59 protein-coding genes, 2 tRNA genes and 2 pseudogenes (1 of these 63 cut by a window edge) are annotated in these 56,818 nt (G+C 45.0%); 23 read left to right on the top strand and 40 right to left on the bottom strand.

All coding sequences use genetic code 11. The annotated features are described in order from the left end of the window. Window positions 1-286, top strand: partial view of an L-threonylcarbamoyladenylate synthase gene (locus GW12_RS10890; protein WP_034587394.1) — the final stretch only. It extends 290 nt beyond the left edge of the window; the window shows 286 of its 576 coding nt (coding positions 291-576); the start codon falls outside the window, past its left edge; its stop codon occupies window positions 284-286. Window positions 287-725: 439 nt separating this feature from the next. Here GW12_RS10890 and GW12_RS10885 read toward each other — a convergent pair whose 3' ends face one another. Further along, complete coding sequence (locus GW12_RS10885) at window positions 726-1,625, bottom strand: DMT family transporter (protein ID WP_034587392.1); 900 nt, start codon at window positions 1,623-1,625, stop codon at window positions 726-728. A gap of 231 nt (window positions 1,626-1,856) precedes the next feature. Between GW12_RS10885 and GW12_RS10880 the strand changes: the two genes are divergently transcribed. The 4 genes and pseudogenes from GW12_RS10880 to GW12_RS10865 all read left to right on the top strand — a co-directional run bounded on the left by GW12_RS10880 (window position 1,857) and on the right by GW12_RS10865 (window position 4,493). After that, complete coding sequence (locus GW12_RS10880; protein WP_034587390.1) at window positions 1,857-2,402, top strand: glutathione peroxidase; 546 nt, start codon at window positions 1,857-1,859, stop codon at window positions 2,400-2,402. A 168-nt stretch (window positions 2,403-2,570) separates the two neighbouring features. Continuing rightward, entirely contained in the window at window positions 2,571-3,116 is a 546-nt protein-coding gene (locus GW12_RS10875; protein ID WP_034587388.1) for a glutathione peroxidase, read from the top strand. Window positions 3,117-3,328: 212 nt separating this feature from the next. Continuing rightward, window positions 3,329-3,730 (top strand): annotated as a pseudogene (locus GW12_RS10870) (RcnB family protein). A gap of 160 nt (window positions 3,731-3,890) precedes the next feature. Continuing rightward, window positions 3,891-4,493: a hypothetical protein gene (locus GW12_RS10865; protein ID WP_034587387.1), complete on the top strand. Its 603-nt coding sequence runs from the start codon at window positions 3,891-3,893 to the stop codon at window positions 4,491-4,493. 61 nt (window positions 4,494-4,554) lie between these two features. On the opposite strand, the gene adhP is transcribed toward GW12_RS10865, so the two are convergent. From adhP to GW12_RS10805, 12 genes are all read right to left on the bottom strand, one after another. Further along, window positions 4,555-5,586 (bottom strand): alcohol dehydrogenase AdhP, encoded by a 1,032-nt coding sequence (adhP, locus tag GW12_RS10860; protein WP_034587386.1) that lies wholly within the window; start codon window positions 5,584-5,586, stop codon window positions 4,555-4,557. Between the two features lie 168 nt (window positions 5,587-5,754). Further along, window positions 5,755-6,600: a D-hexose-6-phosphate mutarotase gene (locus tag GW12_RS10855; RefSeq protein ID WP_034587384.1), complete on the bottom strand. Its 846-nt coding sequence runs from the start codon at window positions 6,598-6,600 to the stop codon at window positions 5,755-5,757. A gap of 95 nt (window positions 6,601-6,695) precedes the next feature. Then, the gene (locus GW12_RS10850; RefSeq protein ID WP_034587382.1) at window positions 6,696-7,115 is read right to left on the bottom strand and encodes a F0F1 ATP synthase subunit epsilon; all 420 of its coding nucleotides are present in this window, start codon (window positions 7,113-7,115) and stop codon (window positions 6,696-6,698) included. Between the two features lie 26 nt (window positions 7,116-7,141). Continuing rightward, a complete protein-coding gene (gene atpD / locus GW12_RS10845; protein ID WP_034587380.1) occupies window positions 7,142-8,536 on the bottom strand; it encodes a F0F1 ATP synthase subunit beta in 1,395 nt (464 codons plus the stop codon). Window positions 8,537-8,565: 29 nt separating this feature from the next. Next, entirely contained in the window at window positions 8,566-9,435 is an 870-nt protein-coding gene (atpG, locus tag GW12_RS10840) for a F0F1 ATP synthase subunit gamma (RefSeq protein WP_034587378.1), read from the bottom strand. 86 nt (window positions 9,436-9,521) lie between these two features. Beyond that, window positions 9,522-11,066, bottom strand: a complete 1,545-nt coding sequence (atpA, locus tag GW12_RS10835) for a F0F1 ATP synthase subunit alpha (RefSeq protein ID WP_034587376.1) — start codon at window positions 11,064-11,066, stop codon at window positions 9,522-9,524. A 42-nt stretch (window positions 11,067-11,108) separates the two neighbouring features. After that, on the bottom strand, window positions 11,109-11,645 hold the full coding sequence (locus GW12_RS10830; RefSeq protein ID WP_034587374.1) for a F0F1 ATP synthase subunit delta: 537 nt from the start codon (window positions 11,643-11,645) through the stop codon (window positions 11,109-11,111). 12 nt (window positions 11,646-11,657) lie between these two features. Continuing rightward, window positions 11,658-12,128 carry a F0F1 ATP synthase subunit B gene (locus GW12_RS10825; RefSeq protein WP_034587372.1) on the bottom strand — a complete coding sequence of 157 codons (471 nt, stop codon included), beginning with the start codon at window positions 12,126-12,128 and terminating at the stop codon, window positions 11,658-11,660. A 39-nt stretch (window positions 12,129-12,167) separates the two neighbouring features. Then, window positions 12,168-12,413, bottom strand: coding sequence for a F0F1 ATP synthase subunit C (gene atpE / locus GW12_RS10820; protein ID WP_000424060.1), 246 nt, complete (start codon window positions 12,411-12,413; stop codon window positions 12,168-12,170). A gap of 82 nt (window positions 12,414-12,495) precedes the next feature. Beyond that, the gene (gene atpB, locus GW12_RS10815) at window positions 12,496-13,371 is read right to left on the bottom strand and encodes a F0F1 ATP synthase subunit A (protein ID WP_034587370.1); all 876 of its coding nucleotides are present in this window, start codon (window positions 13,369-13,371) and stop codon (window positions 12,496-12,498) included. Between the two features lie 103 nt (window positions 13,372-13,474). Then, window positions 13,475-13,873, bottom strand: coding sequence for an ATP synthase subunit I (locus GW12_RS10810; protein WP_034587368.1), 399 nt, complete (start codon window positions 13,871-13,873; stop codon window positions 13,475-13,477). A gap of 173 nt (window positions 13,874-14,046) precedes the next feature. Beyond that, on the bottom strand, window positions 14,047-14,883 hold the full coding sequence (locus tag GW12_RS10805) for a metal ABC transporter solute-binding protein, Zn/Mn family (RefSeq protein WP_034587366.1): 837 nt from the start codon (window positions 14,881-14,883) through the stop codon (window positions 14,047-14,049). A gap of 140 nt (window positions 14,884-15,023) precedes the next feature. Between GW12_RS10805 and GW12_RS10800 the strand changes: the two genes are divergently transcribed. From GW12_RS10800 to GW12_RS10785, 4 genes are read left to right on the top strand one after another with little or no spacing between them, the layout of a single operon-like run. Then, a complete protein-coding gene (locus GW12_RS10800; protein WP_034587365.1) occupies window positions 15,024-15,521 on the top strand; it encodes a transcriptional repressor in 498 nt (165 codons plus the stop codon). Then, complete coding sequence (gene znuC, locus GW12_RS10795; RefSeq protein WP_034587364.1) at window positions 15,503-16,285, top strand: zinc ABC transporter ATP-binding protein ZnuC; 783 nt, start codon at window positions 15,503-15,505, stop codon at window positions 16,283-16,285. Before GW12_RS10800 ends, znuC begins: the two co-directional genes overlap by 19 nt. 3 nt (window positions 16,286-16,288) lie before the next feature. Then, complete coding sequence (gene znuB, locus GW12_RS10790; RefSeq protein ID WP_034587363.1) at window positions 16,289-17,089, top strand: zinc ABC transporter permease subunit ZnuB; 801 nt, start codon at window positions 16,289-16,291, stop codon at window positions 17,087-17,089. 2 nt (window positions 17,090-17,091) lie between these two features. Then, window positions 17,092-17,574: a DUF523 domain-containing protein gene (locus GW12_RS10785; protein ID WP_034587362.1), complete on the top strand. Its 483-nt coding sequence runs from the start codon at window positions 17,092-17,094 to the stop codon at window positions 17,572-17,574. A gap of 10 nt (window positions 17,575-17,584) precedes the next feature. Here the strand turns inward: GW12_RS10785 and GW12_RS10780 are convergent, their stop codons facing one another. Continuing rightward, window positions 17,585-17,905, bottom strand: a complete 321-nt coding sequence (locus GW12_RS10780; protein ID WP_034587360.1) for a pyrimidine/purine nucleoside phosphorylase — start codon at window positions 17,903-17,905, stop codon at window positions 17,585-17,587. A 90-nt stretch (window positions 17,906-17,995) separates the two neighbouring features. Next, on the bottom strand, window positions 17,996-18,619 hold the full coding sequence (locus GW12_RS10775; protein ID WP_034587358.1) for a LysE family transporter: 624 nt from the start codon (window positions 18,617-18,619) through the stop codon (window positions 17,996-17,998). A gap of 159 nt (window positions 18,620-18,778) precedes the next feature. Here GW12_RS10775 and GW12_RS10770 point away from each other — a divergent pair, with 159 nt between their 5' ends. From GW12_RS10770 to GW12_RS10750, 5 genes and pseudogenes are all read left to right on the top strand, one after another. After that, window positions 18,779-19,699, top strand: a complete 921-nt coding sequence (locus GW12_RS10770; RefSeq protein ID WP_034587356.1) for a Dyp-type peroxidase — start codon at window positions 18,779-18,781, stop codon at window positions 19,697-19,699. A 220-nt stretch (window positions 19,700-19,919) separates the two neighbouring features. Next, window positions 19,920-21,074 (top strand): methionine aminotransferase, encoded by a 1,155-nt coding sequence (locus tag GW12_RS10765; RefSeq protein WP_034587354.1) that lies wholly within the window; start codon window positions 19,920-19,922, stop codon window positions 21,072-21,074. 124 nt (window positions 21,075-21,198) lie between these two features. After that, window positions 21,199-22,563, top strand: a complete 1,365-nt coding sequence (locus GW12_RS10760; protein WP_034587352.1) for an MATE family efflux transporter — start codon at window positions 21,199-21,201, stop codon at window positions 22,561-22,563. 164 nt (window positions 22,564-22,727) lie between these two features. Next, window positions 22,728-24,098 (top strand): annotated as a pseudogene (locus GW12_RS10755) (LLM class flavin-dependent oxidoreductase). Window positions 24,099-24,385: 287 nt separating this feature from the next. Then, on the top strand, window positions 24,386-25,750 hold the full coding sequence (locus GW12_RS10750; protein ID WP_034587350.1) for an LLM class flavin-dependent oxidoreductase: 1,365 nt from the start codon (window positions 24,386-24,388) through the stop codon (window positions 25,748-25,750). Between the two features lie 108 nt (window positions 25,751-25,858). On the opposite strand, the gene GW12_RS10745 is transcribed toward GW12_RS10750, so the two are convergent. Next, on the bottom strand, window positions 25,859-26,680 hold the full coding sequence (locus GW12_RS10745; RefSeq protein ID WP_034587349.1) for an ABC transporter ATP-binding protein: 822 nt from the start codon (window positions 26,678-26,680) through the stop codon (window positions 25,859-25,861). A 36-nt stretch (window positions 26,681-26,716) separates the two neighbouring features. Then, entirely contained in the window at window positions 26,717-26,932 is a 216-nt protein-coding gene (locus GW12_RS10740; RefSeq protein ID WP_034587347.1) for a molybdopterin-binding protein, read from the bottom strand. A gap of 228 nt (window positions 26,933-27,160) precedes the next feature. Here GW12_RS10740 and GW12_RS10735 point away from each other — a divergent pair, with 228 nt between their 5' ends. Beyond that, a complete protein-coding gene (locus GW12_RS10735; protein ID WP_034587345.1) occupies window positions 27,161-28,258 on the top strand; it encodes a sigma-54-dependent Fis family transcriptional regulator in 1,098 nt (365 codons plus the stop codon). 107 nt (window positions 28,259-28,365) lie between these two features. Here GW12_RS10735 and GW12_RS10730 read toward each other — a convergent pair whose 3' ends face one another. From GW12_RS10730 to GW12_RS10685, 10 genes are all read right to left on the bottom strand, one after another. Next, entirely contained in the window at window positions 28,366-29,202 is an 837-nt protein-coding gene (locus tag GW12_RS10730) for an ABC transporter permease (protein WP_034587343.1), read from the bottom strand. Between the two features lie 27 nt (window positions 29,203-29,229). Continuing rightward, entirely contained in the window at window positions 29,230-30,060 is an 831-nt protein-coding gene (locus tag GW12_RS10725) for an ABC transporter ATP-binding protein (protein ID WP_034587340.1), read from the bottom strand. 2 nt (window positions 30,061-30,062) lie between these two features. Next, a complete protein-coding gene (locus tag GW12_RS10720) occupies window positions 30,063-31,094 on the bottom strand; it encodes an ABC transporter substrate-binding protein (RefSeq protein ID WP_034587338.1) in 1,032 nt (343 codons plus the stop codon). Window positions 31,095-31,107: 13 nt separating this feature from the next. After that, a complete protein-coding gene (locus GW12_RS10715) occupies window positions 31,108-31,935 on the bottom strand; it encodes an ABC transporter permease (RefSeq protein WP_081403494.1) in 828 nt (275 codons plus the stop codon). Between the two features lie 3 nt (window positions 31,936-31,938). Continuing rightward, window positions 31,939-32,781, bottom strand: coding sequence for an ABC transporter permease (locus GW12_RS10710; RefSeq protein WP_034587337.1), 843 nt, complete (start codon window positions 32,779-32,781; stop codon window positions 31,939-31,941). Beyond that, window positions 32,778-34,037 carry an MFS transporter gene (locus GW12_RS10705; RefSeq protein ID WP_034587404.1) on the bottom strand — a complete coding sequence of 420 codons (1,260 nt, stop codon included), beginning with the start codon at window positions 34,035-34,037 and terminating at the stop codon, window positions 32,778-32,780. Before GW12_RS10705 ends, GW12_RS10710 begins: the two co-directional genes overlap by 4 nt. Before the next feature lie 10 nt (window positions 34,038-34,047). Then, window positions 34,048-35,103 carry an ABC transporter substrate-binding protein gene (locus GW12_RS10700; protein ID WP_034587336.1) on the bottom strand — a complete coding sequence of 352 codons (1,056 nt, stop codon included), beginning with the start codon at window positions 35,101-35,103 and terminating at the stop codon, window positions 34,048-34,050. Between the two features lie 24 nt (window positions 35,104-35,127). Then, a complete protein-coding gene (locus tag GW12_RS10695) occupies window positions 35,128-36,636 on the bottom strand; it encodes an OprO/OprP family phosphate-selective porin (RefSeq protein WP_227504165.1) in 1,509 nt (502 codons plus the stop codon). Window positions 36,637-36,705: 69 nt separating this feature from the next. Continuing rightward, complete coding sequence (locus tag GW12_RS10690) at window positions 36,706-38,214, bottom strand: amidohydrolase family protein (RefSeq protein ID WP_034587334.1); 1,509 nt, start codon at window positions 38,212-38,214, stop codon at window positions 36,706-36,708. A 292-nt stretch (window positions 38,215-38,506) separates the two neighbouring features. Further along, on the bottom strand, window positions 38,507-39,355 hold the full coding sequence (locus GW12_RS10685; protein ID WP_034587333.1) for an SDR family oxidoreductase: 849 nt from the start codon (window positions 39,353-39,355) through the stop codon (window positions 38,507-38,509). A gap of 220 nt (window positions 39,356-39,575) precedes the next feature. On the opposite strand from GW12_RS10685, the gene GW12_RS10680 reads away from it, so the two are divergent. The 3 genes from GW12_RS10680 (at window position 39,576) to phoR (ending at window position 42,549) form a co-directional block, all read left to right on the top strand. Next, window positions 39,576-40,253: a TetR/AcrR family transcriptional regulator gene (locus GW12_RS10680; RefSeq protein ID WP_034587332.1), complete on the top strand. Its 678-nt coding sequence runs from the start codon at window positions 39,576-39,578 to the stop codon at window positions 40,251-40,253. Window positions 40,254-40,455: 202 nt separating this feature from the next. After that, entirely contained in the window at window positions 40,456-41,166 is a 711-nt protein-coding gene (gene phoB, locus GW12_RS10675) for a phosphate regulon transcriptional regulator PhoB (RefSeq protein ID WP_034587331.1), read from the top strand. 24 nt (window positions 41,167-41,190) lie between these two features. Next, window positions 41,191-42,549: a phosphate regulon sensor histidine kinase PhoR gene (phoR, locus tag GW12_RS10670; RefSeq protein ID WP_034587330.1), complete on the top strand. Its 1,359-nt coding sequence runs from the start codon at window positions 41,191-41,193 to the stop codon at window positions 42,547-42,549. A 57-nt stretch (window positions 42,550-42,606) separates the two neighbouring features. Here the strand turns inward: phoR and GW12_RS10665 are convergent, their stop codons facing one another. From GW12_RS10665 to GW12_RS10655, 3 genes are all read right to left on the bottom strand, one after another. Further along, entirely contained in the window at window positions 42,607-43,254 is a 648-nt protein-coding gene (locus GW12_RS10665; protein WP_034587329.1) for a glutathione S-transferase, read from the bottom strand. 118 nt (window positions 43,255-43,372) lie between these two features. Continuing rightward, complete coding sequence (locus tag GW12_RS10660; RefSeq protein WP_034587328.1) at window positions 43,373-43,771, bottom strand: OsmC family protein; 399 nt, start codon at window positions 43,769-43,771, stop codon at window positions 43,373-43,375. Between the two features lie 18 nt (window positions 43,772-43,789). Then, window positions 43,790-44,737: a pirin family protein gene (locus GW12_RS10655; protein WP_034587327.1), complete on the bottom strand. Its 948-nt coding sequence runs from the start codon at window positions 44,735-44,737 to the stop codon at window positions 43,790-43,792. Window positions 44,738-45,229: 492 nt separating this feature from the next. Between GW12_RS10655 and GW12_RS10650 the strand changes: the two genes are divergently transcribed. Together GW12_RS10650 and GW12_RS10645 are read left to right on the top strand one after the other, a co-directional pair. Beyond that, entirely contained in the window at window positions 45,230-46,513 is a 1,284-nt protein-coding gene (locus tag GW12_RS10650) for a diguanylate cyclase (protein ID WP_052127915.1), read from the top strand. A gap of 200 nt (window positions 46,514-46,713) precedes the next feature. Continuing rightward, window positions 46,714-47,964, top strand: coding sequence for a GGDEF domain-containing protein (locus tag GW12_RS10645; RefSeq protein ID WP_034587325.1), 1,251 nt, complete (start codon window positions 46,714-46,716; stop codon window positions 47,962-47,964). Here the strand turns inward: GW12_RS10645 and GW12_RS10640 are convergent, their stop codons facing one another. From GW12_RS10640 to GW12_RS10620, 5 genes are all read right to left on the bottom strand, one after another. Continuing rightward, window positions 47,965-48,861 (bottom strand): restriction endonuclease, encoded by an 897-nt coding sequence (locus GW12_RS10640; protein ID WP_081403492.1) that lies wholly within the window; start codon window positions 48,859-48,861, stop codon window positions 47,965-47,967. 160 nt (window positions 48,862-49,021) lie between these two features. Continuing rightward, complete coding sequence (guaA, locus tag GW12_RS10635; RefSeq protein WP_034587321.1) at window positions 49,022-50,590, bottom strand: glutamine-hydrolyzing GMP synthase; 1,569 nt, start codon at window positions 50,588-50,590, stop codon at window positions 49,022-49,024. A gap of 333 nt (window positions 50,591-50,923) precedes the next feature. Further along, entirely contained in the window at window positions 50,924-51,322 is a 399-nt protein-coding gene (locus GW12_RS10630; protein WP_052127914.1) for a NirD/YgiW/YdeI family stress tolerance protein, read from the bottom strand. Between the two features lie 232 nt (window positions 51,323-51,554). Further along, the gene (locus GW12_RS10625; RefSeq protein ID WP_034587320.1) at window positions 51,555-51,917 is read right to left on the bottom strand and encodes a NirD/YgiW/YdeI family stress tolerance protein; all 363 of its coding nucleotides are present in this window, start codon (window positions 51,915-51,917) and stop codon (window positions 51,555-51,557) included. A 96-nt stretch (window positions 51,918-52,013) separates the two neighbouring features. Beyond that, complete coding sequence (locus tag GW12_RS10620; RefSeq protein WP_034587318.1) at window positions 52,014-52,460, bottom strand: DoxX family protein; 447 nt, start codon at window positions 52,458-52,460, stop codon at window positions 52,014-52,016. Between the two features lie 195 nt (window positions 52,461-52,655). Between GW12_RS10620 and GW12_RS10615 the strand changes: the two genes are divergently transcribed. After that, the gene (locus GW12_RS10615) at window positions 52,656-53,294 is read left to right on the top strand and encodes a DedA family protein (RefSeq protein ID WP_034587316.1); all 639 of its coding nucleotides are present in this window, start codon (window positions 52,656-52,658) and stop codon (window positions 53,292-53,294) included. A gap of 17 nt (window positions 53,295-53,311) precedes the next feature. Here GW12_RS10615 and GW12_RS10610 read toward each other — a convergent pair whose 3' ends face one another. The 5 genes from GW12_RS10610 to GW12_RS10590 form a co-directional block, all read right to left on the bottom strand. Continuing rightward, window positions 53,312-53,905, bottom strand: coding sequence for a LysE family transporter (locus GW12_RS10610; RefSeq protein ID WP_034587314.1), 594 nt, complete (start codon window positions 53,903-53,905; stop codon window positions 53,312-53,314). Window positions 53,906-54,092: 187 nt separating this feature from the next. Beyond that, the gene (locus tag GW12_RS10605) at window positions 54,093-54,488 is read right to left on the bottom strand and encodes a hypothetical protein (RefSeq protein ID WP_034587313.1); all 396 of its coding nucleotides are present in this window, start codon (window positions 54,486-54,488) and stop codon (window positions 54,093-54,095) included. Between the two features lie 15 nt (window positions 54,489-54,503). After that, window positions 54,504-55,340 (bottom strand): ParA family protein, encoded by an 837-nt coding sequence (locus GW12_RS10600; RefSeq protein WP_034587311.1) that lies wholly within the window; start codon window positions 55,338-55,340, stop codon window positions 54,504-54,506. Between the two features lie 55 nt (window positions 55,341-55,395). Beyond that, a complete protein-coding gene (locus GW12_RS10595) occupies window positions 55,396-55,788 on the bottom strand; it encodes a SirB2 family protein (protein ID WP_034587310.1) in 393 nt (130 codons plus the stop codon). Window positions 55,789-55,797: 9 nt separating this feature from the next. Then, the gene (locus tag GW12_RS10590) at window positions 55,798-56,106 is read right to left on the bottom strand and encodes a BolA family transcriptional regulator (protein WP_034587308.1); all 309 of its coding nucleotides are present in this window, start codon (window positions 56,104-56,106) and stop codon (window positions 55,798-55,800) included. A gap of 237 nt (window positions 56,107-56,343) precedes the next feature. On the opposite strand from GW12_RS10590, the gene GW12_RS10585 reads away from it, so the two are divergent. Continuing rightward, window positions 56,344-56,419, top strand: a tRNA-Gly gene (locus GW12_RS10585). Between the two features lie 46 nt (window positions 56,420-56,465). Next, a tRNA-Gly gene (locus tag GW12_RS10580) sits at window positions 56,466-56,541 on the top strand. The last annotated feature ends 277 nt before the right edge of the window (window positions 56,542-56,818 follow it).

Raw genomic sequence — 56,818 nt, 5'->3', positions numbered from 1 at the left:
GCCTGCCAGTGATGATATTCCGGCATGGATTAAAGGTAATCATCCCAAGGTTGCCGTTCGTGTCACCACGCATCCACTTTGCGTAGCGTTGTGTCAGGCCTTTGGCGGCTTTATTGTGTCGACCAGTGCCAATCCGGCCGGTCTGAACCCTGCCCGCTCGTTACAGGATGCCAGACAGTATTTCAAAAGCTCTGAAAGCCTGAATTATCTGAATGGGGATCTGGGATTAAGCCAGGAACCGAGCAAGATTATCGATGCCGTGACAGGTGAAGTGATCCGCGTCTAGAGACGGATCAAGCTGGTCGGGATTGGCAAGCCCGACCAAAGTTTTAAGACAAAAAAAACTCAGCCATATAGGGATGGCTGAGCATAAAAAAGGATGTGCAGAACACATCCAGAGGGTTCAAAAATCTCTGGGAGTTTGATAAATCAGGAAATTTTCTGAAGAATCATTCTCGATGGGCGTATTATGTGAGAAAGTAATGCAGATAACAAATACAATAAAAATCTTTAACTAATACTTTTTAAGTATTAAAAGCACTCATCATTTAATCAAAATTCAAATTATCTTGCTATTTTTGTTCCACTTTTAAGCAAAAGACAGGATTCAAGCATTTGTTTTTACATTCAAAAATTGAATATTTACCGCCTATTCCTATTAGAAATAAATAAATCATTTGATTATTTATTAATCAAATCATTACTTCAAAAATTTAATGCCCTGCTTAAGCTTTAAGTTTCGGGGTGTATTGCGCCAGGAAAATACCCGACAGAATCACCACGCCACCAATCATATGATAGACCGTCCATGACTCACCCAGCCAAAGGTAAGCAATCAGTGCGGTAAACACCGGCATCAGGTTCATAAAAATGCTGCTGCGATTAGGACCAAGCAATTGCACGGCCAGCATCCATAAAAACGGCGCAGCAATGGATGGGAATATCCCAGCATAGATAATACTGCTGGCATTGTTGCTATTGATCGGGTCCAGACCAGTCCAGAGAATCATCGGAATATGCAGCAGGATACTGAAGCAGACCTGAATATACAGGCTCTGGATCAGCGGCATCTGCAGCTGCCATTTTTTCAGGAAAATCCCATAGCAGGCATAGAAAAATACCGCGATCAGCATGAGCACATCACCAATATAAGTCTCACCAAAATTCAGTAAATGCCCCCACTGCCCTTGCGCCATCACATACATCAGGCCACAGATCGACAGGATACTGCCTATTATTGCGGTCATGGCTGGTCGAACATGCAGCACAAAGATACCGACAATAATCGTAAACACCGGGATAAAGGCATTGATCAGACCCATATTGGTCGCAGTGGTATAGTGCGCCGAGGTATAAGCCAGTCCCTGATACAGCACCATACCGAAGGCACTGAGCACAGCAAGTTTACCTAAATGTGGGCGGATATTAGACCAGCTACGGATCACTTGCGGTAACACAAACGGTGTCAGGATCAGCAGCGCCAGAATCCAGCGATAGAAACTGATGCTCACCGGTGAAATGTAGTCGGCCACATAGCGGTTCACGGTCATATTCAGCGACCAGATCAGTACCGCTGCCAGTGGCAGTAAAAATGCCCACCACACCACCTTGTGTTGCTGTGTCATATGCTTATCCATAACGTGTATCGGTTGATGATTCCGGCATGCCGGAAATCGGGTTTGACCGGCTGTCCAGTCAGGTAGGCAAGCATAATTGATTTTTCATGCAAAATTAATGTGCAGCACATAATTTAAATCACCCTATTACATACCCATCTACACGTTTTTTACTTGTACTGAAGCTGAATACCCACTACAACATCCAACAGGATGAACACCGATAACACAGGATTTTATATGAGCACTTCCATCTACGACATTCCGGTTAAAACCATTCAGGGCGAAGAAACGACGTTAAACCAGTATCAAGGCAAAGTATTGCTGATCGTTAATGTGGCTTCCAAATGTGGCCTGACCCCACAGTATGAAGGCCTACAAAAACTGTATAGCGAGAAAAAGGCAGAAGGCCTGGAAATTCTAGGATTCCCGTCCAATGATTTCCTGCAGCAGGAACCGGGCAGCGAAAAGGAAATCCAGGAATTCTGCTCCCTGAACTATCAGGTGGATTTCCCGCTGTTTACCAAAATCCCGGTGGTCGGTGAAGCCAAACATCCGCTATATGCAGCTTTAACCCAAGCCATTCCGGAACGTATCGGTGAAGGCCCTTGGTGGAAAGATCTGGTGGATTATGGCCTGACTCCAAACCAGCCACCAGAAGTGCTGTGGAACTTTGAGAAATTTCTGGTGAATAAAAATGGTGAAATCGTGGCCCGCTTTGCCCCAGACATTACTGCCGATGATCCGCGCATTGTCGATGCAATTAATACTGAACTCGCCAAATAACAGCCAGACATCAGAAAGTCCGCTGGCAAAAGTAAAATGTCAGCGGGCTTTATTTATGCAGAATTTATGCATCAACCCGCTTTTCATAACTTTATCTAAAAATGATGTTTGCCCAGAGTCTGGATAAACGCTAAAAACAAATCACAACTTTAAAATGATGAGAACCTCATGAGCCAATCTTTTTATGATATTCCAGTCAAAACCATTTCTGGACAGGACGGCACACTAGCGCCATATCAAGGCAAGGTGTTGTTAATCGTCAATGTCGCCTCCAAATGCGGCTTGACCCCGCAATATGAAGCGCTGGAAAAATGCTATCAGGCCCAGCGTGAACAGGGACTGGAAATTCTGGGCTTCCCTGCCAATAACTTTAAAGGTCAGGAACCGGGAACCGATGAGGAAATCCAGCAGTTCTGCAGCCTAAACTACAATGTCAGTTTCCCGCTGTTTTCCAAAATTTCGGTGGTAGGGGAAGATCAGCATCCACTCTATCATTACCTGACACAGACCCAGCCACAGCGTATTGGTGGTGAAGATTTTGCTGAACGTCTGAAAAGTTTTGGCAATACCCCGAATGAACTACCTGACGTACTGTGGAACTTTGAAAAATTCCTGGTGAATAGGAATGGCGAAGTGGTAGCTCGCTTTGCGCCGAATATTACTGCGGATGATCCACAACTTGTGGAAGCAATTAACGCGGAATTAGCCAAGTAATTTGTAACAGTAATGTAAGCATCTCGCATAGCTAGAGATGCTTACATTTTTAAATTAAAAACAATAACTTAAATCAATCAAATCATATTCTACAGCTCTACTGTTTTTCTTCATCATTTTAATATTTCAACTACAATCCCTTCAATTTCAAATACATCTGCCCACCTATGATGAACTCCTACACAAACAAACCGCCATAATAAAGGTGAAGTATGAATACTCTCGTAAAAGCACTTGTTTTATCGATCTCTACTGCTTTAGTTGCTGCACCTGCGATGGCTGCACCACAAGATCATGAGCCAAACAAGGCACATACTCAACAACAGCATAAGGCACCAGCGCCACAGCATGAGGCTCAACAGCATAAACAGGATAAGCACCCTGCACAGCCTCAACAGCATAAACAGGTGAATAAAAAAGTAGATCCTTCACGTGATTGGCGCGTAGGTCATAAAGTACCAAGCCAATACCAAAGCAAAGCTTACAAAGTTGACCACAGCTAATACAAAAAGCTGAGCAAACCGGGTAAAAACCAGCAATGGATCAAAGTCAATGGCGATTACATCTTGACCAACGTGATCAGTCATACCATTATTAAAATTATCGCAGGCTAAGCCTGTGCTCCTCGGTGAAAAGAGAGCGCTTTGGCGCTCTTTTTTACGCCCGTAAGCTTTTTGACCAGTTTTTTGTTATTCATTTGCAACTCTTCGTATTTTCTACAAATTGTATCCTTATAGTAGGCAATGTCCGCAGTAACCGATGATGAGCACCCCAATGAAATTCAAGCAGATTCTCCAAAACAGTGTTGTACCTTTTGCCCTTTTTGCAGGTGCAATGGCACTCTTGGGCTGTGATCAGGAATCCGCACCGGCATCTCACGTTGAAAAACCGGTACAGCAAGAAACCGCTGAACAGGTGGAACAATCAGACAGTGCAGAAGTACAAACTTCTTCGGCCAACCTGAAAAGCGGCAATATGTTCTATATCGTGCGTGATGTGGCGGATATGCAGCTGAAAGCGGGTGATTATGTGGAACAGCTCAAGCAAACCCAGACTGATCTGGAAACGGCGATTGACAGCAAAGACACGGCTCAATTGCAAACGGCTGCGACCCAGTTACAGCAACAGCTGACTGGCTTTAATCAGGCACTCAGCAGCCTGAACCTGAAGAGTCAGGAAGTGGATCAGGTGCGTAGCAATATCATGAATGCCAACCAGCAGGCACTGGCTTCTCCCTTCCTGAATGGTGATGTGGATCTGAGCAAGGTAGACTTTAAAAAGCTGGAACAGCAGATCGGCAATGTACAAATGGAAATGCTGAAACTGGCAGCGATGATGATTCCGGAAGGTTCGTCAGATGACAGCTCAGAAAGCTAATCATATTGAAATATCGATCAAGCCCATTCTATGAATGGGCTTTTTATTTTTGAATCATGTTCTAAAGTTTCATATCAATCACGATACGACCATCAATCTTACCCTGTTCCATACGGGCAAAAATGTCATTGATATTTTCCAGCGGTTCCACATGGATATGCGCTTTGACCTTACCGCGTGCGGCAATATCCAATGCTTCTTTCAGGTCCAGACGGGTACCGACAATTGAACCGCGCACGGTAATACCATCCAGGACCATATCAAAAATCGACAGATCAAATTTGCCTGGTGGCAAACCGTTCAGCACCATGGTGCCGCCACGACGGACAATAGAAACGGCCTGTTCAAAGGCTTTTGGTGATACCGCAGTCACCAGCACGCCATGACAGCCTTCACCAGTCGCTTTTAACACTTCCTCCTTCACATCGCTTTTTATTGCATTAATACCGACATCTGCACCGAGGTTTTTTGCCAGTTCAAGTTTGGAATCATCCACGTCAATGGCAACCACATTAAAGCCCATGGTTCGCGCATATTGAACCGCGACATGACCCAGTCCACCAATACCAGAAATAGCAACCCAATCACCGGTTTTAGCTTCGGTCATTTTCAAGCCTTTATACACGGTGACACCAGCACACAGGATCGGGGCTATTTCCAGTAAATCAACACCTTCAGGAATCACTCCGACATAATTCCCATCGGCCAGACAATATTCAGCAAAACTGCCATTTACCGAATAACCAGAGTTGTGTTGTTGCTTACACAGAGTTTCCCAGCCAGCATAGCAGTGGTCACAGTGACCACAGGCGGAATATAGCCAGGGCACACCGACAAGATCACCCACTTTCAGATGAGTAATGCCCTCACCCACCTCAATCACTTCACCAACGCCTTCATGACCGGGAATAAACGGTAAAGTCGGTTTCACCGGCCAGTCACCATGCATGGCATGCAGGTCGGTATGACAAACACCGGTAGCAATAATTTTGACTAATACTTTGCCAGGACTGATTTTAGGAATCTCGACTTGCTGGATTTGCAGCGGCTTGCCAAATTCGGTCACGACGGCTGCCTTCATTGTATCTGCCATATTTTTTCTCCATAACAAATACCGAGACAGCTCTGTTATAGAGCTGTGTTTATACGATATGCCTTTCTGGAAAAATGACCGTCGTGGATTTGTAGGGGATTTGCTGTTTTGTCTTGCGATTTAAGCAGTGATTATTCAGAGCTTAAAAGACTCTTTTTCACCTGAATTTCAGGCTGAAATCGTCAGTTCAAAATGCATGGTTTGTCCTGCCGGTACAATAATACCTTGATCGGCAATCTGGCCAGTTTCCACACAGACAAATTCCTGCCATGCATCATCCCGGACATCGCCGAGTCGTTTGGCTTTTTCAATCCATGGATTCCAGATCACTGCACTTTTTGCAGTACTTTGAATCTGAATCTGTTCCGCATCGTTTTGCAGAAGTGTAAATTCACCGAAAGTTTCAGGATAAATACGATCCAGTTCAGCCGTGAATTCAATTAGCTCATCCGTTTGTACTTTTTGCTGATTTTGATCCAGCTGATCGATATAGCTTAAGCCATGCAAACCTTTAACTTTGGCGACTCTAGTCTCTGCCGGGAAATAACTGTGCCATGCAAAGGTAAATACAAAAGCCTGTTCATCCCGATTGTGTAATTTGAATTCCAGTTTCAGGGTTTCACCACAATGAATCTGCATTTCCAGTCGGAAGGCATGGTTCCAGTACTGGCGTGTTGCCGCTGAATCTTTCAGTTCAAACTGGAGATGATGCCCTGCTTCATCTTCTGTTATCTCGAACAAAGTCCACAGGCTGTTGCACGCAAAACCATGGGATGGAAAACTGGCTTCCGTTGCATGAGCACCAAACCATGGAAAACACAGTGGAATACCACCACGAATCGCTTTAGCTTGCTGGTATTGGTTCAAATCAGAGAGCCACAACAAATCTTTATTGAGTTTTTTCGAAAAGAATTTCAAGACCTGAGCACCTTGCAGGGAAATCTTCGCTGTGCAGTAAGCATTTTTAATCTGAATAACTTCAATTTCACCCTGTTGTACTTTTAAGACGCTCATTCTCAATCCCATTATTTCAGTTCAAAGCATCATACAAAACTACAGGCATAAAAAAACCACCCTGACGGGTGGTTTCTTCAATCTTAAACCAGCAATTACATTGCACGGTTTTTGATTTTGCGGATGGTTTCCAGCTGAGCAGCAGTTTCTGCAAGAGCAGCCAATGCAGCAGCAGAGTCCAAATCGCTCTTTTGGTTCGCCAGCAATTGTTCAGCTTGTTTACGAGCTTCAAGAATTGCTGCTTCATCCAAGTTTTCTGCACGGACTGCAGTATCTGCAAGAACCGTAACAACGTGCGGTTGAACTTCTAGAACACCACCAGATACATAGATTAATTCTTCTGTACCGTTTTCCAAAATAACGCGAATCGCGCCAGGTTGGAGCAAAGTTACTAGCGGAGCATGGCCAGGCATAATACCTAACTCACCGCCAGCACCTTTTGCGATCAGCATGCTGACAGTGCCAGAGTACAAAGACTCTTTTACACTTACAACATCACATTGCATAGTCGCCATGAGAATCTCCTAAATTAGGGAACTAATTAAAGTTTCTCAGCTTTAGCAAGTGCTTCGTCAATACCACCAACCATGTAGAACGCTTGTTCTGGGATGTGATCGTATTCACCAGCTAACAAACCTTTAAAGCCACGGATTGTTTCTTTAAGAGGTACATACTTACCAGGAGCGCCAGTAAATACTTCAGCTACGTGGAACGGTTGAGAGAAGAAACGTTGGATCTTACGTGCACGATACACGATCAGTTTGTCTTCTTCTGACAATTCGTCCATACCCAAGATCGCGATGATGTCTTTCAGTTCTTTATAACGTTGAAGAACGTTTTGAACTGAACGCGCGATTTCGTAGTGCTCAGTACCCACTACTAGAGGGTCAAGCTGACGAGAAGTAGAGTCCAGTGGATCGATCGCAGGGTAGATACCTTGAGATGCGATGTCACGGCTCAATACAACTGTTGCGTCCAAGTGAGCGAACGTAGTTGCAGGTGATGGGTCAGTCAAGTCATCGGCAGGTACGTATACCGCTTGGATAGACGTAATAGAACCAGACTTAGTAGATGTAATACGTTCCTGAAGAACACCCATCTCTTCTGCAAGAGTCGGCTGGTAACCTACTGCAGATGGCATACGGCCTAGAAGTGCTGATACTTCAGTACCCGCTAGTGTATAACGATAGATGTTGTCGACGAACAGAAGAACGTCACGGCCTTTACCGTTTTCGTCTTTTTCGTCACGGAAGTATTCAGCCATAGTCAGACCAGTCAACGCAACACGTAGACGGTTACCTGGTGGCTCGTTCATCTGACCGTAGACCATTGCTACTTTGTCAAGAACGTTAGAGTCTTTCATCTCATGATAGAAGTCGTTACCTTCACGAGTACGCTCACCAACACCAGCGAACACAGACAAACCTGAGTGCGCTTTAGCGATGTTGTTGATCAACTCCATCATGTTTACAGTTTTACCTACACCGGCACCACCGAACAGACCAACTTTACCACCCTTCGCGAATGGACATAGTAAGTCGATGACTTTAATACCAGTTTCAAGAAGGTCTGTAGAACCAGCTTGTTCAGCGTAAGAAGGTGCTGCACGGTGAATCGCCCAACGCTCTTCAGTTGCAACTGGACCAGCTTCGTCTTGTGGACGGCCTAAAACGTCCATAATACGACCTAGAGTTGCTGTACCAACAGGTACAGAAATAGGTGCGCCAGTGTTAGTTACGTTCAGGCCACGTTTAAGACCTTCAGTAGAACCCATTGCGATGGTACGAACTACACCATCACCAAGTTGTTGCTGAACTTCTAAAGTAGTTTCAGTACCGTCAACTTGGAGAGCGTCATAGATCTTAGGAACGCTGTTGCGTTCAAACTCGACGTCGATAACCGCGCCGATGATCTGAATGATACGACCGCTACTCATTGCTGTCTCCTCAATTCAAACTAATAATGTTAAACGGCAGCGGCACCACCAACGATCTCAGAAATTTCCTGAGTAATCGCGGCTTGACGCAGCTTGTTGTAAATGAGTTGTAGGTCTTTGATAAGCTGACCTGCGTTATCGGTTGCTGCTTTCATTGCAACCATACGTGCAGACTGCTCACAGGCGATGTTTTCAATTACGCCTTGATAAACCATAGACTCGATATAGCGAACCAATAAACCGTTCAGCAGTTCTTCTGCTTCTGGTTCATAGATGTAGTCCCAACCATATTGACGGTTGAGGCTTTCGCTTTCGTCTGCCGGAGCAAGTGGAACAAGTTGTTCTACTTTAGGCTGTTGTGTCATTGCGTTAACGAAGCCATTTGACACAAGGTAAATGCGATCGATCTCGCCCTTGTCAAATGCGTCAAGCATAACCTGCACAGAGCCAGTCAACTGTTCAAGAGACGGTGCATCACCGACCTGAGTTGTTGCTCCAAGCACTTTACCGCCGTAGTTTTTAAAAAACGAAACCGCTTTTTGACCAATCAAAGCAAATTGAACTTCAATTGATTGCTCTTGCTGTTGTTGTACATGCTTAGCCACTTTTTTGAACAGGTTAATGTTCAAGCCGCCAGCAAGGCCACGATCTGAAGAAACAACGATATAGCCAACGCGTTTTACTGGGCGTTCAACCATATAACGATGTTTATATTCAGGGTTCGCTTGTACCAGGTGAGCAATTACACGGTGCATATTTTCGGCATACGGACGGCCTTGTGCCATGCGCTCTTGCGCACGACGCATCTTAGAAGCTGCTACCATCTGCATCGCGCGAGTAATTTTCTGCGTGCTTTTGATACTAGCTACTTTGGCGCGAATTTCTTTTAAATTTGCCATACGCTTAACCTAGTATTCGGAAGTCCTTTCGAACTTCCGAAGGTTGATCCGTGAACCAAACCAAAACTAATTAGCAAGTTGCTAAATTAGTAAGTTTGAGTCGCTTTGAACTTCTCAATACCTGCTTTGAATTCAGCTTCGATGTCTTTGTCCCAAGCACCAGTCTCGTCAATTTTTTGCATTAACGCAGCATGTTCAGAACGGAAGTAAGCGATCAGCGCAGCATCAAATGCAACGATTTTCTTCACTTCAACGTCAGCCATGTAGCCTTCGTTAGATGCATAAACTGAAACAGCTTGGTCAGCGATTGAGTATGGAGTATATTGTTTTTGCTTCATCAACTCAGTTACGCGTTGACCGTGTTCAAGCTGTTTACGAGTTGCTTCGTCAAGGTCAGAAGCGAACTGAGCAAACGCAGCCAATTCACGGTATTGTGCAAGAGCGGTACGGATACCACCTGACAATTTCTTGATGATCTTAGTTTGCGCAGAACCACCCACACGAGATACAGAGATACCCGCGTTCACAGCAGGACGGATACCCGCGTTGAACAGTGATGTTTCTAGGAAGATCTGACCATCAGTAATCGAAATTACGTTTGTTGGTACGAATGCAGATACGTCACCTGCTTGAGTTTCAATAATCGGTAATGCAGTCAATGAACCAGTTTGGCCTTTAACTTCACCGTTAGTGAATTTCTCAACGTATTCAGCAGATACACGTGAAGCACGTTCAAGAAGACGTGAGTGTAGATAGAATACGTCACCAGGATAAGCTTCACGACCTGGTGGACGACGTAAAAGCAATGAAATTTGACGGTATGCTACAGCTTGTTTAGACAGGTCATCATAGATGATCAGAGCGTCTTCACCGCGGTCACGGAAGTACTCACCCATTGTACAACCAGCATATGGAGCCAGATACTGCATTGCTGCAGGATCAGCTGCCGCAGCTGCGACAACAGTCGTGTACGCCATAGCGCCAGTTTCTTCAAGCTTACGTACAACGTTTGCGATAGTTGATTGTTTTTGACCAACTGCAACGTAGATACATTTAATACCAGAATTTTTCTGAGCGATGATCGCATCGATCGCCATTGCTGTTTTACCAGTTTGGCGGTCACCAATGATCAACTCACGTTGACCACGACCAACAGGAATCATTGTATCAACTGATTTATAACCAGTTTGTACAGGTTGGTCTACTGATTGACGCCAAATTACGCCTGGTGCTACTTTTTCAACAGCATCAGTAAGTTTTGCATCAATAGGGCCTTTACCATCAATTGGGTTACCCAAAGCGTCTACGACACGGCCAAGAAGTTCAGGACCAACTGGAACTTCTAATACACGACCTGTACAACGAGCTTTTTGACCTTCTTGAAGGCTTAAGTAGTTACCTAAGACAACGGCACCCACTGAATCCTGTTCTAGGTTCAGTGCCATACCAAATAAGCCGCCGTCGAATTCGATCATTTCACCGTACATTGCATCAGCAAGGCCGTGAATGCGCACAATACCGTCAGATACCATAACAATGGTACCTTCGTTTTTAGCGGTCGCGCTGGTGTCCAGATCGCCGATACGCTGTTTAATGAGCGCACTGATCTCGGATGGATTCAGTTGTTGCATTGCGCTATACCTCAATCTTTTAATAGTTCAGTCTTCGAGCGGTTAAGCAAGAAGACGAGTCCGCATTTTTTCAAGCTTGTTAAGCGCAGAATCATCTATCACTTGGTCGCCTGCACGAATAACTACACCCGCGATCAACGCTGGATTTACTTCAACAGAAACATTTACCGCCGCATTGAATTTCTTCTCTAGTGCGTGAGTAAGTAGTTGTTCCTGTACAGAAGTCAATGGGAATGCTGATTCGATTACAACATCCACAGTATTGTTATTCTGTGATTTGAGCTGTTCGTATTCTGCAGCAATTTCAGGAAGTAGAACCAAACGGTCGTTTTCAGCAAGCAATGTCAAAAAGTTTGACACTGCTGCAGTTTGGTCTTCACCTAAAACTTTAGCAAAAAGACTAACCTGCTCAGCAGGTGTAAGCTCAGGGCGATTTAGATAAGCTGAAAATGCTTCGTCTTGCACCGCAGCACTAAGCAATTCAAGTGCTTTTGACCATGAGTCAGTTGCACTTTGCTCAGAAGCGTAAGCAAATGCTGCTTTTGCGTAAGGGCGTGCCAACGTCAAGAGTTCAGCCATAATCCGCCTCTCTTAAAGTTTTGCAGCCAGCTGAGTCAGCATGGCATTGTGAGCTTCTGCGTCAACTTGTTGGTTCAGAATTTTTTCTGCGCCAGCAACTGCAAGGGCAGCCACTTGTTGACGTAATTCTTCGCGAGCAGCATTGATTTCAGTATCAACAGCTTCTTTCGCTTGTTGACGAATACGCTCACCTTCAGCAGATGCTTGAGTACGCGCTTCTTCGACCAATTGTGCTGCACGACGGTTCGCTTGTTCAATCAATTGAGCCGCTTGTGCTTTTGCTGCGTCTAATTCAGCTTTCACTTGTGCTTGCGCGTCTGCAAGGTCAGCTTTCGCTTTTTCAGCAGCATTTAAGCCATCAGCGATTTTACGCTGACGCTCACTAATCGCATTGATTAGTGGTGGCCAAACGAACTTCATGCAGAATGCGACGAAAATCGCAAACGCAATCGCTTGGCCAAACAATGTGAGGTTGATATTCATTGCAAATTCCTCAAATAGTGAATTTCGGAATTAAGCTGATTAACCTACAAATGGATTAGCGAAGATGAAGAACAAGCCAATACCAACACCGATCATAGGCACAGCATCAAGAAGACCCGCGATTAAGAACATACGAGTTTGAAGTTGTGGAGCTAATTCTGGTTGACGAGCTACAGCTTCAAGGAAGCGACCGCCTAAAAGACCAAAACCAATCGCAGTACCTAAAGCACCGAAAGCGATCAAGATAGCAGATGCAATTGCAACTAGACCTAAAGTGAGTTCCATGATAATTCCTCAGAGGTTAGGTTTATACCAAATTAAGTTAAAAAATTGTGCCCAACCATCCCGTGACAGTTAGGCAATACCATTAATGCTTTTCGCTTGCCATGCTCAAGTATACGATAGTCAGCATCATGAAAATGAATGCTTGCAGCGTAATAACAAGAATGTGGAAGATCGCCCAAGGCACAGATAACGCCCACTGGATCCAGAACGGTAATAACGCGATTAGGATGAAGATCAATTCACCCGCATACATGTTACCGAATAGTCGAAGAGCCAATGAAACTGGACGTGCAAGGAAGGTTACCAATTCAAGTACTAAGTTCACTGGAATAAGCAACGCTTTTGCAACTGGGTTACTTGGGTTAAATGGGTTAAGTGCAAGCTCACCAACGAAACCGCCCACCCCTTTCTCACGAATGCTGTAGAACAAGATAAGTGCGAATACAGACAGAGACATACCAAGGGTAATGTTAGGGTCTGTAGATGGAACGATCTTGAAGTAAACGTGGTGAGGGTCCATGCCGAATACGCTAGCGCCAACTTGTTGAGCTACGTAAGGAATCCAATCCACAGGGATCAAATCCATTAAGTTCATGAGGAAAATCCACACGAAAATAGTCAGTGCAAGCGGTGCAATTAAGCGTGATTTGCCATGGAAAGTGTCGCGGACACTTGAGTCAACGAATTCGATGATCATTTCGATTGCAGACTGGAACTTGGTAGGAACACCAGAGTTAGCAGCTTTCGCTACAAGCCAGAACAACAAGCAGAAAATCAGACCAAGGCCGATTGACCAACCCATTGAATCCAAGTGAATAGCAGTGAACCCCATCTGTTGAGCTTCATCAGCAGTCTCGGCCAATTTCCAAGTACCGTCTGGCATTTTGCCATAGGTCAAATTGGTCAAGTGGTGCTTGATGTACTCGGTCGAAGTAAGGGCATGTTCTTCAGCAGCCATAAATCACACCTGGTCAATGTCAAAAACTAATGAAACTTGCGAATATCGCGTGCTGCTTGATATCTCGCTTATTTCTGAAAAAACTTTTCAATTTTTGCTGCGCTTAAACTCGTTTTTGTAGACGTGACACCCAAAACGGAGCGACCCACGACATGGCTTGAACGAGTATAAAACCACAAAACAATGCCACCGGGGATAACGGTTTGACATTGCTTAAAATCAAAATGAATCCAACAATCACTATTGCAAACTTACCGAGCATGCCCCTATACATGTTCGATAGAACTTGTTTGGAAGCTCGCGCGCCCGCAGCACGAAACGACTGCCAGCTAAAGTAGCAGCTCGCTAACCAGCATACGAATGCACCCAAGGCTGCACTCAAAGCTGCGATCGTGTCTTTGACAACCCAACCTAATAACGCTGAAACGGGTATCATTATTGCTTGTAAGATGACTAAAGCTTTCGCTAATCGTCGGTCAATCAAGCGACTAGTTCGGCTCATTATTTATTCACTCACAGCAATCATGCTTGACAAGTTTAGCTGATGATTATTTTTAATCGCAGGCATTATAGAGTTACACCCCTGAACATGCAATCTTTTCCCGAGCCAAGACTTGAAAATTTCAGGGACTTAATCGTTTTTAAACTAATCAAAACATGATTATTTTTTGATCATTATCGAGAATTTAGCACACATTTGCTGGTTTGTTCAGCTAATTGTTGCCAACCGTGTACAAAGTCCCCTGCCCCACTCATACTTTCGTCCACTGGCTGGAAGACGATCGGGTTCAGTTTTTTATATTGACCGGCACTGGCATGGCTTTCTGCCAGCAGGCACATTTTGCTTTGCACGCGGGTATCTTGCAGATACTTGATTTGTGCGACGGTCGGTGACACATGCGGGTCATCGGTCAGTGCACCCATGAATTTCAAATTCAGTGGACGTTCCAGATACTGGTAAGCATCATGATAAGACCAGTAAGGGCGTGGTTTAGAAGTTGAACTGTAACGTTGTGCAGTAGTTAGCATGTTCTGCGCAAAAGCACGTGCATTTTTCCAGTAACTTTCACGGTATTGGGGTTGTTGTTGTGAACGCAATGCCGCAATAAAGAAGCCGATACGCACCGCATTGTTTGGATCCAGCCAAACATGGGTATCTACAGTATTTTTTAAAGTTTCACCACGAGGGTTACGCATTGGTAGCGGATTGATGATGCCAGAATCTAAAATCGAGATACTTTTATTATTGCCTTCCAACACTTTTGCCAGCGGAGCTTCATGTGCCTGTCCCAACCAGATCACCAGATTGGCATCCTGGATCATTTTACGGTGTGCCGGGGTCAGGCTGACATCGTGTCCGGTCTGATGTTCCAATAATAAGGTCGGCTCTTCCACACCCTGAGTAACTTTCTTGGCAATCAGGTAAATCGGATGCGTAGAGACCACCAGGCCTTGTGACCAGCTTAAGCTACTGAATAAAGCTAAGGTACAAAACGCAAGAAAACGGGACATGGGAGAAAAGATCACGATAAAAAAACCAAGTGTTATAATATAACAGATTCGCAAAAATGCCTATGCCTGATCGAAACTCCGATCGCTTCATGGTAAGATTTAAAATCCTTTTAATTTCAGTTTCGCACTTGAGGTGAACTATGGGTGCATGTTCGCATGAACACCACAACGCATTGCATGGCGTACACGACCATCCGAACGTCGCGCAACGCCTGGCAGAGGCCGAAAGCCTTTGTGCAACGACGGGTGCGCGCCTGACGCCACTGCGTCGTGAAGTGCTGGAACTGATTTTGAATGCTACAGGTCCGATGGGTGCCTATGATCTGCTGGCCAAAATCAAAAGTAACAGCGATCGTCCGGCTGCTCCACCAACGGTGTATCGCACCCTCGACTTTTTGTTAGAGAAGGGCTTTATTCATCGCCTGACCTCTATTAATGCCTATATTCCATGTTGCCATCCGCGTGAAGGCCATCAGGCTGCCTTTTTAATCTGTACCGAATGTAAAGCGGTAAAAGAAGCTTCAGCACAAGGTCTACTCGATCAGCTTGCTGCTTTGGCTAGCTCAGATCATTTCGATGCTCATCACAGCATTATTGAGATTTCAGGAATCTGTCAGCAGTGTCGCAACAAAGCTTAAGCACATCACCTTTGATCCAGCTTTCCAAAATCTGGGTCAATATAGATGAACGCGATATATTAAAGGCCATTGATTTCTCCCTGCAGGAGAAAGAGATTGTCACGCTGATTGGTCCCAACGGTGCCGGCAAATCGACTTTAATTAAAGTTATGCTCGGTATCATCAAGCCAAAATCCGGAGAAATCAAAACTTCACGTAAATTGAAGTTCTCCTACGTGCCACAAAAATTCAATCCTTCACATAGTTTGCCGCTGCGCGTGAAAGATCTACTGGCCCTGGAAAAATGTCCAGCGGATATCAAGGCAGAGATTTTCCGGGATACCGGCATAGCTAAACTGAAAAATTCCAAAGTCCAGCAACTCTCGGGTGGTGAGCGGCAACGTGTCTTGCTGGCCCGTGCCCTGTTACGTCAGCCTGATATTCTGGTATTGGATGAACCGATGCAAGGGCTGGATATCCAGTCTGAAGCTGAACTGTATGAATATGTGCGCAGCCTGCCGGAAAAATATGGCTGTGCCATTTTGATGGTTTCGCATGACCTGCAATGGGTCATGCAAGGTACCAACCGTGTAGTTTGCCTGAACAAGCATATCTGCTGTAGCGGCCTGCCGGAAAGTGTGCAGCAGCATCCGGAATATCAGGCGATTTTTGGGACTAACCGGGTGTTCTATCAGCATCATCATGACCACTGTGCCCATGGCGACTCAGCAACGCCCTGCCAGCACGATCCCCGTCCACATATTCATCCCGAACCGGAAGCCTAAGCCATGATGGATTGGTTATCTCTCCTTTTACCAGCATGGATCATGGGGACATTATTAGTGTTCCTGACCGCTCCGCTCGGCTGCCTGATGTTATGGCGTCGCATGTCGTTTTTTGCAGATACCATGGCACACGGCACCTTATTAGGTGTGGCGATTGCTGGCGCGATGAGCTTGCCACTCTGGCTGGGGGTGAGTTTTATTGCGGTGTTGTTGGTGGCAGTATTATGGGTGCTGTATGACCCGCGCCTGCCAAATGATGCATTACTGGCACTCTGCTCAGCAACGCTGCTCTGCTCCGGCTTATTATTCATTCAACATTTACCGGGATTAAGACCGGAACTGCTGAGTTACCTATTTGGGGATCTGCTCACCATTTCCTGGTCGGATCTACCGACCTTTGCCATCGTGATTATTGTCGCTTTAACTGTGCTCTACAAAAGCTGGCAAGCACAAATCCAGATTGCAATTGATCAGGACATGGCAATCAGCGAAGGTGTGAATGCCAAATGGCAACGCCTGATCTTTATGTTACTTCTGGCACTGTTTACCGTACTGGCACTGCGTGCAGTTGGCTCACTGCTAATGGGTGCGCTGCTGGTCATTCCGGCATTGACCGCACGTTTGCTGGCCAATTCACCAAAGCAAATGGTAGTCTGGGCATTTATGGTAGCACAGATTGGCGTCACCGTTGGGCTATGGTCGAGTGCAGGACTTAATACATCAACAGGTCTCACCATCGTACTAACCATGTCGCTCCTGTTTGCTGCAATCTTCTGTATCCAGAAATTTAAAAAGCTGAGCTAAGCATGCAGCAGAGACGCTACCTGATCAGTGCCTGTCTGCTCGGTCAGAAAGTCCGTTATGATGGACAGGACTGCCTGCTTAAAGAGCTGCTAGAACATCTGGTTCCTGATCAATATGTCAGCCTGTGTCCTGAAGTCAGTGGCGGGCTGCCCATCCCTCGCCCGCCTGCCGAGATTCAATCTGGCGATGGTCGAGATGTGCTGCTGTACCAAGCTCATGTTGTAGATATCAAGGGTACAGATGTTTCAGATACCTTTATCAAAGGTGCCTATGCTGCTTTAGAATTAGCCCAAAATTTTCAAGTCACCCATGCCATTCTGAAAGCTAACAGCCCTTCCTGTGGCAGCGACCTGATTTATGATGGCTCATTTTCAGGCAGGAAAATTCAGGGACAAGGCGTCACTGCCGTGCTATTCCAACAACACGGCATTATGGTGATGACCGAGCAGGAATTTTTGCAGCAGCTAAAACCTCAATCTGAATAAATGCTCTGCCTTATTCGAAGTGGCAGACATAATCCACGATTTCATTACACAGCAGCCTAAACTGGCTGTGTTTGGGTACATAAAATGACTGCCCCGGCACATAGCGCTGGTAATAGGCATCATCTCCAATCTGTACCAGACATTCACCAGAAATTATTTCCAGACGTTCTGCTAGCGTTGTTTCAAATACGATCGGCTGCTCTGTCGGCAAGAACACACCGAGGGTTTTCTGACTGCCATCCGGCATCTGGATGCAATGACTGATACAGCAGCCATTGGAGTGAATCCTCGGCTTCTTCAAAATGGAGACAAAGTCAAATTGACCTGACATGGGAATACCTCTTGTTATTGTTGTTATATTTGTATTCAACATTAACGTGATCACATTATTTTTGTTTTTGACGTGACCCGCTGTTTTGGCTTAAGCCTGATGCACCAGACTGAGTAAGGTCGCAGCACAGGCAAAGAGCACCGCAAAGCTTCTGTTTAATATTTTTTGTTGCTTTGCTGAAGTCAATAATCTTAAGACTTTTGCTGCCAATCCGGTATAACCGGCCATCACAATCAGATCAATGGTGACCATGGTTACTGCCATAATCACATACTGTATCCACTGAGGTTTCGATAGATCCAGAAACTGTGGTAACACTGCCAGCAGGAACACAATCGCCTTCGGATTACTCATATTAACCAGGAAACCATGCAGGATGAGTTTTCCAACAGATTTTCGGGTCAGTTCATACCGGATCTCAATCGACTGCGTTGGTGCAGTCCACTGCAAATATGCCAGATAAAGCAGGTAACCCACGCCAAACCATTTCACCACCAGAAAAGCTAATGGCGAGGTTGCAAACAACACCCCGGCCCCCGCGGCCACAATGGCGATCTGTAACAGCAAAGCCAGCTGCAACCCTAAGGCATTCCAGTAACCATGCTTAAAGCCGTAGTTGAGTCCACTCGACATCGAAGCAATGGCACCAGCACCGGGAGAAATACTGATGACCCAACATGCCAGCATGTAGGCAAACCAGACCTGATAGGACATAAACCTGCTCAATGAAAAACTTGCGCAGTATTATATGACTTTTCCCCTATATTCCGCTTAATTTCTTGCTGAAAATCCATTTGCATACTATTCACCCGGTACTGCTTCAGGCACAATAGTTTGATTGAAAACCATAATTTTTTATTACAGGAGTCATGAATGACAGCCCAATCTGTAATTTTGCCATTACCCTCAGATCATGCTCGCTTTATTGTTTTACGTTTAAAAGACCTCAGCATTGAAGACTTTAAAGAACAATTACAACAGCTTTTCACCACACGCGATCGCCTGATTACCCAACACCCGGATGCGCAAATCAAGACAGCTGTCGCTTTTGGCCCTGAACTTTGGTCAAAATTGTATGACCAAACTCCTGCTGGCTTTAAGCAGTTGGAACCGATTCAAGGTTCATTTGCAATGCCAGTGGTACCGGCAGATGTGCTGATCCATATCGCCAGTGCGCGTGCAGATATCTGTTTTGCCCTGAGCCAAGCATTCTTCGAAGGTATTCGTGACCAGGTGGAAGTACTGGATGAACGTGTCTGCTTCCGTTACTTTGATGGCCGTGACATCACAGGCTTTATTGATGGTACTGAAAATCCGCAATTCCCGAATGACCGTGCTGAAGTGGCTTTACTCGGCGAAGAGGCCGGTATTTTCCAGGATGGCTCCTTTGTATTTGCACAACGTTATGCGCATAACTTGGAAAAATGGAAACGCCTCAAAGTTGATGCTCAGGAACAGGTGATGGGACGTACCAAGCTGGAATCGATTGAGCTGGATGATGAAGCCAAACCTGCCAATGCTCACATTGCCCGTACAGTGGTTGAAGATGAGGAAGGCGAAGAAATGGAAATCCTGCGTCATTCCCTGCCTTATGGTGATGGTCGTGGTGACCAGGGTCTATTCTTTATTGCCTATACCAAAGATCTGAAAATTATTGATCTGATGTTAGAACGCATGTTTGGGACATCTGGTGATGGCATTCATGACCGCCTGCTGCACTTCGTGACACCGATGGACGGCGCTTACTACTTTGCACCGAGTGCCGAGTTACTGGACGAAGTTCTGGAAGGATAAAAATGAAAAAGCCGGCAAAAGTCGGCTTTTTTATACCGTATTGTTAATCAATAATTTTGACGTGAATCTTCGCTTTTTTATTCAAAAAAAAATAGATCACTTTCCAAATTATCCCACTGTTTTATCACTAAAATTACTCATAATTTCTGTTACTGGTGATCATCACTGCACGCTGTTACTGTTAAACTTCCCTATCATATCCACCAAAGAGCAGCGTGACATGCTTGATCTCCAGTCCAAACTGCCCGACCTCGGGGTAACCATTTTCAGTACCATGTCTGCCCTAGCGCAACAGCTCGGGGCACTGAATCTTTCCCAGGGCTTTCCGGATTTTCCAGCGCCGCCTGATCTGATTGACGCTTTAGGACGGGCAAGTAGCGCTGGTTTTAACCAATATGCGCCGGGAGATGGGCTGCCAGTGTTACGGGCACTGGTAGCAGATCTGTACGCACAGCGCGATCAACTGTCTTTAGATCCAACACAACAAATTACCATCACCCCAGGTGCTACCATTGCCATTTTCTGTGCCATTCAGGCGGTGGTTCGTGCTGGTGAAGAAGTCATTATTTTTGACCCAAGCTATGACAGCTATGCGCCAACTGTCCAGCTGGTCGGTGCCAAGCCGGTTCATATTGCGCTACAACATCCGGATTTCTCCGTAGACTGGGATCAGGTGAAAGAGGCGATCAATGGCCGCACCCGGATGATTATTGTAAATACACCACATAATCCCACTGGTAGTGTCTGGTCGAGACAGGACTGGCAACAGCTGATTGAACTGATCCGGAATCGCAATATTGTAGTGCTTTCCGATGAAGTTTATGAGCATCTGGTGTTTGATGGCATCCAGCATTATTCTGCCCTATCTTTCCCGGAATTGCGTGAGCGTAGTTTTGTGGTGGGCTCCTTTGGTAAAACCTTCCATGTCACTGGCTGGAAAACTGGTTTTTGTGTCGCTGCACCGGCACTGATGAAAATGTTCCGTCAGGTGTATCAGTTTGCCAGCTTCTGCGGAGTCACCCCAGTACAGGTCGCCTTAGCTGAATATTTACAGCAGCATCCGGAACATATTCCACAACTCTCTGCTTTTTATCAGGCCAAGCGGGATCTGTTTAACTCTTCTATTCAGCATTCACGTTTCAAATGGACACCGTCGCACGGTACCTATTTCCAGAATCTGGACTACAGTGCCATCCGTCCTGATCTGGAAGATGTGGAGATGTGCCAGTATCTGGCACATGAACATGGCATTGTCACAATTCCAATATCCGTGTTCTATCAACAGCCACCGAAAGACCTGCGTTTGCTGCGTTTCTGCTTTGCCAAACAGGAACAAACCTTGCTGCAAGCCGGCGAAATTCTGTCAAAAGTCTAGGTTTAAAATTTTAAATATTTACATAGAATCAGCCTTAGTTACTTAAAAGCTAAGGCTTTTTTTGTACAAATTTCCGATAATCAGGTTTCTTTGATAGACCTCATCTTCCACTACAGGACAACACATGGCTAAGCACGCATTGGTTCAGCAGCAGAATTTATGGAAATCCTTTTTTGTTTTCCTGCTGCCACTGATCGTAACCAATATCCTGCAAAGCCTGTCGGGAACCATTAATACGATTTTTGTTGGGCAGATGCTGGGCGTGAATGCCATTGCGGCTGTGGCGGTATTTTTCCCGATCCTGTTCTGTTTAATGGCCTTTGTGATTGGACTGTCTGCTGGTTCGACGGTGCTGGTCGGACAGGCCTGGGGTGCCAAAAATTTGGAAAAGGTTCGCTGTGTGGTAGGTTCCACCCTTTTCATGACCCTGATTGGCGGTAGTTTGATTGCACTGTTCGGGGTGATTTTTGCCGAGCAGATTCTGTTGCTGCTGGGTACCGATCCGAATGTGATGCACCTGTCGGTGCCTTATGTACAATGGATGCTAGCAGGTAGCCCCCTGATTTTTATTTATATTATTTTTACCTCAATTTTGCGTGGTGTCGGGGATAGCACTACACCACTGTTTGCCTCCGCCTTGACCATTGGTATCGGCCTGATCGTTACGCCGATCCTGATCGCGGGTTATTTGGGTTTTCCGAAAATGGGGATTATCTCGCCGGCGATTGCCACCATTCTCGGGAATCTGGCGGTTCTATTATTTTTAGTTCTGTATTTAAATTATAGAAAACATCCGCTCAAACCCGATTGGGCTTTACTGAAAAATATTCGTCACCATCCCGGCTTAAGCCTGATCATTCTGCGTTTGGGCATTCCAACCGGGGTACAGATGATCACCACCTCCGCAGCCGGTCTGGTGATCGTTGGCATGGTTAACCGTTATGGGGCTGAAGCCACAGCCGCCTATGGTGCGGTCAATCAGGTACTGAACTACATCCAGTTCCCTGCCCTTTCCATTGCTATTGCAGCTTCGGTATTTGCAGCACAAGCCATTGGTGCCGGTAAAAATGAGCTGCTGAATAAAGTCACCCGTACCGCCATGAGCATGAATATCCTGTTTACCGGCAGCTTAGTGATACTGGCCTATCTGTTCTCAAAATATCTGATGGCGCTGTTTATCACCGATCCAAATGTGGTGGTGCTCGGTCAGCAACTGCTGTTTATCGTGCTGTGGTCCATTCTGTTCTTTGGTGGCAGTGCCATTTTTGCCTCGATTATGCGAGCCAGTGGCACAGTGAATATTCCGATGGTCATTAATATTGTCACTATCTTGGGAATTGAAATCCCGGCTGCCTATATATTTAGTCAATGGTGGGGCTTAAAAGGCATCTGGTATGGCTATGCCCTGGCTTTTGTCTGTCTATGCATCCTGCAAGGACTGTATTATCAGTTCGTCTGGAAGAAAAAAACCATTAAGGCACTGGTGTAATTTTCAGCCTTTCATAAGAAAATAAAACCGAGTGAAAAACTTGTGAATGGCGTATTTTCTGGTTAATCCATATTTTTTATATGGATTTAATTTTATCGTATTTTAACCCCTGAAAATTCCTTGTTATAACCAGCTCACAACATAAAAAACACAAGGTTTTTCTCATGGCTGAACGTAAAATCCGTCTCGGTGCTTTTATCCCAACCACCTCTCAACATGCTGCTGGCTGGCGTCATCCAGAATCACGTCCGCAGGATCATCTTAATATCGACTATGCCATTGAACTGGTCAAAACCGCAGAGCGAGGTCTGTTTGATGCCTATTTTCTGGCTGATACCCTGGCAGTTCGTGGCGATTGGGGTTCAGTGACCAGCAAAGGCTGGAGCTTGGGCGATAAAGACACGGGCTTTGAACCAGTGACCCTGTTCGCAGCGCTATCTGCCGTGACCAAACATATCGGCTTTGTGGCAACTGCATCGACCACCTATGAACATCCTTATACGCTGGCACGTAAATATGCCTCACTGGACCATATTTCTAAAGGCCGCGCAGCATGGAATGTGGTGACTACGGCCTCCAAGCAGGTAGCGCGTAATTTTGGCCTGTCTGAACATCCAGATGCCAAGACCCGTTATGCTCAGGCACATGAATTTATTGAAGTGGTGCAGAAACTCTGGGATTCCTAGGAAGATGATGCTTTTATATATGACAAGGATTCAGGACAGTTTTTCCAGCCCGAAAAATTCCATGAGCCACAGCACAAAGGTAAATTCTTTGAGGTCCAAGGCGCACTGAATGTGCCACGCCCGCCACAAGGTTATCCCGTAATTGTACAGGCTGGTCAGTCTGAAGATGGCCGTGAACTGGCAGCGAAATTTGCCGAAGTAATTTTTACTGCACAACAATCCTTGGAAGATGCCCAAGCCTTCTACCGCGATGTCAAAGGTCGTCTGGCCAAATATGGTCGTCATGCTGATGACCTGAAAGTTATGCCAGGTGTTTCGATTTTTGTAGCCAAAACTGCAGAAGAAGCGCAGGAAAAATACGATCTGCTCAATAGCCTGATTCATCCGCAAGTCGGTCTGGGTCTGCTTTCTGGCCTGGCAGGCGGAATTGATCTGGAACAGTACGATCTGGATCAGCCATTCCCGGAACTAGATGAAAAGCTGATTGATTTTGGCAGCCGCCAGCAGATGATGATTGAGATTGCCCGTAAGCATCATTTTACTATTCGACAGCTGTATGAATATGTGGCTTCTGCACGCGGTCACTGGACGCTGGTCGGCACACCTGAGCAGATCGTGGATCAGCTGCAAGAATGGTTTGAACATGAAGCGGCTGATGGGTTTAATATCCTTCCTCCAAGTACGCCAGCTGGTCTGAATGACTTTGTCGACTTAATTGTGCCGGAACTGCAACGTCGTGGTCTTTTCCGGACTGAATATGAAGGCACCACTTTGCGTGAGAACTTAGGCTTAAAGCGACCAGAAAACCAGTATGTACTAGCACAACGGAATACTGCTGCAGCGTCTTAAATCAATTACTGATAAAAAATGCCCTTCGGGGCATTTTTTTATTTCTTAATCATTTTTTTGTGCCTGAATATCTGCCTTAAATCACCTTGTCTAAAAATAGCTGCTTTGAGATAAGCACTGCAGATTTGCTGCTGTAGATTTTCCAACATTCACCATAAAATCTTGCTGAATTTCAAACACATAAAAAGATTATGTGTTTTATATTGTTGTTTTAATTATGAATATTTATTGGCACAGTAATTGTTCTTATCTATTCGATGAAAAAATCCATAGATAAGGAAACAGACATGGCAAAACGTCAAATTAAACTCGGTGCTTTTATTCCCGCAACTGCCCAGCATGCCGCTGGCTGGCGTCATCCGGAATCACGTCCGCAGGATCATCTCAATATCGACTACATTATCGAGTTGGCAAAAACCGCTGAGCGGGGCTTGTTTGATGCCTATTTCTTGGCAGATGGCCTTTCAGTCCGTTGGGGATCAGCAGTAGAAGGCCAACTTGGTCTGGGTGATAAAGGCGTTGGCTTTGAACCGGTAACACTCTTTGCGGCTCTCTCTGTGGCAACCAAAAACTTGGGCTTTATCGCTACAGCATCGACCACTTATGAAGATCCCTATATTCTGGCACGTAAATTTGCATCCTTAGATCATATTTCTAAAGGCCGTGCAGCATGGAATGTGGTCACCACTGCATCGGCTGATACTGCACGCAACTTTGGTTTGGAACAACATCCCGAGCCAAAAGTGCGTTATGAACGTGCCGATGAGTTTATTGAAGTCACGCAAAAACTCTGGGATTCTTGGGAAGATGATGCCTTTATCTATAACAAGGAAACTGGGCAGTTCTTCCAGGCAGATAAGGTGCATGAGCCATTACATAAAGGGAAGCATTTCAATGTACAGGGGCCTCTGAATGTTTCTCGCCCACCGCAGGGTTATCCTGTGATTGTTCAAGCGGGTCAATCCGAGAATGGCCGTGAACTGGCAGGAAAATATGCTGAAGTGATCTTTACAGCTCAACAAACGCTAGAAGATGCTCAAGAATTTTATCGCGATGTAAAAAGCCGTTTGCTGAAATATGGCCGCCATCCGGATGACCTGAAAATTATGCCAGGTGTTTCGATTTTCGTCGCCAAAACTGAAGAAGAAGCCAAAGAAAAATATGATTTCCTGAATAGTCTGATTCATCCAAAAGTGGGACTGGCTCTACTCTCAGGTCTATCAGGTGGCATTAACCTGGAGAAATATGATCTGGATGCACCATTCCCGAAACTGGAAGATACTGACATCAATTTCTCTAGCCGCCAGCAGATGATGATTGATATTGCCCGTAAACATAATTTTAGCATTCGCCAGCTTTACCAATATATCGCTTCAGCACGTGGGCACTGGACGCTGGTGGGTACACCAGAACAGGTCGTAGATCAGTTACAGCAATGGTTCGAAAATGAAGCAGCTGATGGCTTTAATGTGCTGCCACCAACCACCCCTGCCGGTCTGAATGATTTTGTTGATTTCATTGTCCCAGAATTACAACGCCGTGACCTATTCCGCACAGAATATGAAGGCAAAACTTTACGTGAAAATTTAGGATTAAAGCGTCCTGAAAATCAGTATGTGACTGAAAGCAAGCTGAACAAGGCAGCTTCCTAATCAAATGCAAGAAGAATGCCCTTCGGGGCATTTTTTTATTGCTTCAGTTATCTAAAAATACACCCAACAAAAAAGCCTGCTTTAACAGGCTTTTTAAGCTTTAAAGGTTTACCAGGCAAACTGGTAATCTGAAAAATGTCGCGGTTTCTGGAACAGCACCTCTTTGCTTGGATCGCTAAAGTCCTGCAAAATATTGTTCTTAATATTGTGCAGACGAACATCCTCACGCTTGCGTGGATGTGGTACAGGTACATCAACTATCCGTTTAATCCGTCCCGGATGTGGTTGCATCACCACCACGCGATCACCCAAGAAAACCGCCTCTTCCACATCATGGGTCACAATGATCATGGTGATCTTTTCTGTTTGCCAGATGCGTTGTAATTCATCCTGCAGATTCTGACGAGTCAAGGCATCCAGTGCACCAAAAGGCTCATCCAGTAACAGGATTTGTGGACGATTTACCAGACTACGGGCAATCGCGACACGCTGGTTCATCCCGCCAGACAGCTGTGATGGATAGGCATTTTTAAAATTGCTGAGATTAACCAATTCCAGATGCTCATCAATCAGTTTGTCTTCTTCAGCGCGGGTTAAGTTACTTTTATGCAAGGCAATACGTACATTTTCCCGAACACTGAGCCATGGAAACAGGCGGTGATCTTGAAAGACAATGCCGCGATTAAGGCTGGTACCAATGGCTTTTTCACCATCCACCAGAATATTGCCCTGATATTGATTTTCCAGACCTACCAACAGGCGAAGCAAGGTGGATTTACCACAGCCACTGCTACCGACAATACTAATGAATTCACCCGGCTGAATATCTAAATTGATATCTTCTAAAACCACCAGATCTTCATTATTTTGCGAGGGATATTTTTTATATAAGTGTTGAATCGACACTGAACCGAGATCTTGCTGTGTCATCGTTCACTCCTTTTTTGATTTAATCCAGATATAGATCTAGAGTTTTGCCAATGACACTTCTGTTGATTTAATCAGCACCACCACTTCCGAACCGATTTTTAAATCCAGATCCTGTACCGAACGGGTACTTATAATTGAAGTAAAAATGCCGGCTTTGGTTTCCACATTTACTTCTGAAACAACACTTCCTTCTACAATTTCCTGAATAACACCTTTAAACTGGTTACGCACGTTAACTGATGTAATTGTCATTATATTTACCCTTTTGGTTATTGATGAGCATAATATAAAAGATTTTACAGTGAATACTTATCTTGATTTAATATTTGATTATCGCTACTGGTTTTATCTTATTTTATGATTAATTTTCTATTTAAACCTATATATACCAGATTGATAATTAAAGACCGATTTATTATTTATAAAAAGTCATGAATTAATAGATGATTGTCTATATTTTAATAATTTGAAATAAGAATTATGTCGATATTTACACATCCCATTATTAGTCAGACAAGACGGCATGAACGGGCGACTGCTACCGTCTTTGAAGACCCGTTGTCTAAAGCCTTGCTGGAACGAATCAAACAGATTGCACCGAGTGATGCCAATGCGTTAATTATCGGTGAAACCGGTACCGGTAAGGAGCTGGTGGCACGCCAGATTCATGATCTGAGTCATCGTGCCCATGGTCCCTTTATCGCAGTGAACTGCGGTGCCTTAACAGAATCGCTGGCCGAAAGTGAGCTTTTTGGGCATGAAAAAGGCGCTTTTACCGGGGCAATTAGCCAGCGTATCGGCTGGTTCGAAGCAGCGCATAATGGCACGCTATTCCTGGATGAAATTGGTGACCTATCCCTGCCAATGCAGGTCAAATTATTGCGGATTTTACAGGAAAGAGAAATTATCCGGGTCGGGTCGCTTAAGCCGATCCCGATCAATGTCCGCATCATTGCTGCAACCAATGTCGATCTGGAAAAGGCAGTGATTGAGGGTAAATTCCGCGAGGATTTATTCTATCGCCTGTATGTGGCATTACTGCGTATTCCACGACTGGCCGACCGTCGTGAAGATATTCTGCCTCTGGCGAAATACTTTGTGGAACGTTACCAGACTAACCCGCATGACACCCCTCTACGTATCTCGGCGCTGGCAGCGAAAAAGCTGATTCAACATCGCTGGCCGGGCAATATCCGTGAGCTGGAAAATACCATGCACCATGCGGTGCTGGTCAGCCGTAATGGCGTCATTGAACCGGAAGATATCAGCTTTTCCAACCTGGTGACTGGCAATATCAAGTCTTCCGGTTTTCCCCAGAGTCAGCCGCATTCATCAACTGACTTGAATATGGAGATTCATAACCTTCAGGATGCTGAACAGTTGCTCCAAGCAACCTTTAAACAGCTGTTTGACGCTTCTGGGCAACTGCCTGATCTGAATATCAATGAACTGATTGAAGAACGCTTTATTCGCAGTGCCTATGAACATTGCCAGTACAACCAGGTACATACTGCAAAGCTGTTAGGAGTGACCCGTAATGTCATTCGGACGCGTTTATTAAAATACGGCCTGATTTAAAAACTATGTGAAAATTATTATTTATATTCATACAATGATATTTTTAATTTTAGATAAGATATTAAAAAACCCGTTTTATTTAAAACGGGTTTTTTATTTTAATTGGATTATTCAACCGGATTTTTCTTCCACTTGGTAAAATGTTTTTCTACCGCAAGTAAACCATAATTAAATGCTAACCCTAAAACAGTCATAATTAAAATACCGACAAACATTTGTGGAATTTCAAAACTATATTGGGAATACATAATCAAATAACCTAAACCAGCTTTAGAACCGAACATTTCTACCGCAACCAGTGCCAGAATCGAAATCGCACCAGCCAGACGGATGCCCACAAAAATAGTCGGTACAGCTGCCGGCAAGATCACTTTTCTAAACAGCTGATACGGTGGCAAACCCATGGTACGTGCAGATTTAATCAGCAATGGATCTACGTTTTGTACCCCTGAAATCGTATTCAGTAAGATTGGCCAAGTGCAGGCATAAACCAGCAAACTGATTTTTGACACTTCACCAATCCCCAAAAACAGGATAAATACCGGCATTAAAGCCAGTGCAGTGGTATTACGGAACAGCTCTAACAATGGATTTAAGGTTTCTGCAATCAGCTTGTACCAGCCAATCAGCAAACCTAGTGGAATAGCCAGTAATATCGCCAAGGTAAAACCAATCACTGAGCGTTGTAGAGAAACTACCAAATGATGGGTCAATTGCCCTGATTGATATAGTTCCCAACCCGTTTGAAATACCTGACTTAAAGGTGGTAGAAAGGCCGCACTAACGACACCCATACGCGGTAAGACTTCCCAAAGCAGGAAGAACAGTACTATGGCAATGGATCGCTTAAACCCAGAACTCAACCAGGTGAGTTGGATATTGAGTTTCTTGCGGTTAAAGGTAGCATTGGGATAGGCCAATGCCTGATTTTTTGCTGTTGTCATATTGATAATCCTCTTTTTTATATTCTTTTAAGCACTGTGCTGTAGCTGCTTGGTCTTTTCTAATGCCTGTGCTTTCACCACTTCTTCACTCAACTGCGACCAGATTCTATGACGTAACCGCCCATATTCTGCCGTTGAACGAACGTCTTCATCTTGCAAACGTAAACTTTCCGGAATCTCGATCACATCCTTAATCCGTCCCGGACGGGAAGTCATGATAGCGACGCGCTGGCTGAGGTAAATCGCTTCATCAATACTATGGGTAATAAAAATGATGGTGGCTTTGGAACTGCGCCAAATGTTCAGCAATTCTTCCTGTAAGGTTTCACGGGTCTGGGCATCCAGTGCAGCAAATGGCTCATCCATCAACAGAATTTCTGGTTCATAGGCCAAGCTGCGGGCAATGGCCACCCGCTGCTTCATCCCGCCAGATAATTCATTCGGATAGTGATTTTCAAAACCAGTTAATCCCACCAGCTGTAAATAATATTTGGCCTTCTCACGACGGGTCTTTTTATCTACGCCTTTGGCTTCCAGACCAAACTCAATATTTTCTAGCGCGGTCAGCCATGGATAGAGCGCATATTGCTGAAACACAATGCCGCGATCCAGACCTGGCTTGGTAATTTCCTTGCCATTCAGCAAAATCTGACCGGAGCTTGGACGGGTTAAGCCCGCAATTAAATCCAGTAAAGTCGATTTGCCACAACCACTCGGCCCCACGATGCATACAAATTCACCTTGCTGAATATCTAGAGTGACATTTTCTACTGCAACAAAAGGTGCAGAGGGCAATTTACCTGTGGTTTTAGCTGGAAATTCTTTACGGACATGGTCCATTTTTAATGCAATCGTCATTGTTATAATCCTTGTGTATTCTGGTCGGCATAAGGGTTGAAACGGTTACTGAAAACGTTTTGCGCATTCAGTACGCCTGGTTTCAGTTTTTGTTCTTTCTCCATGAATTTGATCCATGGCTCGAAGTCTTCTGCCTTCTGCACCCCACCCGCACTATGCACACCATAACTCTGGAAATATGGAATCAGGGCATGATTCTCGTTGCGACCCCGCTCGGAAATGATGCGCTTAAAACGGGCATGTACTTCTTCAACGGGTGTGGTCTGCACCCAGCGATGTGCTTTAGCTACTCCTTCCACAAAGGTCTTTACGACTTCAGGATGTTTCTCGATAAACTCTTTGCGCATCGAGTAGCTCCCTGCGGTGAATGGGCCATATAAATCTACATCTGCAAAAATTTTACGCACACCGCCATTCTTTAAAGCGCGCTGTTCCGTAATGCTGGACAACACAGCGACATCAATTTGCCCGTTACGAAGTGCCTGTTCAGAAGTAATCGGTGGCAGCATGATGAATTCCACCTCTGAAATTTCTTTTGCTGTTAAACCATTTTTTTCCAGCCAATCACGTAGTACAAAATCATGATGAGCGCCGAAGGTATTCATCGCCACTTTCTTGCCAATAAAATCACGCGCGGTACGGATCGGACTATTTTCCAACACGTAGAAGCCTGCTGACTGCTTATAGTCACAACCATAAGAGGCCACTACAGGCACGACATCCAGACCTGCTGCCATCACTTTGACAACTGCGCCATTAAAGGCTGAAGCAAAGTCCACATCTCCTGCCACCAAGGTCAACAGATCCTGTGGTCCGCCTTGTACGGTACCGACATAATTCAGTTGGATATTGCCGAGATAACCCAGGTCTTTGGCCAGCTCTGGCAGGGACACCAGTCCGGCACTACTCTGATAACGCAACTCAGTGACAGGTAATGAGGTATCTGGAGCGCGATTCAGACTGCAGGCAGACAGATTCAGGCCAACCAGTAAGGCAACAGATACTTGTTTTAACCAGATTGATATTTTTTTCATTTCTCTTCTGCTCCTACTTCTGCCATGCCAATAAACGCTGCTCAACTGCCACCAGTAGGCGGTTTAAAATTAAACCGACCACACCAATCACCAACATCCCGAGTAGAATTAATGACACATTAAATTGCTCACGGCCGCGGATCACCAGGTTGCCAAGACCCACACCATAATTGGCCAACAGAAACTCCGAACCAATGGTTGCCAACCAGGCAAAGATCAGTCCCAGTTGTAGTCCAACAAAAATCTGCGGGCTTGCTGCAGGTAAAATCAATTTGCGATAGGTATAAATGGTCGGAAACTGGTAAACCTGAGCAACCTCACGGTATCTGTTGGAGATGCTGCTCACCCCTTCCAGACTATGCAGGGCGACTGGATAAAATACCGATAAGCTGATGAATAAAATTTTGGCGAAATTGCCATACCCTAAAAAGGTTGAGATGAGAGGTAACCAGGCAAACAGCGAGACCTGACGTAATACATGAAAACCTGGTGCAAAGAACCACTGGGCAAACCGTGAAGTTCCCAATAACACACCAAAGGCCACGCCTAGACTGGCCCCGATACTATAGCCAATAAAGTTACGGCTTAAACTGGCGGTAATGCCCTGCCAGAACTGTGCCTCACTCAAGGTTTTGCTGGCAACAACCATGACATCCCAAGGTGAAGGAATCAGTTTGGCATCGATCCAGTTCAGATAAGAAGCCGTACTCCACAGCAGGATAAACTGTGCAGGGACAATCAATGCCTGCAATGCCGTTTTGCTTGGTTTCCATACGGGAGCAGCGATGTTTTTTCCCGGTAAAGCAGTTGTTTTATGTTCTTCTAAAATGAGTTCTGACATGATTTAAGTCCTCACACGTGTTGCATAGAAACGAGCCACACGTTCAAACACAGCAAGAACACTGTCCAGGACATAACCCGTTACGCCAATAAAAATAATGCCCATGAAGACGATATCCAGCTGCATCAGCTGACGTCCCCATACCATGAGGAAACCAATGCCTTCACTGCTGGCAAGCAATTCCACAAAGACCAGAGCCAACCACGCCTGCATGATGCCTTGGCGTAAGCCACTGATAATGGCAGGTAAACTTGCGGGCAAAATCACCCGAGTTAAGGTTTGCAATTTTGAAAATTGGTAAACGCGAGCCACTTCCAGTAACCGGACAGGTACCTGCTGAATGCCCTTAAAGGTTGCAATCAGCACCGGAGCAATCACCGCCAGAGAGATCGCAACAATTTTTAAAGCTTCATCTATACCCAGAAAAATCATTAACAGGGGAATCCAGGCAATGATCGGGAACTGGGCCAAAAGCTGGATACTTGGATAAACCAATTGCTTGGCCTTATTGGACAAGGCAAACCAGGCTCCCAGGATCAGGCCAATACTCGCACCCAGACTGACACTCCAGAAAATGCGTTTGGCGCTGATCAGAAAATTGCTCTGCAGATCGCCTGATTGCCACAGTTCCAGCGTCGTCGTCCAGACCAGCTGTGGTGCTGGCAGGATCTGCTCGGGCAGCCATTGTCGTTCTGTTGCGATATGCCAAAGCGCTAATACGGCCAATGGAATCGCTAGGCCACAACACAGCAACAACAGCGTTTTGACGGCTTTTCTAAGCAATTCAACAGGATTGAAAATGTTTTGCCATGCAAAACTACGGCGTTCAATATGACTGTTACTCATGATTTTTGCCCCTCGAGTTGCTGTGTTGTATTGAGTTGATCATTTTGGATAAATGCCAGAAAGCGCTGGCTGAAATAGATATAAAAAGTCATGCAAGTAAATGCGATTGCAGTCGGCAAGAATAGCCATTGCAATCCAAAACTGGATCCGCAGACCATGCCGATAAAACCGCCAAGCAATCCGCCTAGAGGTCCCACTAATGCCAGAATAGGCGAAACTTTGGTCATTTCTGTTTCTTCACCGACTTTGGCAAAAGACATAAAGTTGGCGATATGCAACACGCCTAGTCCCAAACCCAGCAAGGCACTGGCTGGCCATAAACCCCAAGCCTGCTTCAGTAGCGCTAAGGCAAATAAAGCCCCACTAATCAAAGTCAAACCGATCAGATAAAACTTTTGATAGCCTAGCCATTCTGCAAAGCTCCCCAAGCCAAATAAGGAACCCACAAAGACAATGCCTTGAACTGTGAGTAGCAATACGGCTGAATGTTCAGCAAAAGCGAAATTCTGAATCGCAATGACGACGATAAAGAAACCAAAGGTATTGGTGGCAATACTGCTTAAAATTTCGAGCAGGCACACGGTACGCAGTGGCTGATGACTTTTGATTAAACGCAGTGGCTCAAGAATTTCCTTAAACCGGAATTTCGGTTGAGCATCACGTTCAATCTGGCTTTTTTTCTCGAAGCAGATCGGTGCGAATAACATTGCAACAATAAACAGTGCTGCCACACACCAGAAAGACTTCTGATAACCAAATAACGAGACAAAAAATAGTGCCAGTGATGGACCGATCAGGAAAAAGCCCATCATATGCGAACCACGAAACCAGCCGGCTTTTGCTGCACCAAGACGGCGTAAATGGGTTAAAAAAACCGTATTGATTGAGACAAAACGCATCGGCATTACAAAGCTCACCAAAGCAGTAATCAGTACCAGTGCCCAGGGGTTGTGAAAAAGTGAGGCCAATACAAACAGGATCGCACCTGCAATACTGCCGATACTAAATACTTTCAAGGAACCTAAACGTTTGACCAGGACCCCAATCGGTAAAGCCATCAGTAAGACACCAATACTCTGCGCTGAAGAAATCAAGCCTAACTGTAACGGTGAGGCTTGCAGTTCAACGCCATACAGGGAGGTCAGGACGCGAAATACGCCCATCCCTAAACCTGCCAAAATCGTCAGCACAATAAAGCTGCTCATAAACTTGAAAGACAGCGGTGTTGTGGCGAGATTTGATTCAACCGATGACATCAGAACATCCTTACTTTGGCTGGCCATTGGCATTCAAAGGTCGCCAATAGTTTTCAAGTTTGAGTTCTTTCAGGGCATGGTTCAAATACTTAGGTTCGTACCAGGTTTTGATATCCACATCACGGCGAATGAGTCGTGCTTCTTTAGAGATTTTTGCAGCATCGATATACTGAGCCACATGGAAATCATCTAGCAGCGGGTTAATCCGTTTTTTCAGATCCCAGCCATCCCAGTCTTTTTTATAGTCGATATATGGAATACCGCTTTGTGCCCAAAGCTTGTACTGTTCATTACGGTTAGCTTCCTGACTGCTCCAGTGTGCTTGCTTCACTAAGGTTGTCACCACACGCTGGACAATATCTGGATATTGTCTTTCAAACGCTTCTGTGACCCAGAACGCAGATAAAGCCGAAACTTTTGGATCTTTGGAGGTGATTAAGCGTTTTGCCACACCACGAGCTTCCAGGCTCCAAGGTGTCGTAATCGTGCCGTCGATATCCCCCGTTGCAATCGAGGTACGGGATGAATAGGTATCCTGATTAATAACTCGGAAATCTTTTTCAGATACTCCCTGGCTTTTCAGCAGGCGATGAAGAACGATCTGTCCATTCGTGCCTTTAAAGTTGGCAATTTTCTTGCCTTTTAAATCCGCTAGCGATTTGGCTGTAGAGTCTGACGGCACAACGAAATACACCGGTCCTAAACGCCCAGTACCAAATAACAGTTTGGTTTTCAGGCCTGATGAGCGGCCAACAATCGCGGGCAAATCCCCTTGAGATGCAAAGTCGACTTTACCGTTCGCTAAAGCTTCATTGGTTGCTGGACCTGCGCCTGGGAAGAATAACCAGGTCACTTTAATACCGTCTTTTTTAAATTCCTGTTCCAGTACCCCACGTGCATGTGCTGATGCAATAAAACTGCCGCCAATTTTTGGACGTCCGCCCTCGCCAGCACTAGACACAGAAATACGGATTTCTTTCGGTGCTGCCGCAGACACCTGAACACTTAGACCTAATGCTGAAAGTGCCAGTAAACTTGCGGTAATTTTTTTAGAGAGAAATTTCATTTTTAAAACAATCCTGTTGAATAATTAGAAGGTGTATTGGAATTGACCCACGACTTCATTAAAGTCTTTTTGGGAACTGGTTTCGTTTTGGTATTTGGTATGGTTCAGGGCTAGCTGGAACTTAGTGGTTTGCGCGAAGAAGAAGTTCAGGCCCAGCGAGTGCTTGTCATATTCACCCCAGCCATTGCCAGGCACACCAACCACGTCCTGATCTTTGTTCGGGTTATAGTTGTCATAGCGGTAATAGCCCTGGATTGACTTCGGCCAGAAATCGTCAAATTTGGCATTGGATTTGATACTGTTATAGAACTGGTCACCCAAGGTATAGAACAAGGTAAAGGTATGCCCTTCAGCCGTGGTATCAACCAGCTCATTCACAGGCGTGGCTTTTTCTGTTTTAGCCTGAATGTATTCGTAGGTCACACCAAACGGTGCATGGTTGTAGTAAATATCAAAGCCTAAAATATCGCGCTTGCCATGATCGCTAAGCAAAAGCCCATCATTTTTGATATTGTTCTTACCTTTTAAATACGACACACCGAATTTCAGCTCACGGAAAATGCTGGCATAGTCCACAGGCAAGGTATAAGCCAGACGTGCCAGATAATCTTTGCCCTCATTATCATCGGTCTTGTTGATCCCATTACCATTAGTCACACCAAATGCATATTCCAGTAATGGAGCGCGGTAATTTGCACCGTAATCGACATAAGGTTTGGCATCACCACGTACAATTAAACCGTTTTGACGTGCTGTTAGACCTAACTGTACAGGCGCGATCGCCTGAGTAATGGTTGGACGTAAATCTTCAGGTGACTGCGCTTCCAGACCAAACGGAATGAGTTGCTGACCCAACGTTGCATTTAAACGGGGTTGTTCCAAACCGGAGTTGGTCGAGAAAAAGTTGTAGCGTAGAAAAGCATCCTGCAAATTGAAGTTACTGTTATTACCCGCAGTCCCAGTCTGTTTGGCATAACTGAAAGACAGCTGGTAATCCAGATTTTTGCCTTCATTATAATCACGGAATAAATTACCACGCACCCCAATCAGTGCTGTTGGAATATCAAACGTTGATTTGCGCTCACCCACGGGTGCCGGATTACCTGCAGTCGTCCCCTCGTCCTGATAAGAGGCACGTACCTGTACCGTTCCGTATAAAGTCGTATCACGTGCGGATTTCACTGTTTGACGTTCATACTGACGGGAATGGTCATATTTGAAATTCTCGATATCCCCTTTTAAGCCATCGATGTCATCTGTTGTGACTTCACGCGCAATCAGCTCAGCACCTTCCCCATCTTCCGTAAACTCTGTATGCGTCGCTTCACTTTGGTCACTCGTAGACAGCGTGGTATTGTGTTTTTGTTCCAGCTGCACAAAGCGTTTCTGTAAGACGTCAATCTGTGCTTTAAGCTGTTTTAACTCAGCCTGAGTCGTGTCATCTGCATACGCACTGAGAGAGATCCCTTGAATAATCAATGCAACGGATACAGCCAATAAATGTTGTTTACCCACAAAAAATTCCTGAATCATTAAAATAAAAGACGAAAAATCCCCAGTCCGCCTGCTGGCACAAGCGGACGATATTTTTGAATTAAGGGGTTATGCTGCGTTTTGTTGGTTTAATTTGGCTTCCACCTGGGTTCCCTTAAAGAAGTCAGGATTATTCGCGGTATAGAACTGATACGGATTGGTGAATACAAGTGACTTGAAGTCTTCTACGGTAATCGCCCCTTCTTGCACCAAATCCCAGGTTTCTGCCAGTGGCTCAGTCAGTTCAGGAACATCCCAATGACCCGAATCTGAAGAATATAAAGCATTAATTTTCTGGCCAAATGGATTCCCTTTTGGATTTAAAGCCCCCACAATCGTGCGGTCATCTGCTTCATTGCCGAAGTAGAAATTTGGTACCCAGCGATCCCAGATATCCTGTTTGCTTTGAATTTTTGCCAGAGCAAAATCATTAATTTCTTCTGGTTTCTGCGCTTGGAAACGTCCCGTACCTGCCACCCCAAATAAGCTTTCAATAATCTCTTGCTCATTCAATTCACGGCCCTGATATAAGGTATGACCATATTGACGATACAACTCAACCGCTAACTCATGATTCAGGCGTTCCGGGTTGTATTGCTGTACATGTTCATTGCCACGTTTTTCAAAGCGGTCAACCAGATGTGTCAACACGTTTTGACCCCATGCTGCACCTGCTTCTAATAGCGCAATGCGCAGTTGTGGAATACGCTCAGTCACGCCACCAAAGAACAAGGCTTTAGCCAGTGCTTCAGAAGCATCTGCAAAGTGGTTAATGTGATTGAACATATAGTTTGTTGGTGAATTACGTGCCACCCAGCTTTGGCTACCTGAGTGTGTCGACAGGTTGATGCCCAGTTCCACACTCTTTTGCCAGAATGGGTCGTAGTCATATTCACTATCGATGCCGAAGAAATCCAGCCAATACGCATAACGGCGTAGATCCGTATCTTCAGGATAACGATCTGCGATAGTTTTAATCGGCCGGCGGACTGCACCTGGAATCAAGGCTGTTTTTAGTCCCAACTTTTGTGCAAATTCCAGTTCCTCAATACCCTCTTGTGGCGTATTCAGTGGAATTGCAGCGACTGGGGTCAAACGGTCTGCATAAGGCTTATAGACATCGGCATGGAAATGATTAATGGCACGAGTCAAAGATAAACGCAGATCATCATTAGATGAGTTGATTGGGAACAAAGACAGGTTTGGATACAGTACCGCATAGTCTGTACCGAGCTCTTCTAAACGCTCATATAACAAACCTGGTAAGGCTACAGTTGCCAGGTCATAGGTATTTTCAGATGGTAGCGCCCAGAATGGGGGACGGAATAAACGACGGTCTTTACGCTCTTGTGGCGTTGCGCTATACCATTCTGCAGCTAAAGCATTTAAGCCATTACTTTTTAAATGAGTCCGGAACAGATCTACAATACGTGAACCACCGTATTGTGCAATATAGTCTTCCAGTGCCGGGCTATAGGCATTGGTATGAATATCCGTATCAATCACCGGAAAATCGAGCTGGGATTTCACCTGCGCTGAACGAGAAGTCTTGCCTTTTAAATCTTTTAAAATAGTCATGGGGGAGTACCTAGTTTGTTATCTTTTCACTCTCCCTATATGGCAACAAGCATGCCAATTATTTAATTTATTGTTTTTATTTACTTTTATAAAAATATCCAGAGTATTTATGTTGGTTTTTAACCGCTTTCAGTGTTGAAAATTCAACATTTGCTTATATCAATTCAGCTTTAATCCCTATTTTATTTTCTATTTTTAAGATAAATAAAACTTCCTGAATATTAAAATTTCATTAGTTCCAATATCAAAAAAGCCCACCTCTGTGAGCTTTTATTTGATTGATTTTCAAAACTTAAGCAGATTTCTTGGAACGATTCCCAAGCTTGGTCGCAAAAGCGGTTACTTTCTGGTAGCCCGCTGGCAGGATACGCTGCATCAGATCAATCGCTTTAGCATCATTACCGATCAGCAAGCGGCGTTTGTTTTTCAGAACTGCATCGAGAATCTGGCGCGCCGCTTCTTCCGGCGGACAACGCAGCAGCTTGTTAAAGTTCTGCGCTGATTTTTCCGGATGCATGCCGAGACTACGGATACTGTCATTCATTTTTGCCGCATTGGCGATATTGGTCCGGATCCCGCCCGGATGCACACACAGCGCACTGACGCCACAGTTTTCCATATCCAGTTCCTGACGTAGCGATTCGGTAAAGCCACGTACCGCAAACTTGGTGGCGTTATACCCCGATTGTGTCGGTTGCGCGGTCAGGCCAAACAGGCTGGAGATATTAATGATATGCCCTTCGCCCGTTTTCTTGATCAGCGGCAGGAATTCCTTGGTCCCATAGACGACACCCCAGAAATTAATCCCGACAATCCATTCCAGCTCGTCATAGCTGGCGCCTTCCACGGTAGAACCCAGTGCCACGCCTGCATTATTAAAGATCATGTTCACGCTGCCATGATCTTTCTCGACTTCAGCTGCCCAGGCACGTATTTCTTCCAGATTCGCCACATTGACCTTTTTGCTGGTGACACGGACATTGGCATCTTTGAGCAACTCAACGGTATTAGCCAGACCTTGTTCATTGACATCACTTAATGCCAGATGACAGCCCTGTTTTGCCAGTAACACGGCCAACTGCTGGCCGATCCCAGACCCTGCCCCGGTAATCGCAGCAACTTTATTATTAAAATTTTTCATGGTTTTCCCTTATGAATGACACTGCCCGCGCGGACAGTGTTTCTGGTTCTGTCGTGCTTCATGCAGCAATTCTCCCCAATATAGTTTTGACAATATTCATTGTCAATCAAACTGACTTGTCTATTCGGGCCAAGATGATTTGGTCGACCAGAGCATAGGTACAACAGCAATTTATTGATAAGATATTCAAAATTTTGGTGTATATGAGCCTGTTCATCCTATGACACAGTCAGCAACTTCTGAGAAAAAACAACAAAAAACGGTAGCAAAGGAACGCCAGTTTAAGGGCCTATCTATGACTGAGCGTCAGCAGGCACGCCGGGAAAAGCTGATTGAAGCCGGTATTCAGGCTTATGGTACCCATGGCTTTTTTTCTGTGACGGTCAAAGATATTTGTAATGAAGCCAAGCTGACCGAGCGTTATTTCTATGAGTCATTCAAGAAAAGCGAACATTTGTTCCAGACCATTTTCCTGAAACTGATTGATGAACTGCAGCAAAATGTCATGCAGGCGATGATGCAGGCTTCCTCCGATCCGAAGAAAATGATTGAAGCAGGTTTGACCGCTCTACTCACCACCTTACGTGATAACCCACGGATGGCCCGGATTATCTATATTGATGCCATGCTGGTGCAGGAACTGCATAATCAGGCCACCATTCATGAAACCATGAGCCGTTTTGACCGCATGATTCAGGCCTTTGTCATGCTGATGATGCCAAACTTGAGCCGTTCCGAACAGGAAATTTCGCTGGTCTCTACCGGCTTAAATGGCTATGTGACCCAGATCGCAATTCGCTGGGTCATGAGCGGCTTTAAACAGTCGATGGAAGAAGTGTTGTCATCATGCAGTATTGTGTTCCTGACCCTGTTTGAGACCTTTGCCGAGAAAAAGTAGTGAATTTTGAATAGCCAAATAACATGATTTCAGTTGTTTAAAAATGATATTTGGTCGAGTACGGATTGTTTTTAATTGTCACAATTCTTTGCGAAATCTGGGAAGCTGCCCTTTCTGCAATGATACTGTCATAATTAATCTTTGTAATAAGGCTTGTCATAAATATAAAACGGTCCACCGTTAACTGATAGGGTATTGCGTTGTGAAAGATGACTACATTTTAATCGTCGATGATGAGCTTCCAATTCGTGAAATGATCCATACTGCCCTGGATATGGCAGGCTTTAATTGTCTGGAGGCAGAAGATGCCAAGCAGGCCCATCAAATGATTGTGGATCAGCGTCCGGCACTTATCCTGTTAGACTGGATGATGCCCGGTGGCGTCAGTGGTGTCGATCTGTGCCGCCGGCTGAAACGTGATGAAAGCCTGTCGGAAATTCCGGTGATTATGCTCACCGCACGTGGTGAAGAAGATCATAAGGTGCAAGGTCTGGATGCCGGTGCCGATGACTACATGACCAAGCCATTTTCCACCCGTGAACTGGTCTCTCGGATCAAAGCTGTGCTGCGTCGTACCAATGGCCTGAGCAATGACAAGAATATTGATGCCAACGGCCTGGTGCTGGACCCGGTCAGCCAGCGCGTCAGCTTTGGTGACACCCTTCTGGATATGGGACCGACCGAATATCGCCTGCTGGCCTTCTTTATGACCCATCCGGAACGTGCCTATACCCGTGCCCAGCTGCTGGATCAGGTGTGGGGCGGTAGCGTCTATATTGAAGACCGGACCATTGACGTACATATCCGTCGCCTGCGCAAGGTACTGGAACCGTATGGGGCTGACCGTTATGTACAGACCGTACGTGGTACCGGTTACCGTTTCTCTACCCGTGCCGATGTTGCCCTCGGCTAATCTGACTTAGGTAAATCCTGCTTTATGTATAAACCCTACCCTGTTCCTGAAATGGCCCGTGGACACAAGATGCCTCGCTCCAACAGCCTCTGGGATTTTGCCAAGCAGGATTTACGTCTACTGGCTGGTTTTCTGCTGATCGGCAGCCTAATCGGGTTCGGGATCGGCTATTTCTGGGTCTGTATCGTGCTGGCTTTTGTAGCTTTTTTTGCCACGCAGATCCGTTCCTTGTATCTGGTCAATGACTGGATTTCCAACCGTCCATATGATGTACCACCCAAGATCAATGGCATCTGGGGTGCCTTGTTGTTTAACGTCTATCAGGCTCAACGACAGGAACGCATTGTTCAGGCAGAAATGGTGGAACTGATTGATCGTGCCCAATCTTCACTGGTTGCACTTCAGGAAGCAGTAATTCTGATTGATGATAAGCAGCAGATTGAATGGTGGAATCCCGCTGCAGAGCGTCTGCTGGGTCTCAAAGCAGAAGACAAAGGTTGCAATATCCTGACACTGCTCTCTCAACCGGAATTTATTGAATACTACCATCATATAGATGATGCTCCGGATGGCCTGAAAATGCAGTCTCCGGTTGTGGAAGACCATTATGTGCAGATCAAGATGACCCGTTTTGGTGGCGAAAGCCGCCTGCTGGTCGCTTATGACGTGACCCGGATGCATAATCTGGAGCAGATGCGTAAGGACTTTGTCGACAACATTTCCCACGAACTGCGTACCCCGCTGACCGTACTCAGCGGCTATATCGAAACCTTTACCGATCAGGAAGATATCAGTCCACGCTGGAAACGCGCCTTTGACCAGATGCAGTCCCAGACCCGGCGTATGAATGCACTGGTGAATGACCTGCTGCTGCTGTCGCGCCTGGAAAATGACAAAAATCTGGCCAAGAACCAGATCATCGACATGCCGAGCCTGATGAACCAGCTGTTTGATGATGCCCAGGCCTATAACGTGGACTATGGCCATACCCTGAATCTGGATATCGACAGCCACTGCGACCTGATTGGCTCGGATATGGAAATTGCCAGTGCCTTCAGTAACCTGATTACCAATGCGATTAAATATACCCCGAAAGGTGGTACCGTAACCATGGGCTGGCATGATGATGGTGAATCTGCCTATTTTGTGGTACAGGATACCGGGATCGGAATCAATACCAAACACCTGCCCCGTCTGACCGAACGTTTCTACCGGGTGGATTCTGACCGGAGCCGCCGTACCGGGGGTACTGGGCTGGGACTTGCGATTGTAAAACACGTGCTGATGCAGCATCAGGCCCAACTGGTGATTGAATCCAAGGAAAATGAAGGCTCGACCTTTAAAGTCATTTTCCCCAAAGAACGACTCAGTTTCCCGGATTAATTCAAAAGCGATTTAAATCAAAAGGTGCCTTTAAGCACCTTTCTTTTCGGAAAATTTTTAACGTAAAACTTCTTCTTTAGACATCGCCCGGAAATAGGCTGGGCGATGGGAAAGTCTATCCAGATAAGCCTCAATCGCCGGATAACGCTTGCCGGTACGCGTCAATATTGCTTCCAGTGGAAAACTCATCTGGATATCGGCAAAGCTGAAACGGCCAGCAAAATATTCATGCTCACTCAGGTAATCTTCCAGATAGTGAATATGCTCTCGAAGGCGGGGCTGGATAAACTGCTTTTTTACCCCGCTGGTAATTTGTCTTGCAAATGGTCGGAACAGAAAAGGGGCATGTTTCTCGACTGAGTTCATTACCAACTGCATGACCAGAAGTGGCATCAGTGAACCTTCAGAATAATGCATCCAGTAACGGTATTGCTGTCTGGCTGCTGCAGTCAAGGGTTGGAATTCCATTGCCGTATCATAGGCTTCCTGTAGATACTGCAAAATCACTGCAGATTCGACCAGTACCAAGTCATCATCAATCAGGATCGGCGCTTTGCCTAATGGGTGAATCATTTTCAGTTCTGAGGGTGCGGCAAAATTGGGTAGGCGTCGGTGATATTTAATTTCATAATCCAGCCCCAGTTCTTCCAGCGCCCATAGAATACGGAAAGATCGGGACTGTTCGAGATGGTGCAGGATACGCATAGTTGACTCTTTATTATTCTGATTGTTCGTGTTGCCATCAGCATAGCAAAAACAGGGGCTACACCGTGAGATGGGTGAAGCATCAAATTACATTTCATCTACTTTTAAATAAATCTGTTCACATCAAAGATGTTCGAATCTCTAGACTCCGGAGCAATGTTTTGGTCACTGGGGTTTTCTGACAGATGTCCAGAATTTTCTGCTGCCATTCTGCATCTAATTTATTTTGAAAACTTAGGCGACGTTCAATCCATTCCTGCCCTTCTTTGTTACTGAAAAAGTCTGCCTCGACCTGAAATTCACCCAATTCAACGCCCTTATGCTGGGCATATATACGTAAGGTAATCATGGTGCAAGAAATCAGGCTGGCCAGTAGAAAATCATACGGCGCCGGACCGCTGTCCTGGCCGCCAAAACTTTCTGGTTTATCCGTCAAATATTGATGCTTGCCATGACTGATTCGCCCCTGCCACGGCGTTTCCAGACTATGCACCTGAGCAGTTGCAATGATTGCCATCCTCGTTGTCCTTTATTCTTATTTGGAAGCACGCATACGTTCTGGAAAAGCTGGCGCTTCCAGACGCGGGCCATCATATTCTGGAATTGAGCCAAAACGCTCATGCCCCATCATCCACTGTTCACGGGCCACTTTCAGTTCTTCCATATCTCGACCAACCAGATTCCACCACAGCAGGATAGGCGTCTCAAAAGGCTCACCACCCAGAAGCAAGATCCGGCTGCCGGCATGAATCTCGACCTGCACCTGCTCCAGGCCCGGTTCCAGAATCACCATATTGTCATCGGTCAGCTCATGCCCATTAATACTGGCTGTGCCCTCAAGTGCCAGAAAGCCATACTCGAATTTTGGATTCAGTAGCAATACGGCCCGGGTACTGTCAGCCGAATATAAATCAACCCCAAGCAGTTCACTATGCACTTTGACTGGTGATTGTGCAGTCAGGAATTTCCCGACCAATACCGTAAATTCAATGCCCTGATCTGTCACCACCGGTAATTCCGGATAATGCTCAAACGCTGGTGCCATATTGATTAAATCATCTGGTAGTGCAATCCACAGCTGGGCAGCATGTATATGGGTTTCGGTTTCCGGTGCCACTTCGGCATGAGAAATGCCATAACCCGCTGTCATCAGATTGACCTGACGCGGGCGCAACAGCTGCTGATTCCCCAAACTGTCATAATGCATCATGGTGCCTTCAATCATCCAAGTAAAAGTCTGCAAGCCAATATGTGGATGTGGGCCGATATCCAGACCATCTCCCTGTGGAAAATGTGCCGGACCAGCATGATCCAGAAAGCACCAGGCCCCGATCATGCGTTTATGCTTGCTCGGCAAGGCGCGTTTGATCACCGTACCCTGACCGATTTCCGCACGGCGTAATGGAAATTCCGTAACAAACTGATTGACGTATTTAATACAGTCATCTGAATTGAAAATTTCGGTCTCATTATTATTCGACATGATTCGGCTCACTCAGCTAGGTTAAAAGATCAGAGCATTTCGATTCCATGAATAGCCAGCATCACAGGATTATGTTTCTCAGTTTTAGGATTATCCAGTTTTACCACTTCGATAGCTGTGCTCGATCTCATTTATTCTTGTCATAGGCTCAAGCTGATTTTAAGCAACATTTTCCAGCTCAGTTGTTGCTGTTTTGCAAAGAGGATTCTTGCGTATTTTTAATACAATATTGATTCATTCCAGGTCGATTTTCTTCTAAAAAATGCCTAAATTTGCACCAAATTGTTTCACGTGAAACGGAATTTATGCTAATTTATGATTTAATAAATAACACTTTATAAAAATTATGCGAAATAAGTCACACTTATCATCCATATTTAAATCTTTTGTTACTTTTTCCTGTTCCATCCATCGCAATCCTCCCCAATTAGGGTAGCTCTTATTCATTCCAATTTGCTCATAATATGAGCTTATTAAATTCTGGGCCTGATTATGTCTTTTGCTGACCGTAAGTTGTATAGCTCTCATACCAACTTGCACAACCTCAGTGAACATGCTTCAGAAAATATGAAACTTTCTGAACATGAACTAAATAACCGCCAAGTGATCGAACACGCACTTGCGAATCAGCATGCCTGCATTCCAGCCCCATTCCAACCGCGCTTTTATGAGTATCTGTACCAGCATACTTATCAAAGCTTGCGCCACATCCATTTACTGGGTCAGCTGGCCTTTTTACTATATTTCTTTGCCGATCTATTCATTATCCCGGATCTCGCTTTAATCTCCGGACTGACACGTGTCGGAGTGGCACTCGGTCTATGGCTAATTTCTGAGCTGCTCTTCCGCCACAGCAAAGACATCCGGCTGCTGGACACGATCATGCCAATTGCCACGACCCTCTGTGCCGGCATCTGGATGATCATGCTGGTTACCTCCACCAGTCCACATGTGGCGAATTATTTATATGCTTCGGCCATCTTTCTGTTGATCATTCATCTCAGTACCAAGGTGCAGTTCAAGGTTTCCTTATACTGCTCGCTCTTTATCGGTCTGTTTGTATTGATCACCATGACTCAGATCATGACACTGTCAGAAGCATTTACTTTTGCGGTGGTACTAACTCCAATCCTGCTGTTTAGCGTCTACATGAACTGGACCAATATCATCAACATGCGCCGAACGTTTTTAAGGACCCTGCTGGATGAATGGAATTACCATGCGGTACGCAAACTTGCACATACTGATGATCTGACCCAGCTCTACAATCGCCGACATTTTGTCAATCTGGCGGAGCATAGCATCCATGAATGGCCTACTCCCTCTTCCAGCTGTCTACTGATGTTTGATGTCGATCATTTCAAACAGATTAATGATAACTATGGGCATGATGTTGGTGACCGGGTACTCCAGGTGATTGCTGAAACCACACGCAAAGAAATGCGGCATAGCGATGTACTGGCCCGTTTTGGTGGTGAGGAGTTTATTGTGCTGCTCTCTGATACCCAGCTACAGGATGCGCTGCTAATTGCAGAACGGATCCGCCATTCCATTCAGCGCCAGCATGTACCTGTGCAGGAGAATCCACCTCTGCAATTTACTGTCTCCATTGGCATTGCTGAACTGGAATCGCCTAGCCAAAGTCTGGATGAACTGATTAAACAGGCGGATATTGCGCTCTATGCAGCCAAACGGGCAGGACGTAACCGGATCAGAGTGTATCGCCCGGAGATGCAATCTGCACCATCAAAAACATCCCAATCCATAACCTCGTAAAGCCCTATCAATTTTTCCAGTAAAAATTTCTCTATCCATTATGTTTTTATTGTCTATTTTTGAATTTTTCAGATTAAAAAGTTGTAACGAAACATGTGTATTTTAATTCCCTACTTTTAAAATGGAATATTAAAGAATAGAATGATTTTTATACAAAATTACGACACAAATAATATAATTTTTCTGATGGGGATGGCTGAATGCCGCATGAACTTCATAAGGAATCGCGCCTCCTGATCCAGGAAGCACTTAAAGACCCACTTGTGCGTATTCCCCGTGCACTCAAGTCCGACTATTACTCGCATCAAAAAGGTTTGCACCTGAAATATTTGCTTCAGGTCAACCTGTTTGCCCAGTTTGCCTATGCCTCCTATACCCTTGCAGATATTTATGTGCTGACTGATGTTCATACGCTGCTGATCATTACCAAGCTGGGTTTTACCGTACTGATGACTCTGCTCACGATCTGGATCTATCATCACAAGCAGAATTTGCCCTTATTTGATTTATTACTACCCACATCCATTATTGGGGCCAGCGCGGTCTGGTTTTTTAATTTAAACCAGTCTGAAAGTCCCTATACCCAGATTTATCAATATGCTTCGCTGGTTTTTATCGTACTGGCCAATTTGAGTGTGCATGTGCATTTCAAGCCATCGCTGATCACCTCCGCCCTGATTACCTTGATGATCTATATCGGTGTGTATTTCAATGTCGACGGGGACAGGCAACAGCTAATTTTGTTTTCCCTGATTTACCTGCCGGTACTGAGTTTCAGTATCTATATCAGCTGGAATTCGACCCTAAAATCCAGGATCGTGTTTTTACAGCACACGCTGAATGAATATAACCGTCAGGCCTTTGAGCATATGGCACATACCGATTCACTGACCGGTTTGAATAACCGCCGTTCTTTTGAATATCTGGCGCATCGGCATTTACTGAGTATCGTTGAGGAAGATCATCCAGACCCGACTTCACTGATTGTGTTTGATGTCGATCATTTTAAAAAGATTAATGACAACTATGGGCATGATATTGGCGACAAGGTCCTAAAAATCATTGCCGAAACCGCCTGTAGTGAAATGCGTCCTACCGATATTCTGGCACGCTATGGTGGTGAGGAATTTATTGCACTGCTCCCGAATACTCATCTGGATGATGCATTAAAAATTGCCGACGGCTTAAGACAGCGGATTGAAAGAACCGAGGTCGCGATTGATCAGCAGCAATCTTTAAGATTTACCATTTCAGTCGGAGCTGCGATTTTAGAAACCTGTGAAAATGATCTATATACCTTGATCAAACAGGCGGATATTGCGCTGTATCAGGCCAAAGCCAATGGCCGGAACCGGGTGGAGCACTATGATCCTTTCGTGAGTCCAATTCTGGAGCCACAAGTGCATGGTTCCTGGAGTAATGACCGTCCGATAAAAATCGTTGGCGAGTAACTAGAAATTATCTTCATCAAAACGGTCTTGGTCGATTTTATAGATATGAAAACTCCGTTCGATCTGCACACCAAGACCAAATTCGATCATGAGTGTTGTGAGCTTGTCTCCATCAATTAAAACAATGCCTGATTTCTTTGCAGACTCAATTGCTTCTTTACTGAAATTAGAAGTCGTAATAAATACCCCTTTCTTTGCAACTTGGTCAGCTAAAGCACCTTTAAATTGCTGGATATCAGGACGACCTACGGTATTTTCCCAACGTTTCGCCTGAATATAGATTTTATCTAAACCTAAGCGATCTTCACTGATGACACCATCAATCCCACCATCGTTAGTTTTACCAATTGCTTGTGCAGCATCCTGATGTGAACCGCCATAGCCCATCGCTACAAGCAGATCGACAACAAGTTGTTCAAAAAACTTAGGAGAATTTGCTTTAATTTTTTCTAATAGTTCTTCTTTTAATGATTGATTTAGTTCTTTTGAAGCTATTTCAATAATTTCCTCTGGTGTTTGCTCTTCTTCAGATCCCGTACTTTCCTGAGCTAACTCTTTATTCTTGGCACGAAATTCCCTAAAACTTGGATAAGTTGAAAGTATCTTATTACTAAACTTCTGAATAGAATTTAAATTTAATTCGTTACCTATTGATGTAAGCTGAAAATTTTGATTATCAATCGTTTCTATTAACCCAGCTTTTTTTAAATAGGTCTTAGCCCATCTTAATCTATACTGGATTAGATTCTTACCATTTTCCATTTTTAGGTTTTTCTGTTCTTCCGTTAAACCTAAATACTGAATTACTTGATTTAAAGCTTCCTGATTAGAAATCGGTCCTCTTTTATTTTGCATAATATGCATTAAAGGTTTCATTAATTCATAATGTGTAAACATAGCAATATGTTAATTTTATTTTAAAATTTCTATTATTCTAAATTAAAAAGAGCGCCTAAGCGCTCTTTTTAATTTGAAATATTTAGGTCACCCTAAATAGCCTCGAACACAGTTCTCGGCGTAAAACTGGCACGAAGCAGTGCTTCGTGAAAGCCCAGTTTTACTCCCATTCAATCGTTGCAGGTGGTTTAGAAGAAACGTCATAAACCACACGTGAAACTTCAGCAATCTCATTCATGATACGAGTTGAGATCTTGTCAACCAGCTCGTATGGAAGGTGTGCGAAACGTGCTGTCATAAAGTCTACTGTTTCAACTGCGCGCAGTGCGATCACCCATGCATAACGACGACCATCACCAACGACACCAACAGATTTCACCGGTTGGAATACCGCAAATGCTTGGGCAGTCTTATCGTACCAGCCACTTGCACGCAGTTCTTGCATGAAGATGTCATCTGCTAAACGAAGAATGTCAGCATATTCTTTCTTCACTTCACCAAGGATACGTACACCTAGACCTGGGCCTGGGAATGGATGACGGTAAAGCATTTCATGAGGAAGGCCTAAAGTGGTACCCAATTTACGTACTTCATCTTTAAACAGGTCACGTAAAGGTTCAACCAGTTCAAATGCCAGATCTTCTGGTAAGCCACCCACGTTGTGGTGAGATTTGATCACGTGTGCCTTGCCCTGCTTGCTTGCAGCAGATTCGATCACGTCTGGGTAAATCGTACCTTGTGCCAGGAACTTCACGCCATCCAGTTTACGTGCTTCTTCGGCGAATACTTCGATGAACTCACGACCGATGATTTTACGTTTTTTCTCTGGATCGACTTCACCAGCCAGCGCTGAAAGGAAACGGTTTTCAGCATCAGCGCGAATTACACGGATACCCATGTTTTTCGCGAACATGTCCATTACCTGGTCGCCTTCGTTCAGACGCAGCAGACCGTTGTCCACGAATACACAAGTCAGCTGGTCGCCGATCGCACGGTGTAACAGTGCAGCAACCACAGAGGAATCCACACCACCTGACAGGCCAAGCAATACTTTTTCATCACCAATCTGTTCACGCAGTTGTTGAACACGCAGGTCGATGATGTTTTCAGAGTTCCACAGGCTGCGGCAACCACAGATGTTGTGAACGAAGTTAGACAGTAATTCTTTACCTTTAGAAGTATGGGTCACTTCCGGGTGGAACTGGATACCGTAGAAACGACGTTTTTCATCAGACACCATCGCTACCGGGCAGCTTGGTGTGCTGGCAGTAATCTGGAAGCCTTCTGGGATTTGAGTCACTTTGTCACCGTGGCTCATCCAGACTTTCAATTTGTCTGCTGAATCTTCAAGATCGCCAATTAAGCCATCGCGAACTTTAATGTCTACTTCAGCATAACCGAATTCATGTACTGTACCTGGCTCAACCTTACCGCCAAGCTGTGCAGACATGGTTTGCAGACCGTAGCAAATACCTAATACTGGAACGCCCAGCTTGAATACGATTTCAGGTGCGCGTGGGCTGCCTTCTTCGTGTACGCTCTCAGGACCACCAGACAGGATGATGCCGTTTGGATTAAATGCACGAATGTCTTCTTCAGACATGTCATAGGCAAACATTTCAGAATATACGCCAGATTCACGTACGCGACGTGCAATCAACTGACTATATTGAGAACCGAAATCCAAAATCAGGATACGATCTTCAGTGATTTGAGTATTGGTAGTCATGACAAACAACTATAGAAAGGCAAACGAAAGATAAGCGCCGTATTCTATCATTTTTCGCCGCATTAAGCACACTATTCGCACAGGACAAATATTTAGTTGATTGGAATATAATTCTTCAGTGTTTAACGAATCATTTCTGAAGATAAGAAATAGAAAAATTATTGTAAATAATCAGCTTCCGATATCCTCTATTAACTGGAATAGAGGATATCACCTGTTTGAATTATTATTTGGGATTAAATGGGAGAGTAATTTAGAGATTTCGGACAGCACTGCTGTAGGCCTAAATTAAGACAAGAGCTATGCTCGTGCCAGTAGCTCATTTATCCTTTATTAATGCTGGTTGTACCACTGCCACTGTTGATGTTTACCGGGTATTTTTTCCAGTTTTTCAACATCAATAATGGGAGCTTGACCGCTTTGGACATTCACTTCACCGACGATATTGACCTGATCTCCTGCTTTTAATCTGAGAGGTTTCCACACCTCATCATCTACGTCGATTTCGATAGTTCCGCTGCCATCCTTAAATTGAAAATGATCACCTTTTGTTCGTTTAACAATAACACCCGATAGGGTTACCGCTGTTTCATCTGCCAGTTGTTTTGCTTGCGCAACACTCACTGTATTTTGAGCCGCTTCCCTTAACATCGCAGCTTCACGCTGTCCGGCCCAAGATGCGGTAGCAAACATGGTACTGGTAAGAAACACTACCAATAACATTTGCTTCATGATTGAGTCCACTATGTAGCTTCATCAGGCAATATTGAAACAGACTTTTTGGCTGTTGTATCCGGTTTTTATGTGACCCAAATCACTTTTCTGTAAACAGCTATTTCAGGTTTTAAGCCTGTTTTTCAGATGAAATTGAAGCCAAATTCAAGTGACTGATAGGATTAGAAATTAAGAATCAATATGAAAAAGGAAACCCTATCTGACTGACAGAATTCCCCTTTTATCTTTGCTATTTCACCCGTTCAATCTGAATCACATCAATATCCGTGGGCTGGTCACTATGGACGTCTACTTCACCTAAGATACGAACCTTGTCACCTGCTTTCAGTTGGAGGGATTTCCATTGTTCGTCATCGACTTCAATCACGATGGAACCGGTTTTATCTTTAAGTTCAAATTCATCACTTTGCGTCGCCAGCTGCCTGACAATCTCGCCATTTAGCGTTACGCCAGTTTCATCTGGCAGCGTTTGAGCCTGAGCAACCGTCACAGTATTGGTTTTTGCTTCCACCAGAATGGCTTCATCAGTTTTTGCCCACAGGAAGGAGCCAGATGTAGCAAGCAAGATGCTGCATAGCATATATTTTTTCATTTTCTGTCCTTTTTTTATTTTTATCGTTGTATAAGGATCAAGCCGATGCGGCTTTTCACCGCATCTCGATAACACACAACTATTATATCGGAAGTGTTAGATTCTGCGGTATTGCGTGATTTTTCTCGTCATCAGATGGTCCAGACTAAACTGCCCCGCCCCATGCAAAAACACGAATAATAGTCCACCGGTCATGGCAACATTCTTCATCAAATGAATGTTATCGTCCGGTGTTCCTGAACCATGAAAGATAAAGCCACAGATAAACGTAAAGACTGCCAAAGCCAGCGCTGCCAGACGTGCCTGAACGCCGAACAGGAGGGCGAGCCCGCCACCACCTACCAGCAGGATGCTTAAGGGCAGTAATTCACTGGGCACATGAAACGATTCCATATAGCCTGCCGTAGCATCGTAGTTCTGGATTTTCATCCAGGCCGAACCGATAAAAATAAAGGAGATAAATACACGTGCGACAAAGTTAATCAAGGCTTCAGTGGCAGAATTGAGAAAGACTTTTTGTAAGGTCAAATCAGGATTTAACATGGGAGTCACCTTTGATTTTTCTTCTCATGACCCATTTATGCTATGCCTGTTTTTAAACGGCTTCCGCAATAATTTGTAAGTTCAACATTTGGTATTTTGGGCAAGGATCCCGCTTTAATTTATTTGCTTTCTGCTACTGACTTTCCTGCCCCGGACTGTTAGCATTTCAGGCATATTTTTGCTTGTACTCGCCTCATGGAATTGCTCGATTTTATCTTACACGTTGATGACCACCTGCTTGAATTCATCACCAATTACGGGGTGTGGATTTATGCGATTCTCTTCCTGATTATCTTTGTGGAAACGGGGCTGGTGGTGATGCCGTTCCTGCCGGGGGACAGCCTGTTATTTGCTTCAGGTGCGCTGGCAGCATCGACTGGTGCAATGGATCCATGGGTGCTGATTCCCCTGCTCTTCTTGGCCGCTGCGCTGGGGGATACGCTGAATTATCATATTGGTAAATTTATCGGCCCACGCGTATTTGAAATCGAGTCGCGCTTTATCAATAAAAAGCACCTGCTAGCGACACAGCAATTCTTTGCCAAACACGGTGGCAAGACCATTATTTTTGCCCGTTTCATCCCTTTTGCTCGTACCTTTGCACCATTTGTGGCAGGTGCCGGTAGCATGCACTATAAATATTTCCTGACCTATAACGTGATTGGCGCTTTCTGCTGGATTACGTCCTTTGTCGTGCTGGGTTATCTGTTTGGCAATATGCCAATCGTCAAAGACAACTTCACTCATCTGATCTTCGGCATCATTATTATTAGTGTGTTGCCGGGCGTGTTTGGCTATATCCAGCAAAAATTCAAAAAGAACAAACCGGCTTAACAGTGAAAAAATGCTGATCAGTTAAACAGGCTAATCATAAGCGGAATCAGACACAGCAACAGAAATAAGGCCGACCCTTTATACAAGAGGTCGGTTTTTCTTTTTTCAGAAGCGCCGGAAAGCAGTGCTTGACCAAAGGACATCCAGAAGCCAAACACAGGCAGGGTTACCAGACTAAAGGCCGCAAAGACCAGCACAAAATTGGTGACATTGTCCCAGGTTTCGTCGGGGAAAATACCGGCCGCGAACAGCACCGCTTTGGGATTTTTTAAGGTGGCAGCAAACATCTGACTGGGACGGATCAGGGGATGTTTGCGATTATGGTTTTCCAGTTGCTGCACTTTAAACAACCGGAAGGTCATCCAGCACACCAGAATCAGACTCAGTACATAGAGCATGACCCTGAAATTTGGCCAGTACGGTGTGGCCAGATGGATCAGTAAGGCCCACAGGTTAATCGCATAAAAATAGCCAAACAGAATCGCCGGAATATATAAACTGGTTTTGGCCTGACCGTGCTGGTGTGCAGCACTGGCCACCATGGCATTGCCCGGCCCTGGAATCATTAAGACTGCAATCACCGGCAAGACAAAAATCCAGTTTTCGATCATACGCAAACTTACCCCAAAGAATGGCGCAACATTAACGAATATGAGCAATGTATAACAAGATGAAAATTCTTGTAAAACTGCTCCCAGCAGTCATTCCCGTGTATTTTCTATGCAAAATACTGGCTTCAGCTGGAATACACTGCTAAAAAATGCCGACCAGAGTCAGCACTTAAGGGTAGAGAAAAGCTTATTTCGCTGCCGCCTTGCGGACAATCAATGGACAGCCTTTGTAACGGGCAGCTTGTACAATCGCTTCCTGCTCACCAAGCAGGCGTGCCAGCTCGGTTTTCTTGGTATTGGAAGATTGGCCCATATTCACGGAAATGCTCGGTCCAATGCCCCAGCCACCGTGACTACCCCAGCCGCCACCGACACCGACGCCAACCCCCACACCGGTACGCTTCGGCGGTTGTACACCATTGTCGATATACTGCTGGATGCGGTTATATTCACCCTGCATCTGTCCGCAGTCAAAAGACTGGTATTGCGTAGGAGAGACATAGGTTGGCTTCACCGTCGAAGCACAAGCACTGAGTAAGGCCATCATAGCCACCCCTAGTAGGCTGAGTTTTACGAGTTTCATAAAGCACTCATCAGATTATTTTTGCTCAATCTCATTGAACAACGATTGATAGGCCTGCGTCAATTTATGATCAGTAGCCAGATGAATCAGTGGCTGATTTTTCTGATGCGATTCTTTCATGATCACGGATGGTGGTAGCATGCTGTCCAGTACAGGCAAGCCTTCATCTTTGAGCTGCTGGACCACTTCACGCGGCAGCTTGGCCTGCGCCTGAAACTGATTGACCACAATGCCTTCAATCTCCAGACGGTCATTATGATCGTCCTGAGTTTCAATGACATTTTCAATCAGGGTATGCAGCGCACGTTTCGAGAATACATCACAGTCAAATGGAATCAGTACTCGATCTGCTGCAATCAAAGCAGATAGGGTAAAGAAGTTGAAAGCTGGCGGCGTATCGATAAATACCCGGTCATATTGTCCAGACAATTGCTGCAGCGCGTCGCGCAGCTTGTAGATTTTATGCTTAGATTCCAAAGCATAAGCTAGTTCACCTAAACTCGGGCTGGCCGGAATCACATCCAGATGCTTGAAAGGTGACTGGTGCAGATAGCTTTCCAGCCCTTTGGCACGGGTCTTTAAAATTGTGCCAATGGCATTACCAATCAGGCTTTTGTTTTGCTGTGCACCCAGTACATCTTCAAAATAGTTTTCAATATTGGGTTCTAATGCCGGTTTGTTTTCTGAATAGGTCGCATCGTCACCCAACAGGTACTGGCTGGAATTGGCCTGCGGATCAAGATCGATCAATAATGTCCGCAATCCTTCATGAGCACTGATTGCTGCCAGATTTACGGCAATACTGGACTTGCCTACCCCACCTTTCTGATTAAACACCACACGTGTACGCATTAAAACCCCCTATTATTTTTATATCTTTTTAAAATTTGCCTAATTGATAAATGATTTAGCCAAAAGTTGGCTTGATGATCACCAAAACAATAATTGCAATTAATGAAATGACTGCAATAACCAGGCCAGCGCGACGCTGTACCAGCAGGATCGAATCATCCTTTTTATAGGCTTTACCTAGAGAAGAAATCATCACCAGGAACAGAATAACCTTGGCATAAAACCAGGGCTGAACATCAAAATTCTTCAGGAACAGCGCAATGATACCGGTCAGGGCAATCACAGCCAGCGCTAGATGCTGCAAAGCCACCAATGGCTTACGTGCAACCGGATTAGGTAAGTTGCCTTGAGTTCCAACAAACAAAGTCATAGCACGAGCCAGAATGGCAACAATCGCCAGCCCGGCCGCAGACATATGGATAATTTTTACTAGTAACTGAGTGTCCATATGTTCCTCTTAAGATTTTGGCGCATGTGCGCATTCAGGACTGCTGGTGTCCTGCCCTACCCATTCTTCTGGCAGAAATGCATGAATCGCCAATGCATGGATTTTTTCCGGACTAAGCAAATCACCTACTGCCGCATAAACTTTCTGATGACGTTGTACCTGACGTAGGCCCGCAAAAGCTTCACTAACAATCACGGCCTTAAAATGCGATTCTTTACCGGGATAATAACCGCCATGGCCAGAGGACTCATTGACCACTTCTAGATAAGTTGGAGACAGTGTAGCAAGGCGTTCTCTTAATGCTTGTTCGATACTCATGGCGTTCTCCACGATAAAAAGATTAAAACTGTTTTCAGTATACCTTGTTCTTTCTGGAGTTTTATCTTTATGAATCGTAATCGAATGGTGCCAAGGCACTGTTTTAACAAAATTTTGCATAAATTTTGTCTAATCTTAAAAGCGAATAGCCAGAATTGATTTTATTTTATGCAAACGATGCAAGATTTTTCATAAAGTTATTGACCCTGTTTTTGCATGCTGTATTATACACGGCATGCGGGAATAGCTCAGTTGGTAGAGCACAACCTTGCCAAGGTTGGGGTCGCGAGTTCGAGTCTCGTTTCCCGCTCCAGATTCTTTTTTGTTTAATTTTTTATAGTAAAAAATTAATCGACCCTGCGGGAATAGCTCAGTTGGTAGAGCACAACCTTGCCAAGGTTGGGGTCGCGAGTTCGAGTCTCGTTTCCCGCTCCAAATTCTAAAAGCCCTCATCGAAAGATGGGGGCTTTTTTCTTGTTGATTTTAAATAACATTTTTTCTTTCAGTCTATAAAGCTATCAGCTTCAAAGTGAGTAAAAAGTTAAGTTAGATCAGTTAAGAGTGGGCTTACGTGACCAAAAGTGACCAAAACGTGCCCTATCAATGTCAACTATAGATCAACATGTTTAAGTTTTTGCATGAATTCTACTCAATATGAACTGAGTAATTTTTAAAAAAACCTGAAACACTCGGCAGAGTAAAACTTGAAGTG

This window comes from Acinetobacter sp. HR7 (genome assembly GCF_000773685.1).
GTDB classification, from domain to species: Bacteria; Pseudomonadota; Gammaproteobacteria; order Pseudomonadales; family Moraxellaceae; genus Acinetobacter; species Acinetobacter thermotolerans.
Note: the sequence above shows the minus strand (reverse complement) of the source record. Positions and strands in the feature narration are given on the sequence as shown.

What these genes read in the sequence shown, in the direction of transcription:
- GW12_RS10615 (WP_034587316.1), top strand. Translation starts at nt 52,656, where the DNA reads ATGGAATTGCTCGATTTTATCTTACACGTTGATGACCACCTGCTTGAA.
- GW12_RS10760 (WP_034587352.1), top strand. Translation starts at nt 21,199, where the DNA reads ATGGCTAAGCACGCATTGGTTCAGCAGCAGAATTTATGGAAATCCTTT.
- GW12_RS10620 (WP_034587318.1), bottom strand. Translation starts at nt 52,460, where the DNA reads ATGTTAAATCCTGATTTGACCTTACAAAAAGTCTTTCTCAATTCTGCC.
- GW12_RS10665 (WP_034587329.1), bottom strand. Translation starts at nt 43,254, where the DNA reads ATGCGTATCCTGCACCATCTCGAACAGTCCCGATCTTTCCGTATTCTA.
- GW12_RS10600 (WP_034587311.1), bottom strand. Translation starts at nt 55,340, where the DNA reads ATGCGTACACGTGTGGTGTTTAATCAGAAAGGTGGGGTAGGCAAGTCC.
- GW12_RS10810 (WP_034587368.1), bottom strand. Translation starts at nt 13,873, where the DNA reads ATGAGCCGAACTAGTCGCTTGATTGACCGACGATTAGCGAAAGCTTTA.
- GW12_RS10875 (WP_034587388.1), top strand. Translation starts at nt 2,571, where the DNA reads ATGAGCCAATCTTTTTATGATATTCCAGTCAAAACCATTTCTGGACAG.
- GW12_RS10605 (WP_034587313.1), bottom strand. Translation starts at nt 54,488, where the DNA reads ATGAAACTCGTAAAACTCAGCCTACTAGGGGTGGCTATGATGGCCTTA.
- GW12_RS10850 (WP_034587382.1), bottom strand. Translation starts at nt 7,115, where the DNA reads ATGGCGACTATGCAATGTGATGTTGTAAGTGTAAAAGAGTCTTTGTAC.
- GW12_RS10805 (WP_034587366.1), bottom strand. Translation starts at nt 14,883, where the DNA reads ATGTCCCGTTTTCTTGCGTTTTGTACCTTAGCTTTATTCAGTAGCTTA.
- GW12_RS10765 (WP_034587354.1), top strand. Translation starts at nt 19,920, where the DNA reads ATGCTTGATCTCCAGTCCAAACTGCCCGACCTCGGGGTAACCATTTTC.
- GW12_RS10745 (WP_034587349.1), bottom strand. Translation starts at nt 26,680, where the DNA reads ATGACACAGCAAGATCTCGGTTCAGTGTCGATTCAACACTTATATAAA.
- GW12_RS10770 (WP_034587356.1), top strand. Translation starts at nt 18,779, where the DNA reads ATGACAGCCCAATCTGTAATTTTGCCATTACCCTCAGATCATGCTCGC.
- GW12_RS10825 (WP_034587372.1), bottom strand. Translation starts at nt 12,128, where the DNA reads ATGAATATCAACCTCACATTGTTTGGCCAAGCGATTGCGTTTGCGATT.
- GW12_RS10715 (WP_081403494.1), bottom strand. Translation starts at nt 31,935, where the DNA reads ATGTCAGAACTCATTTTAGAAGAACATAAAACAACTGCTTTACCGGGA.
- GW12_RS10730 (WP_034587343.1), bottom strand. Translation starts at nt 29,202, where the DNA reads ATGACAACAGCAAAAAATCAGGCATTGGCCTATCCCAATGCTACCTTT.
- atpE (WP_000424060.1), bottom strand. Translation starts at nt 12,413, where the DNA reads ATGGAACTCACTTTAGGTCTAGTTGCAATTGCATCTGCTATCTTGATC.
- GW12_RS10700 (WP_034587336.1), bottom strand. Translation starts at nt 35,103, where the DNA reads ATGAAATTTCTCTCTAAAAAAATTACCGCAAGTTTACTGGCACTTTCA.
- GW12_RS10705 (WP_034587404.1), bottom strand. Translation starts at nt 34,037, where the DNA reads ATGTCATCGGTTGAATCAAATCTCGCCACAACACCGCTGTCTTTCAAG.
- GW12_RS10630 (WP_052127914.1), bottom strand. Translation starts at nt 51,322, where the DNA reads ATGAAGCAAATGTTATTGGTAGTGTTTCTTACCAGTACCATGTTTGCT.
- GW12_RS10800 (WP_034587365.1), top strand. Translation starts at nt 15,024, where the DNA reads ATGGGTGCATGTTCGCATGAACACCACAACGCATTGCATGGCGTACAC.
- GW12_RS10595 (WP_034587310.1), bottom strand. Translation starts at nt 55,788, where the DNA reads ATGGACACTCAGTTACTAGTAAAAATTATCCATATGTCTGCGGCCGGG.
- guaA (WP_034587321.1), bottom strand. Translation starts at nt 50,590, where the DNA reads ATGACTACCAATACTCAAATCACTGAAGATCGTATCCTGATTTTGGAT.
- atpD (WP_034587380.1), bottom strand. Translation starts at nt 8,536, where the DNA reads ATGAGTAGCGGTCGTATCATTCAGATCATCGGCGCGGTTATCGACGTC.
- GW12_RS10645 (WP_034587325.1), top strand. Translation starts at nt 46,714, where the DNA reads ATGCCGCATGAACTTCATAAGGAATCGCGCCTCCTGATCCAGGAAGCA.
- GW12_RS10885 (WP_034587392.1), bottom strand. Translation starts at nt 1,625, where the DNA reads ATGACACAGCAACACAAGGTGGTGTGGTGGGCATTTTTACTGCCACTG.
- GW12_RS10880 (WP_034587390.1), top strand. Translation starts at nt 1,857, where the DNA reads ATGAGCACTTCCATCTACGACATTCCGGTTAAAACCATTCAGGGCGAA.
- GW12_RS10650 (WP_052127915.1), top strand. Translation starts at nt 45,230, where the DNA reads ATGTCTTTTGCTGACCGTAAGTTGTATAGCTCTCATACCAACTTGCAC.
- GW12_RS10710 (WP_034587337.1), bottom strand. Translation starts at nt 32,781, where the DNA reads ATGAGTAACAGTCATATTGAACGCCGTAGTTTTGCATGGCAAAACATT.
- GW12_RS10660 (WP_034587328.1), bottom strand. Translation starts at nt 43,771, where the DNA reads ATGGCAATCATTGCAACTGCTCAGGTGCATAGTCTGGAAACGCCGTGG.
- GW12_RS10625 (WP_034587320.1), bottom strand. Translation starts at nt 51,917, where the DNA reads ATGAAAAAATATATGCTATGCAGCATCTTGCTTGCTACATCTGGCTCC.
- GW12_RS10725 (WP_034587340.1), bottom strand. Translation starts at nt 30,060, where the DNA reads ATGACGATTGCATTAAAAATGGACCATGTCCGTAAAGAATTTCCAGCT.
- GW12_RS10780 (WP_034587360.1), bottom strand. Translation starts at nt 17,905, where the DNA reads ATGTCAGGTCAATTTGACTTTGTCTCCATTTTGAAGAAGCCGAGGATT.
- atpA (WP_034587376.1), bottom strand. Translation starts at nt 11,066, where the DNA reads ATGCAACAACTGAATCCATCCGAGATCAGTGCGCTCATTAAACAGCGT.
- GW12_RS10640 (WP_081403492.1), bottom strand. Translation starts at nt 48,861, where the DNA reads ATGTTTACACATTATGAATTAATGAAACCTTTAATGCATATTATGCAA.
- atpG (WP_034587378.1), bottom strand. Translation starts at nt 9,435, where the DNA reads ATGGCAAATTTAAAAGAAATTCGCGCCAAAGTAGCTAGTATCAAAAGC.
- GW12_RS10735 (WP_034587345.1), top strand. Translation starts at nt 27,161, where the DNA reads ATGTCGATATTTACACATCCCATTATTAGTCAGACAAGACGGCATGAA.
- GW12_RS10750 (WP_034587350.1), top strand. Translation starts at nt 24,386, where the DNA reads ATGGCAAAACGTCAAATTAAACTCGGTGCTTTTATTCCCGCAACTGCC.
- GW12_RS10720 (WP_034587338.1), bottom strand. Translation starts at nt 31,094, where the DNA reads ATGAAAAAAATATCAATCTGGTTAAAACAAGTATCTGTTGCCTTACTG.
- adhP (WP_034587386.1), bottom strand. Translation starts at nt 5,586, where the DNA reads ATGGCAGATACAATGAAGGCAGCCGTCGTGACCGAATTTGGCAAGCCG.
- GW12_RS10785 (WP_034587362.1), top strand. Translation starts at nt 17,092, where the DNA reads ATGCAGCAGAGACGCTACCTGATCAGTGCCTGTCTGCTCGGTCAGAAA.
- GW12_RS10855 (WP_034587384.1), bottom strand. Translation starts at nt 6,600, where the DNA reads ATGAGCGTCTTAAAAGTACAACAGGGTGAAATTGAAGTTATTCAGATT.
- GW12_RS10740 (WP_034587347.1), bottom strand. Translation starts at nt 26,932, where the DNA reads ATGACAATTACATCAGTTAACGTGCGTAACCAGTTTAAAGGTGTTATT.
- GW12_RS10590 (WP_034587308.1), bottom strand. Translation starts at nt 56,106, where the DNA reads ATGAGTATCGAACAAGCATTAAGAGAACGCCTTGCTACACTGTCTCCA.
- GW12_RS10695 (WP_227504165.1), bottom strand. Translation starts at nt 36,636, where the DNA reads ATGATTCAGGAATTTTTTGTGGGTAAACAACATTTATTGGCTGTATCC.
- GW12_RS10775 (WP_034587358.1), bottom strand. Translation starts at nt 18,619, where the DNA reads ATGTCCTATCAGGTCTGGTTTGCCTACATGCTGGCATGTTGGGTCATC.
- GW12_RS10830 (WP_034587374.1), bottom strand. Translation starts at nt 11,645, where the DNA reads ATGGCTGAACTCTTGACGTTGGCACGCCCTTACGCAAAAGCAGCATTT.
- GW12_RS10610 (WP_034587314.1), bottom strand. Translation starts at nt 53,905, where the DNA reads ATGATCGAAAACTGGATTTTTGTCTTGCCGGTGATTGCAGTCTTAATG.
- znuB (WP_034587363.1), top strand. Translation starts at nt 16,289, where the DNA reads ATGATGGATTGGTTATCTCTCCTTTTACCAGCATGGATCATGGGGACA.
- GW12_RS10865 (WP_034587387.1), top strand. Translation starts at nt 3,891, where the DNA reads ATGAAATTCAAGCAGATTCTCCAAAACAGTGTTGTACCTTTTGCCCTT.
- atpB (WP_034587370.1), bottom strand. Translation starts at nt 13,371, where the DNA reads ATGGCTGCTGAAGAACATGCCCTTACTTCGACCGAGTACATCAAGCAC.
- GW12_RS10685 (WP_034587333.1), bottom strand. Translation starts at nt 39,355, where the DNA reads ATGAAAAATTTTAATAATAAAGTTGCTGCGATTACCGGGGCAGGGTCT.
- GW12_RS10655 (WP_034587327.1), bottom strand. Translation starts at nt 44,737, where the DNA reads ATGTCGAATAATAATGAGACCGAAATTTTCAATTCAGATGACTGTATT.
- GW12_RS10680 (WP_034587332.1), top strand. Translation starts at nt 39,576, where the DNA reads ATGACACAGTCAGCAACTTCTGAGAAAAAACAACAAAAAACGGTAGCA.
- phoR (WP_034587330.1), top strand. Translation starts at nt 41,191, where the DNA reads ATGTATAAACCCTACCCTGTTCCTGAAATGGCCCGTGGACACAAGATG.
- GW12_RS10690 (WP_034587334.1), bottom strand. Translation starts at nt 38,214, where the DNA reads ATGACTATTTTAAAAGATTTAAAAGGCAAGACTTCTCGTTCAGCGCAG.